This is a genomic window from Paraburkholderia sp. AV2, assembly GCF_054968425.1.
On the sequence record NZ_JBANLK010000005.1, the window covers coordinates 1 to 54,624 of the forward strand.

60 protein-coding genes and 2 pseudogenes (1 of these 62 only partly in view) are annotated in these 54,624 nt (G+C 65.2%); 28 read left to right on the plus strand and 34 right to left on the minus strand.

The window, feature by feature from the left end:
• Window positions 1-181, minus strand: a 181-nt coding sequence (gene sdhD, locus V8683_RS05225) for a succinate dehydrogenase, hydrophobic membrane anchor protein (protein WP_462880609.1), incomplete at its 3' end; no start/stop codon positions are given.
• 3 nt (window positions 182-184) lie between these two features.
• Window positions 185-601 carry a succinate dehydrogenase, cytochrome b556 subunit gene (gene sdhC / locus V8683_RS05230; protein WP_411191722.1) on the minus strand — a complete coding sequence of 139 codons (417 nt, stop codon included), beginning with the start codon at window positions 599-601 and terminating at the stop codon, window positions 185-187.
• A 125-nt stretch (window positions 602-726) separates the two neighbouring features.
• On the opposite strand from sdhC, the gene V8683_RS05235 reads away from it, so the two are divergent.
• The gene (locus V8683_RS05235; protein ID WP_411189528.1) at window positions 727-1,617 is read left to right on the plus strand and encodes a LysR substrate-binding domain-containing protein; all 891 of its coding nucleotides are present in this window, start codon (window positions 727-729) and stop codon (window positions 1,615-1,617) included.
• 481 nt (window positions 1,618-2,098) lie between these two features.
• On the opposite strand, the gene V8683_RS05240 is transcribed toward V8683_RS05235, so the two are convergent.
• The 3 genes from V8683_RS05240 to V8683_RS05250 form a co-directional block, all read right to left on the minus strand.
• Window positions 2,099-2,329, minus strand: a complete 231-nt coding sequence (locus tag V8683_RS05240; protein ID WP_411189527.1) for a hypothetical protein — start codon at window positions 2,327-2,329, stop codon at window positions 2,099-2,101.
• A 293-nt stretch (window positions 2,330-2,622) separates the two neighbouring features.
• Window positions 2,623-2,949, minus strand: a complete 327-nt coding sequence (locus tag V8683_RS05245; RefSeq protein ID WP_411189526.1) for a DUF4148 domain-containing protein — start codon at window positions 2,947-2,949, stop codon at window positions 2,623-2,625.
• A gap of 56 nt (window positions 2,950-3,005) precedes the next feature.
• Entirely contained in the window at window positions 3,006-3,806 is an 801-nt protein-coding gene (locus tag V8683_RS05250) for an SDR family NAD(P)-dependent oxidoreductase (RefSeq protein WP_411189525.1), read from the minus strand.
• A gap of 119 nt (window positions 3,807-3,925) precedes the next feature.
• On the opposite strand from V8683_RS05250, the gene V8683_RS05255 reads away from it, so the two are divergent.
• Window positions 3,926-4,885, plus strand: coding sequence for a GlxA family transcriptional regulator (locus tag V8683_RS05255; RefSeq protein ID WP_411189524.1), 960 nt, complete (start codon window positions 3,926-3,928; stop codon window positions 4,883-4,885).
• 38 nt (window positions 4,886-4,923) lie between these two features.
• Here the strand turns inward: V8683_RS05255 and V8683_RS05260 are convergent, their stop codons facing one another.
• Window positions 4,924-5,703 carry an SDR family NAD(P)-dependent oxidoreductase gene (locus tag V8683_RS05260; RefSeq protein ID WP_411189523.1) on the minus strand — a complete coding sequence of 260 codons (780 nt, stop codon included), beginning with the start codon at window positions 5,701-5,703 and terminating at the stop codon, window positions 4,924-4,926.
• Window positions 5,704-5,864: 161 nt separating this feature from the next.
• Here V8683_RS05260 and V8683_RS05265 point away from each other — a divergent pair, with 161 nt between their 5' ends.
• The 3 genes from V8683_RS05265 to dbpA all read left to right on the plus strand — a co-directional run bounded on the left by V8683_RS05265 (window position 5,865) and on the right by dbpA (window position 8,772).
• Window positions 5,865-6,761, plus strand: coding sequence for an AraC family transcriptional regulator (locus V8683_RS05265; protein ID WP_411189522.1), 897 nt, complete (start codon window positions 5,865-5,867; stop codon window positions 6,759-6,761).
• A 76-nt stretch (window positions 6,762-6,837) separates the two neighbouring features.
• Window positions 6,838-7,305, plus strand: a complete 468-nt coding sequence (locus V8683_RS05270; RefSeq protein WP_411189521.1) for a YaiI/YqxD family protein — start codon at window positions 6,838-6,840, stop codon at window positions 7,303-7,305.
• 69 nt (window positions 7,306-7,374) lie between these two features.
• The gene (gene dbpA, locus V8683_RS05275; protein WP_411189520.1) at window positions 7,375-8,772 is read left to right on the plus strand and encodes an ATP-dependent RNA helicase DbpA; all 1,398 of its coding nucleotides are present in this window, start codon (window positions 7,375-7,377) and stop codon (window positions 8,770-8,772) included.
• Between the two features lie 7 nt (window positions 8,773-8,779).
• On the opposite strand, the gene V8683_RS05280 is transcribed toward dbpA, so the two are convergent.
• Together V8683_RS05280 and V8683_RS05285 are read right to left on the minus strand one after the other, a co-directional pair.
• The gene (locus V8683_RS05280; RefSeq protein ID WP_411189519.1) at window positions 8,780-10,489 is read right to left on the minus strand and encodes a dihydroxyacetone kinase family protein; all 1,710 of its coding nucleotides are present in this window, start codon (window positions 10,487-10,489) and stop codon (window positions 8,780-8,782) included.
• 209 nt (window positions 10,490-10,698) lie between these two features.
• A complete protein-coding gene (locus tag V8683_RS05285) occupies window positions 10,699-11,250 on the minus strand; it encodes a recombinase family protein (RefSeq protein ID WP_411189518.1) in 552 nt (183 codons plus the stop codon).
• 410 nt (window positions 11,251-11,660) lie between these two features.
• Here V8683_RS05285 and V8683_RS05290 point away from each other — a divergent pair, with 410 nt between their 5' ends.
• The gene (locus V8683_RS05290; RefSeq protein WP_411189517.1) at window positions 11,661-12,374 is read left to right on the plus strand and encodes an EAL domain-containing protein; all 714 of its coding nucleotides are present in this window, start codon (window positions 11,661-11,663) and stop codon (window positions 12,372-12,374) included.
• Window positions 12,371-13,741 (plus strand): EAL domain-containing protein, encoded by a 1,371-nt coding sequence (locus V8683_RS05295; RefSeq protein ID WP_411189516.1) that lies wholly within the window; start codon window positions 12,371-12,373, stop codon window positions 13,739-13,741. Before V8683_RS05290 ends, V8683_RS05295 begins: the two co-directional genes overlap by 4 nt.
• Window positions 13,742-13,882: 141 nt before the next feature.
• Here the strand turns inward: V8683_RS05295 and V8683_RS05300 are convergent, their stop codons facing one another.
• From V8683_RS05300 to V8683_RS05310, 3 genes are all read right to left on the minus strand, one after another.
• Window positions 13,883-14,203 (minus strand): autotransporter outer membrane beta-barrel domain-containing protein, encoded by a 321-nt coding sequence (locus V8683_RS05300; protein ID WP_411189515.1) that lies wholly within the window; start codon window positions 14,201-14,203, stop codon window positions 13,883-13,885.
• Window positions 14,204-14,249: 46 nt separating this feature from the next.
• On the minus strand, window positions 14,250-15,089 hold the full coding sequence (locus V8683_RS05305) for an HTD2 family dehydratase (protein WP_411189514.1): 840 nt from the start codon (window positions 15,087-15,089) through the stop codon (window positions 14,250-14,252).
• A 176-nt stretch (window positions 15,090-15,265) separates the two neighbouring features.
• The gene (locus tag V8683_RS05310; RefSeq protein WP_411189513.1) at window positions 15,266-16,012 is read right to left on the minus strand and encodes a TetR/AcrR family transcriptional regulator; all 747 of its coding nucleotides are present in this window, start codon (window positions 16,010-16,012) and stop codon (window positions 15,266-15,268) included.
• Window positions 16,013-16,182: 170 nt separating this feature from the next.
• Here V8683_RS05310 and V8683_RS05315 point away from each other — a divergent pair, with 170 nt between their 5' ends.
• The 6 genes from V8683_RS05315 (at window position 16,183) to dmpG (ending at window position 22,576) form a co-directional block, all read left to right on the plus strand.
• Window positions 16,183-17,106 carry a VOC family protein gene (locus V8683_RS05315; RefSeq protein WP_411189512.1) on the plus strand — a complete coding sequence of 308 codons (924 nt, stop codon included), beginning with the start codon at window positions 16,183-16,185 and terminating at the stop codon, window positions 17,104-17,106.
• Between the two features lie 73 nt (window positions 17,107-17,179).
• Window positions 17,180-18,037 carry a 2-hydroxy-6-oxo-6-phenylhexa-2,4-dienoate hydrolase gene (bphD, locus tag V8683_RS05320; protein WP_411189511.1) on the plus strand — a complete coding sequence of 286 codons (858 nt, stop codon included), beginning with the start codon at window positions 17,180-17,182 and terminating at the stop codon, window positions 18,035-18,037.
• Window positions 18,038-18,168: 131 nt separating this feature from the next.
• On the plus strand, window positions 18,169-19,704 hold the full coding sequence (locus tag V8683_RS05325) for a bifunctional 3-(3-hydroxy-phenyl)propionate/3-hydroxycinnamic acid hydroxylase (protein ID WP_411189510.1): 1,536 nt from the start codon (window positions 18,169-18,171) through the stop codon (window positions 19,702-19,704).
• 11 nt (window positions 19,705-19,715) lie between these two features.
• A complete protein-coding gene (mhpD, locus tag V8683_RS05330; RefSeq protein ID WP_411189509.1) occupies window positions 19,716-20,504 on the plus strand; it encodes a 2-keto-4-pentenoate hydratase in 789 nt (262 codons plus the stop codon).
• 13 nt (window positions 20,505-20,517) lie between these two features.
• Entirely contained in the window at window positions 20,518-21,477 is a 960-nt protein-coding gene (locus tag V8683_RS05335; protein ID WP_411189508.1) for an acetaldehyde dehydrogenase (acetylating), read from the plus strand.
• A 4-nt stretch (window positions 21,478-21,481) separates the two neighbouring features.
• Window positions 21,482-22,576 carry a 4-hydroxy-2-oxovalerate aldolase gene (gene dmpG, locus V8683_RS05340; protein WP_411189507.1) on the plus strand — a complete coding sequence of 365 codons (1,095 nt, stop codon included), beginning with the start codon at window positions 21,482-21,484 and terminating at the stop codon, window positions 22,574-22,576.
• On the opposite strand, the gene V8683_RS05345 is transcribed toward dmpG, so the two are convergent.
• From V8683_RS05345 to V8683_RS05385, 9 genes and pseudogenes are all read right to left on the minus strand, one after another.
• Window positions 22,573-22,914, minus strand: a complete 342-nt coding sequence (locus tag V8683_RS05345) for an RcnB family protein (RefSeq protein WP_411189506.1) — start codon at window positions 22,912-22,914, stop codon at window positions 22,573-22,575. The two genes, dmpG and V8683_RS05345, sit on opposite strands and share 4 nt — an antisense overlap.
• Before the next feature lie 145 nt (window positions 22,915-23,059).
• A complete protein-coding gene (locus V8683_RS05350; RefSeq protein ID WP_462880613.1) occupies window positions 23,060-23,818 on the minus strand; it encodes an MFS transporter in 759 nt (252 codons plus the stop codon).
• Window positions 23,722-24,048 (minus strand): MFS transporter, encoded by a 327-nt coding sequence (locus V8683_RS05355; protein WP_411190537.1) that lies wholly within the window; start codon window positions 24,046-24,048, stop codon window positions 23,722-23,724. The genes V8683_RS05350 and V8683_RS05355 overlap by 97 nt, the downstream gene beginning before the upstream one ends.
• 100 nt (window positions 24,049-24,148) lie before the next feature.
• Window positions 24,149-25,573: an FAD-binding oxidoreductase gene (locus V8683_RS05360; protein WP_411189505.1), complete on the minus strand. Its 1,425-nt coding sequence runs from the start codon at window positions 25,571-25,573 to the stop codon at window positions 24,149-24,151.
• Window positions 25,574-25,606: 33 nt separating this feature from the next.
• Complete coding sequence (locus V8683_RS05365) at window positions 25,607-26,521, minus strand: dihydrodipicolinate synthase family protein (protein WP_411189504.1); 915 nt, start codon at window positions 26,519-26,521, stop codon at window positions 25,607-25,609.
• A gap of 194 nt (window positions 26,522-26,715) precedes the next feature.
• Entirely contained in the window at window positions 26,716-27,405 is a 690-nt protein-coding gene (locus V8683_RS05370; RefSeq protein WP_411189503.1) for a GntR family transcriptional regulator, read from the minus strand.
• Between the two features lie 93 nt (window positions 27,406-27,498).
• Window positions 27,499-28,746, minus strand: a complete 1,248-nt coding sequence (locus tag V8683_RS05375; protein WP_411190536.1) for a serine hydrolase domain-containing protein — start codon at window positions 28,744-28,746, stop codon at window positions 27,499-27,501.
• Window positions 28,747-28,889: 143 nt separating this feature from the next.
• Window positions 28,890-29,033 (minus strand): annotated as a pseudogene (locus V8683_RS05380) (alpha/beta fold hydrolase); the annotation flags it as partial.
• Between the two features lie 39 nt (window positions 29,034-29,072).
• The gene (locus V8683_RS05385) at window positions 29,073-29,402 is read right to left on the minus strand and encodes a DUF4148 domain-containing protein (RefSeq protein WP_411189502.1); all 330 of its coding nucleotides are present in this window, start codon (window positions 29,400-29,402) and stop codon (window positions 29,073-29,075) included.
• Between the two features lie 249 nt (window positions 29,403-29,651).
• Here V8683_RS05385 and V8683_RS05390 point away from each other — a divergent pair, with 249 nt between their 5' ends.
• The 9 genes and pseudogenes from V8683_RS05390 to V8683_RS05430 form a co-directional block, all read left to right on the plus strand.
• Window positions 29,652-29,906 (plus strand): DUF4148 domain-containing protein, encoded by a 255-nt coding sequence (locus V8683_RS05390; RefSeq protein ID WP_411189501.1) that lies wholly within the window; start codon window positions 29,652-29,654, stop codon window positions 29,904-29,906.
• 390 nt (window positions 29,907-30,296) lie between these two features.
• Window positions 30,297-32,471 carry a TonB-dependent receptor gene (locus tag V8683_RS05395; RefSeq protein ID WP_411189500.1) on the plus strand — a complete coding sequence of 725 codons (2,175 nt, stop codon included), beginning with the start codon at window positions 30,297-30,299 and terminating at the stop codon, window positions 32,469-32,471.
• Window positions 32,472-32,493: 22 nt separating this feature from the next.
• Window positions 32,494-33,183 carry a MotA/TolQ/ExbB proton channel family protein gene (locus V8683_RS05400; RefSeq protein ID WP_411189499.1) on the plus strand — a complete coding sequence of 230 codons (690 nt, stop codon included), beginning with the start codon at window positions 32,494-32,496 and terminating at the stop codon, window positions 33,181-33,183.
• A 2-nt stretch (window positions 33,184-33,185) separates the two neighbouring features.
• Window positions 33,186-33,584, plus strand: coding sequence for an ExbD/TolR family protein (locus tag V8683_RS05405; protein WP_411189498.1), 399 nt, complete (start codon window positions 33,186-33,188; stop codon window positions 33,582-33,584).
• A gap of 1 nt (window position 33,585) precedes the next feature.
• Entirely contained in the window at window positions 33,586-34,314 is a 729-nt protein-coding gene (locus V8683_RS05410) for a TonB family protein (RefSeq protein ID WP_411189497.1), read from the plus strand.
• Window positions 34,311-35,861 (plus strand): alkaline phosphatase family protein, encoded by a 1,551-nt coding sequence (locus V8683_RS05415; protein WP_411189496.1) that lies wholly within the window; start codon window positions 34,311-34,313, stop codon window positions 35,859-35,861. Before V8683_RS05410 ends, V8683_RS05415 begins: the two co-directional genes overlap by 4 nt.
• A 29-nt stretch (window positions 35,862-35,890) precedes the next feature.
• Window positions 35,891-36,607, plus strand: coding sequence for a response regulator transcription factor (locus V8683_RS05420; RefSeq protein WP_411189495.1), 717 nt, complete (start codon window positions 35,891-35,893; stop codon window positions 36,605-36,607).
• On the plus strand, window positions 36,594-37,964 hold the full coding sequence (locus V8683_RS05425; protein WP_411189494.1) for a sensor histidine kinase: 1,371 nt from the start codon (window positions 36,594-36,596) through the stop codon (window positions 37,962-37,964). The genes V8683_RS05420 and V8683_RS05425 overlap by 14 nt, the downstream gene beginning before the upstream one ends.
• Before the next feature lies 1 nt (window position 37,965).
• A pseudogene (locus V8683_RS05430) lies at window positions 37,966-38,106 on the plus strand (thioesterase family protein); the annotation flags it as partial.
• A 24-nt stretch (window positions 38,107-38,130) separates the two neighbouring features.
• Here the strand turns inward: V8683_RS05430 and V8683_RS05435 are convergent.
• Entirely contained in the window at window positions 38,131-38,448 is a 318-nt protein-coding gene (locus V8683_RS05435; protein ID WP_411189493.1) for a YnfA family protein, read from the minus strand.
• Between the two features lie 391 nt (window positions 38,449-38,839).
• Here V8683_RS05435 and V8683_RS05440 point away from each other — a divergent pair, with 391 nt between their 5' ends.
• Window positions 38,840-39,961, plus strand: a complete 1,122-nt coding sequence (locus V8683_RS05440) for an asparaginase (protein WP_411189492.1) — start codon at window positions 38,840-38,842, stop codon at window positions 39,959-39,961.
• Window positions 39,962-40,085: 124 nt separating this feature from the next.
• Here V8683_RS05440 and phnX read toward each other — a convergent pair whose 3' ends face one another.
• Both phnX and V8683_RS05450 read right to left on the minus strand, forming a co-directional pair.
• Entirely contained in the window at window positions 40,086-40,889 is an 804-nt protein-coding gene (phnX, locus tag V8683_RS05445; RefSeq protein ID WP_411189491.1) for a phosphonoacetaldehyde hydrolase, read from the minus strand.
• Window positions 40,890-40,955: 66 nt separating this feature from the next.
• Window positions 40,956-42,116, minus strand: coding sequence for a 2-aminoethylphosphonate--pyruvate transaminase (locus V8683_RS05450; RefSeq protein WP_411189490.1), 1,161 nt, complete (start codon window positions 42,114-42,116; stop codon window positions 40,956-40,958).
• Window positions 42,117-42,234: 118 nt separating this feature from the next.
• Here V8683_RS05450 and V8683_RS05455 point away from each other — a divergent pair, with 118 nt between their 5' ends.
• Window positions 42,235-43,092 carry a LysR substrate-binding domain-containing protein gene (locus V8683_RS05455; protein WP_411189489.1) on the plus strand — a complete coding sequence of 286 codons (858 nt, stop codon included), beginning with the start codon at window positions 42,235-42,237 and terminating at the stop codon, window positions 43,090-43,092.
• A gap of 37 nt (window positions 43,093-43,129) precedes the next feature.
• Here the strand turns inward: V8683_RS05455 and V8683_RS05460 are convergent, their stop codons facing one another.
• On the minus strand, window positions 43,130-43,351 hold the full coding sequence (locus V8683_RS05460; RefSeq protein WP_411189488.1) for a hypothetical protein: 222 nt from the start codon (window positions 43,349-43,351) through the stop codon (window positions 43,130-43,132).
• A 194-nt stretch (window positions 43,352-43,545) separates the two neighbouring features.
• Here V8683_RS05460 and V8683_RS05465 point away from each other — a divergent pair, with 194 nt between their 5' ends.
• Complete coding sequence (locus V8683_RS05465) at window positions 43,546-44,205, plus strand: phosphoribosyltransferase (RefSeq protein ID WP_411189487.1); 660 nt, start codon at window positions 43,546-43,548, stop codon at window positions 44,203-44,205.
• Between the two features lie 32 nt (window positions 44,206-44,237).
• Here the strand turns inward: V8683_RS05465 and V8683_RS05470 are convergent, their stop codons facing one another.
• A complete protein-coding gene (locus V8683_RS05470) occupies window positions 44,238-44,534 on the minus strand; it encodes a YciI-like protein (RefSeq protein WP_411189486.1) in 297 nt (98 codons plus the stop codon).
• Window positions 44,535-44,718: 184 nt separating this feature from the next.
• On the opposite strand from V8683_RS05470, the gene V8683_RS05475 reads away from it, so the two are divergent.
• The 3 genes from V8683_RS05475 to V8683_RS05485 all read left to right on the plus strand — a co-directional run bounded on the left by V8683_RS05475 (window position 44,719) and on the right by V8683_RS05485 (window position 46,561).
• Window positions 44,719-45,033, plus strand: a complete 315-nt coding sequence (locus tag V8683_RS05475; RefSeq protein WP_411189485.1) for a PsiF family protein — start codon at window positions 44,719-44,721, stop codon at window positions 45,031-45,033.
• A gap of 253 nt (window positions 45,034-45,286) precedes the next feature.
• The gene (locus V8683_RS05480) at window positions 45,287-45,742 is read left to right on the plus strand and encodes a hypothetical protein (protein ID WP_411189484.1); all 456 of its coding nucleotides are present in this window, start codon (window positions 45,287-45,289) and stop codon (window positions 45,740-45,742) included.
• A 231-nt stretch (window positions 45,743-45,973) separates the two neighbouring features.
• The gene (locus V8683_RS05485) at window positions 45,974-46,561 is read left to right on the plus strand and encodes a BPSL1445 family SYLF domain-containing lipoprotein (protein ID WP_411189483.1); all 588 of its coding nucleotides are present in this window, start codon (window positions 45,974-45,976) and stop codon (window positions 46,559-46,561) included.
• Window positions 46,562-46,593: 32 nt separating this feature from the next.
• Here V8683_RS05485 and V8683_RS05490 read toward each other — a convergent pair whose 3' ends face one another.
• The 9 genes from V8683_RS05490 to tmk form a co-directional block, all read right to left on the minus strand.
• Window positions 46,594-47,661: a glycosyltransferase family 4 protein gene (locus V8683_RS05490; protein ID WP_411189482.1), complete on the minus strand. Its 1,068-nt coding sequence runs from the start codon at window positions 47,659-47,661 to the stop codon at window positions 46,594-46,596.
• A gap of 207 nt (window positions 47,662-47,868) precedes the next feature.
• The gene (locus tag V8683_RS05495; protein WP_411189481.1) at window positions 47,869-49,032 is read right to left on the minus strand and encodes an AAA family ATPase; all 1,164 of its coding nucleotides are present in this window, start codon (window positions 49,030-49,032) and stop codon (window positions 47,869-47,871) included.
• A gap of 126 nt (window positions 49,033-49,158) precedes the next feature.
• Complete coding sequence (otsA, locus tag V8683_RS05500; RefSeq protein ID WP_411189480.1) at window positions 49,159-50,556, minus strand: alpha,alpha-trehalose-phosphate synthase (UDP-forming); 1,398 nt, start codon at window positions 50,554-50,556, stop codon at window positions 49,159-49,161.
• 192 nt (window positions 50,557-50,748) lie between these two features.
• On the minus strand, window positions 50,749-51,111 hold the full coding sequence (locus tag V8683_RS05505; RefSeq protein ID WP_411189479.1) for a Rap1a/Tai family immunity protein: 363 nt from the start codon (window positions 51,109-51,111) through the stop codon (window positions 50,749-50,751).
• Between the two features lie 88 nt (window positions 51,112-51,199).
• Entirely contained in the window at window positions 51,200-51,943 is a 744-nt protein-coding gene (locus V8683_RS05510) for an ankyrin repeat domain-containing protein (RefSeq protein WP_411189478.1), read from the minus strand.
• 67 nt (window positions 51,944-52,010) lie between these two features.
• Window positions 52,011-52,796: a TatD family hydrolase gene (locus V8683_RS05515; protein ID WP_411189477.1), complete on the minus strand. Its 786-nt coding sequence runs from the start codon at window positions 52,794-52,796 to the stop codon at window positions 52,011-52,013.
• A gap of 18 nt (window positions 52,797-52,814) precedes the next feature.
• On the minus strand, window positions 52,815-53,327 hold the full coding sequence (locus tag V8683_RS05520) for a GNAT family N-acetyltransferase (protein ID WP_411189476.1): 513 nt from the start codon (window positions 53,325-53,327) through the stop codon (window positions 52,815-52,817).
• Window positions 53,328-53,431: 104 nt separating this feature from the next.
• Window positions 53,432-54,481 (minus strand): DNA polymerase III subunit delta', encoded by a 1,050-nt coding sequence (locus V8683_RS05525; RefSeq protein WP_411189475.1) that lies wholly within the window; start codon window positions 54,479-54,481, stop codon window positions 53,432-53,434.
• A 28-nt stretch (window positions 54,482-54,509) separates the two neighbouring features.
• A protein-coding gene (gene tmk / locus V8683_RS05530; RefSeq protein ID WP_411189474.1) for a dTMP kinase crosses the window boundary here: on the minus strand, window positions 54,510-54,624 show its 3' end. It continues 506 nt past the right edge of the window; 115 of the gene's 621 nt are visible here — the last part of the coding sequence; its start codon lies beyond the right edge, outside the window — the gene reads right to left on this strand; its stop codon occupies window positions 54,510-54,512.

Genomic DNA, 54,624 nt, shown 5'->3' on the forward strand with positions numbered 1-54,624 from the left:
CGGAGAAGATCGAGGCCCAGCCGTCGTACGAAAAGTCGTGCGCGCCGAAGAAGAGGGCGAGCAGCACGACGGTGTAGAGCGCCATGATGACGGCGGTGGCGCGCTGGGCGATCCAGTCGCGCAGGCCGTAGTGAGCGCCGACGACGAGGCGCTTCGGACCGATTCCGTTGTTGGCAGACATGTTTCAGAAGGCTCCGAAGAGTTTCGCCGCGAAGGCGATCGTGAGGACCGAGGAGACGATCACGACGACGAGGGAAGTCGACTTCGCTTTCTGCTTGCTGGCCAGATCATGGCTGAAGTCCATGAACAGGTGCCGCACGCCGGCGCAGAAGTGGAACAGGAAGGCCCAGCCGAGCACCAGCACGACGAGCTTGACGATGAGGTTGGAGAGGAAAGCCTGGAAGACCTGGAAGCTCAGTTCGGAGGTGAGGCTCTGGTCGAACAGGTACAACAGGAAGGGCAGGAAGACGAACAACAAGGCCCCGCTCACGCGGTGGCCGATCGATACGCGCCCTGCCAGCGGCAGGCGGTAGGCGAACAAGATCTGCCCAAGCCCGATGTTCCGGTATTCCGGCCTCGGTTTTTTTGCGGCTTCTGCCATCCCAGTCTCCCTCTCCCGTGAAATCGACATCCTGATGGATCTCTACAGGGCACATTGTCGCGCCTGCTTGATATTCTGTCCAATATCTGTTACGTCTATCTGATATACGTATTGGAGAACATCGCGTGGAGCTCCGCCACCTTCGATATTTCCTCGCCGTTGCGGAAGAGCGCAACGTGACACGGGCTGCCGACAAGCTCGGCATCGGCCAGCCGCCGCTCAGCCAGCAACTGCATGCGCTCGAACGCGAGCTCGGGGTCCAGCTCTTTCGGCGCACGGGACACGGCGTGGCGTTGACCGAGGCCGGGGCCGCATTCGCCGACGACGCGAAGCGCCTCCTGGGCGATGTGCAGGGCGCCGTTCGCAACGCGCAGCGCGCCGGGCGCGGCGAGATAGGACACCTGAACATCGGATTCACCGGCTCGGCCGCCTTCAATCCGATGGTGCCCCGGCTCATACGGCTCTTTCGCCAGTCGTTCCCCAACGTCCAGCTCACGCTGGCCGAAGGGAACACGGCTAACCTGCTCTCGCTGCTCGACGAGGGCCGGCTCGATGTGGCCTTCGTGAGGCCTGGAGGAAGCCCGCCGACCGGAATCGAGTTCCATCCGCTTGCGATCGAGCCGATGAAACTCGTCCTGCCGGCGACGCACGCCTTGTCGCGAAAGCGCAAGCTACCCCTCGCGGCGCTCGCGGCTGAGCTGTTCGTGCTGATACCGCGCGAAGCCAGTCCAAGCCTGTATGACCGGATCGTCGGCGCGTGCCGCGAAGCGGGCTTCGAGCCTTTGCTCGGACAGCAGGCTCCGCAGCTTGCTTCCGTGATCAATTTCGTGGCGGCCGAATTCGGCGTTTCGATGGTGCCCGCCGCCGTCACGCAGATCCAGGTGGAAGGCGTGGTCTATGTCGACATCGATGGAAACGTCCCCGATATCGGCCTGAAGGTGGCGTGCCGAACCCATGTGCCCAATGCGAAAGTCGCCAATTTTCTGGAGTTGGCAGGCGAGGGCGGGCACGGCTGATCGATCGATACTCCGGCTGCAACCGGCACGACCGGTTCGGGCCGGCGGAGTCTGCGCGGGAGGCGATGGGAATCTGGCGGAAGCGCCGGTGTCCCGGCGCTTCCGAGCCGCATGAAGGGCTCGATGCCCCGGGCTCAAAGTCGGCGCTTGACGGTGACCCTGGTCGGATAACAGTAAGTGCTAATCAAGCAGGAAGAGAAAACCGCTTATTACGCTCACGATGCACAATGAGCCGATCAGAAATACGCTGAACAGGATACCGAGGCTGTAATCGCGTTCGATGGACGGCGTGGGCAAGTGCTCTCGACCCAAAACAATCTCTTTCCGCGCTGGCGCAATTCCGGATTTTCGCAGACGCGCGAATATTGAGGGCAAGTTAAGACTCACGAATATCCTCCATAACAACCTTGCATAAAGCAGGCGACAAGGAAACGCTTCGATTTCATCGACCGCGCGCCAGCGCGCCGCGGTTAGCCAGGAATTACCGGCTGCCACACGCAACGAAATAGCCGATCAGAAACGGCAGGAAAAGCAGCGTGCCCGTGACAAGTCCCTTGAGCTGGACTGCGCGTTCATCATGTTGTTCGACGGCCTTGTCGGTCACGGCATGCTCGTATGCAGCCTTCGCTTCTACGTCGGGGGCAAACGAGTACAGCGTAGAAACACGGCCAAGCAGGCGGGAATGATCGATCAGAAGCGAAAGCGGGCTCATGGCTGTTCTCCGGCAAATGATTAATGAGACAGATGCCAGAATAGGCGCGCGGCCGCGGGCTTGATGCAGGACAAGTTCGAAACAAATTTTGGCGCGGCATCTCGCCGCATATCCCGTCTCGCGTCGAGCCGTGGCGCGGCAGAACGGGCACCGGCTCATCTGCACGAAGGGACAAGAACGCTTGCACGAATCCGGGTTCGTGGAAACAAGCCCGACACACCCGGGCATTCAAATTGAGGCCGGCGAAGCGGGGCCCAGCCGTGGGCCGCTTCGCCGATGAAAGCGCCAAGGGCTTAATTTCCCTTGACTTCGACTGGCGGCGAATACGGGCTCGCGGTCACTTCGGCATGCTGGCCCGCCTGCGACGAGCCTGTCGTGCCGGTGCCGTACGCCGTCTTGTCGTGATGCGCGGCGATGCGCGCCTGGGCTGCCTGGAGGTTCTCCGGGTAGTGCAACCAGTCGTTCGGGTTGTAGCCGGCCTGCTCCGCGCGTACCAGGTCCGCGCCCACTTCGCTGCGCGAGAGCGGCTGCGCTGTCTGCGCGAACGAGGCGAGCGGAGCGGTTAGCGCGGCCATCAGCGCCGCGGCCTTGAAAAGCGATTTCATGATCATGGACTCCATGTCACGGTAAGCAATCCTTACCATGATGAAATAAGACAAAGCGAGATGTTCGAGCGTTATTGCGCCGTCACATAGCGAGCCGCCGGGCTGTTGCTCGACAGATGCGGCGCCATCGTTCGCCTCGCGCCTTCGTACACCTCCCATTCTTCGCCCGCATGCAAGGAGGGGATCGTCACGGTTTCATGGCGGTCGAAGCCCGTCAAGGCGGCATCCACCATGGCTTCGGCCGACATGACGATGGCCGCGGGCAAGTGTTCGATCGGCAGGCCGCCGGTCTGCCAGAAGTCGGTGGCGGTGGCGCCGGGCAGCACGGCCTGCACCCGAATGCCCCGGGCGGCCAGTTCGTGGTGAAGCGACTGGCTGAACGCGAGCACGAAAGCCTTGCTGCCGCCGTAGACACCGTTGAGCGTTTCCGGCGAGATGGCCACGATGGACGAGATGTTGATCACGGCGCCCGCGCCGCGCGCGACGAAGCCGGGGACCGCGGCATACGTGAGGCGGGTGAGGGCGGTGACATTCAGGTCGATCAGTCGCGTCATCGCTTCCACGTCGCTGTCGAGAAGCGGCTTGTGGGTGCCCACGCCGGCGTTGTTGACCAGCAGCGTAATGCTCGCGTCCTGCTTCAGCTTGGTTTCGACGGCGGCCAGCGCCGCGCGGTCGTTCAGATCCGCGTCGATGATCTCGACGCTCCGCTGCGTTTCGTTCGTGATGCGTTCCGCGAGGGCGGCCAGCCGCTCGCGATTGCGCGCCACGAGGATCAGGTCGTAGCCGCGCCGCGCGAGCCGGTCGGCGTAGACCGCGCCGATACCCGAAGACGCGCCGGTAATGAGGGCGGTACCGCGATACGTATGAGCCATGATGTCACTCCATTCGACAAGTCGTTGATGAAACGGTGAGCCCATTCTGGCCGGGTTTCGTCGCGACAGAAATGACATATAAGGTTATGATTCAGGACATCGCCTGACGGGAAACGGACATGCACCGGATCGGCTTTTTACTGAGTGACGGCTTCCAGATCATGACGCTCGCGCCGCAGTCGGTGTTCGAGTACGCGAACGTCGTGGCGCGCGAGCCGTTCTACGCGGTGGACAATTTTTCCCTCGACGGCGGCGAGGTGCGCTCGTCGCTTGGCTTCGGCGTGGGTACGCGGCCTTTGCGCGGAGCCGCCGCGGTGGATACGTGGATGGTCGCCGGCGTCAACAACCCGCTCAGGTCGCCGGCGCCCGAGCGTGTGCTGGCGTTCCTGCGCAAGGCGAGCTTGCGCGCGAGGCGCATTGCGGGTATTTGCACGGGCGGATTCGTTCTTGCCGAAGCGGGCCTGCTCGCGCAGCGGCGCGCGACGACGCACTGGGCGTTTGGGCGCGAAATGCAGCGCCGGTTCCCGGAGGTGCGCGTGGAGGAGGACCGGATCTATATCGTCGACGGCCCGGTGTGGACGTCCGCCGGCATGACGGCGGGACTCGATCTGGCGCTGGCGATGGTGGAGAAGGACCTGGGCGCCGAGGCGGCGCGCTCGGTGGCGCACAAGCTCGTGATGCATCAGCGACGAGCGGGCGGCCAGTCGCAGCATTCGGAAATGCTGGAACTTGCGCCGAAAACGGATCGCATCCAGAACGCGCTGACCTATGCGCGGCAGAACCTGAATCGCGCGTTGACCGTGGAGGAACTGGCCGACACCGTGCATATGAGCGCGCGCCAGTTCAGCCGCGTATTTACGCTCGAAACGGGACAGTCGCCGGCGAAGGCGGTCGAGCGACTGCGACTGGAGGCGGCGCGGCTCATGATCGAGCAGAGCCGCCACCCGCTCGAAGTTATCGCGAAAGAAACCGGCTTCCGCGATCGGCGCCATATGCGCGAGGTGTTCATGCGCGGCTTTGGCCTGCCGCCGCAGGCGGTGCGGCGCGACGCTCGCGCGGGAGGCGGAGATCCCGCATAGCGGCATCTCCCGGAGGTCGAGGCGAATTGCGGGTCGGCTTAAATGTGAATACCGCCCGCCACTTCGATGCGCTGGGCGTTGACCCAACCGAACGCATCGGACAGCAAACCTGCGATGACGGGGCCTACATCCTCGGGCAAGCCGGCACGGCCGAGTGCGGTGTGCGAGGCCACGGCCTTGTTCACCTCCGGGTTGTCGCGCACCATGCCGCCGCTGAAGTCGGTTGCGATGGCGCCGGGCGCGACAACGTTGACCGCGATGCGGCGCGGCCCGAGTTCCAGCGCCATGTAGCGGGTCAACGCTTCGACCGCCGCCTTCATCGGGCCGTAGATGGCACGACCGGGAAAGGCGAATCGGGCGAGACCCGACGAGACGTTGACGATCCGCCCGCCGTTGTTGATGAGGGGGAGGAGCTTCTGTGTCAGCAGGAACGGTCCTTTGAAGTGGACGGCAAACTGCGCGTCGAGTTCGGCTTCGCTTCCCTCCACAAAACTGGCCGCGGACGAGGCGCCGGCGTTGTTCACGAGATAATCGAAGCGTTCGGCGCCCATTCCCGCCAGCGCTTCCCGCACCGCCTCGACGAAGGCGCCGAAGCTGCCGGCATTGCCCATATCGAGCTGAAGGGCAGCGGCCGGCGCGCCGGCCGCTGCGGCAAGCGCCGCGACCTTTTCGGCTTCCGCACGGTTCGAGCGATAGGTGAGTATCGTGCGAACGCCGCGCGCGGCGAGCCGCAGCACGGTATCGCGCCCGATACCTCGACTGCCGCCGGTGACGATGGCAATTCTCGCGGGGACGGGTTGATTGACGGTTGACGACATGTCGCGCTCCTTTCGGCGTTGGGATCGACCCGATCATACGGTCGCAGGGGTGCGGATTCGAATGCCGAAACTCGCCTCGTTCTTGCCTGATCCTGCTGTGGCAAACTATCCTGACCGGGTTGAATGCATGGCATGAATGCCATACGAAAGGGCGATCGAACATGTTGAAATCGTTATCGGAAGCAATCTTGCGCTATACGGAGCGCCAGCCCGGCACGAGCCCTTATATGACGGCGATCGACGGGGTCTGCATTCTTCGCACCGATCATCCCAGGCCGCCCGTCCATCGGGTTGCGCAGCCCGCCCTGTGTATCGTTGCCCAAGGGGCCAAATGGGCGAGCTTCGGCGGACAGCAACTCGAATACCGGGCGGGTCAGGCGCTCGTGGTCGGCGTGGAGACGCCTTCGCTCGGCCGGGTGTTCGAAGCCAGCCCGGACAAGCCTTGCCTCGTGCTCATGATCGAACTCGATCTGGCGATGATCCGCACCGTTGCCGAGGAGATGGAAACCGTGCCCAGGGCCGTCGGCGAGACGCCGCGCGGGGTGTTCGTGACGGACTTCGACGGGCCGCTTGCCGATTGCGCGCTGCGCATGGTCCGCTTGCTGGACACGCCCAAGGCGATTCCCACGCTCGCGCCCATGGTCATGCGCGAGATCGGCTATTGGCTGTTGTCCGGTCCGCATGGCGGCGAAGTTGCGAAGATGGCCCTGGCGGACAGCCCGTCGCAGCGCGTCATGCGCGCCATGCATTTCTTGCGCGAGCGTTTCGCGCAGCCGGTTCGCATCGAAGAACTCGCGGCGCTGGCCCGACTGAGCGCATCGGCCTTTCATCGCCAGTTCAAGGCGTTGACCTCGCTGACGCCGCTGCAGTATCAAAAGCAGCTTCGTCTTCTCGAAGCCCGCAGGCTGCTGCTATCCCGTTCCGCCAGTGTCGAGGCGGCGGCGTTCGAGGTGGGTTACGAGAGCGCTTCCCAATTCAGCCGGGAATATGCGCGCATGTTCGGCACGCCGCCCAAACGGGACTCGAAGCGCCTGAAGGCGATGCTCGACGCGGCATAACGGTCGTCGAGAGTGCCTGGACGCCATTCCGCGACGTCTTGATATCATTCTGTTTTAACCTGGCGGAATTGCCCCCATGCAAGTGCTGGTCGATGCCGACGCTTCTCCCGTGGTCATCAAGGAAATGTTGTTCCGGGCCGCGCGACGGGCGGAAGTGCGGGTGACGCTGGTCGCGAACCAGTATTTGCGCACGCCGCCGTCTCCCTTCATCACGTCCATTCAGGTGCCGGCCGGTTTCGACGCGGCAGACGCCCGTATCGTCGAACTGGCCGCATCGGGCGACCTGGTGATCACAGCCGACATCCCGCTTGCCGCCGCGGTGCTCGACAAGGGGGCGCACGCACTCGACCCGCGCGGCAACTGGTTCACGCGCGAAAATATTCAGGAACGCTTGACGGTGCGTGACATGATGGATCAACTGCGCAGCACCGGCATCGATACGGGGGGGCCAGCCCCCTTCAGTACGCGCGACAGCAAGGCATTTGCGGGCCAGCTCGACCGATTCCTTGCGCGTTACGGCAAGCCGCCTCGCGGTAACGATTGATCGTCCCGGCCATTCCGGTCACGACGCTCGCGGCGGCAGCGCGCCGCTCAATAGATGGAACACCCAGAAATGTCAGAAAAAAACCTTGACCGCTCCTTTAGCGAGCTTCCGCTTGCCCCCGCCATGCTCGCCAATCTGGCCCAGCTCGGCTATACGGCCATGACGCCGATCCAGGCGGCAAGCCTGCCCGTGGCGCTGGAAGGGCACGACCTGATTGCCCAGGCGAAGACCGGCAGCGGCAAGACAGCGGCGTTTTCTCTCGCGTTGCTCGCACGCCTCGATGTGCAGCGTTTCGCCGTTCAGACGCTGGTGCTCTGTCCCACGCGAGAACTGGCCGATCAGGCGGCGCAGGAAATTCGCCGCCTCGCGCGCGCGGAGCAGAACATCAAGGTGCTGACGCTGTGCGGCGGCACGCCCATGGCCCCTCAAACCGCGAGCCTCGAGCACGGCGCCCATGTCGTCGTCGGCACACCGGGCCGTATCATGGACCACCTGGCGCGCGGCAACCTCGACGTCGGCGCACTGAATACGCTCGTGCTCGACGAAGCGGACCGAATGCTCGACATGGGCTTCTTCGACGATATCGCCACGGTCGTGGATCAATGCCCCAAGGAGCGCCAGACCTTGCTGTTCTCGGCCACCTACCCGGAGGGAATCGCGCGGCTGAGCCGGCAATTCCTGCGCAATCCGAAGGAAATCAAGCTCGAAGAGCGTCACGACAGCAGCAAGATCCGGCAGCGCTTTTACGAAGTGGCCGAGGACGAGCGGCTGCACGCAGTGGGCATGCTGCTGAATCACTATCGTCCGGTGAGCACGCTGGCGTTCTGCAATACGAAGCAGCAGTGCCGCGATCTGCTCGACGTGTTGCGCGCGCAGGGTTTTCACGCGCTGGCGCTGCATGGCGAACTGGAGCAGCGCGCGCGCGATCAGGTGCTGATCCGGTTCGCGAACCGTAGCTGCTCGGTCCTCGTTGCGACCGACGTGGCCGCCCGGGGCCTCGACATCGCGCAACTCGAAGCCGTGATCAACGTCGACGTGACGCCCGATCCGGATGTGCATGTGCACCGCATCGGACGCACGGGCCGCGCGGATCAGGACGGCTGGGCGTTGAGCCTCGCCAGCATGGACGAGATGGGGCGGGTCGGCAGCATCGAGCAGGCGCAGAAACAGGACGTCGAATGGCACAAGCTGGCCGATCTGACGGCCGCCAGCCACGCGCCCCTGTTGCCGCCGATGGAAACGCTGCAGATTCTCGGCGGACGCAAGGAAAAAATTCGCCCAGGCGACGTGCTGGGGGCGCTGACGGGCGACGCGGGCTTCAGCGCTTCACAGATCGGCAAGATCAACGTGACCGACTTTTCGACTTACGTGGCTGTTGATCGCGGCATTGCGCACGAGGCGTTGCGCAGGCTCGGCGCGGGGAAGGTCAAGGGCAAGAAGGTCAAGGTCCGGATGATGGACGAATAGCCGGCATTCATGATGCCGCGACGTGGGGTTGAATCGCGCTGAGCCAGCAGGCCACGGCGACAGCCCCGCCGTCGGGTGAGCCCATCGCGCGATCGCCCAGATAGCTCGCGCGGCCCGCCCGCGGTTTCATCGTGGAGGTCGCTTCGGCGCCGCGCTTTGCGGACGAGACAGCCCTTGAAAAGGCGACGGCCGCGGGGTTGCCCGATCGCAGTTCCTGCGCGAACGTATCGGCAGCGGGAATGAGCGCGTCCAGCATCGTTCTGTCGCCTGCCTTTGCACCGCCGAGTTCGCCGATGGCCGCAACGGCAGCACTGAAGGCTTCCGCCCAGTCGTGGGCGGTCGGCTCGGACATGCCCGCAAGGCGCCGTGACGCGCGGAGCAGCGCCGTGGCGTAGAAAGGACCGGAGCTGCCTGCGATGGCTCGGCGTAGCGCCCCGCCCAAAGCAGCGAGCGCGCCCGCCGGGTTGGCGAACGCCTGGTCGGGGAGGGCAAGGAGGGCGTCCGCGGCGCGCTTCATGCTGATGCCCAGATCGCCGTCGCCGGCCAGTGAATCCAGTTCGGTGAGTCGCGGTTCGTCGGCAATCAAGGCGTGAGCGACGGCGGTCAGGGCCGGCTTGAGGCGGGGGATCCATGCCTGGGCGTTCTCGTCGAGGAGCGGCGAAGTTTCGCCAGCGCTCGCGACTGGCGAGTCCATCCGGATGTGGGCGTTGACGGCGCCCCCTCGCGGCCACGCGCGGGCCCGCGTCGGCGCGTCCAGCAACGCGAGACGGTCGTTATCGACGCGCAGGACGGAAACGGAGCAACCGGGCATGTTCAGCGCCGAGAGCAGGGTGCCCGACCATGCGCGCTCGACGGCGATACCCTTGCCGGTCAGCGCTTCCCAGGCGGCGCGCAGGACGATGTCCAGTTCCATCTGCGGCGTTGCGCCGAGACCGTTCACGAGTAGTGCTACACGTTCTCCTGCCGCGAGCGCCATATCCTCCAGAATATTCGAGAGCAGGATCCGGGTAAGTTCGTCGGCCGGCCGGGGCGCGGTTCGCTCGACGCCTTTTTCTCCGTGAATGCCGAGACCCAGCTCGATTTCGTCATCGGCCAGCGTGAAGCTGGATTTTTCCACGCCGGGCATCGTGCAGCCGTCCAGCGCCACGCCCATCGACCCGAGGTTGGCCGCAGCGGCGCGCGCGGCAGACGCTACCTGATCGAGCGAGCGCCCCTGTTCCGCGGCAGCGCCGGCCACTTTGTGCACGAGTACCGTTCCCGCGATTCCGCGACGGCGATCGCGCGCGGTGTGTCGACGCAGCGAAACGTCGTCGGCCACGATCACCACTTCGACGGGAATCCCTTCGGCGCGTGCGAGTTCGGCGGCCAGGCCGAAGTTGAGCCGGTCCCCCGTATAGTTCTTGACGATCAGGAGGGCGCCGGCCGGGCCCGCGGTCGCGAGGATGGCGGCGAGAACTTCGTCGGTGGACGGCGAGGTGAAAACCTGGCCGCACACCGCGGCGCTCAGCATGCCGGCCCCGACATATCCCGCGTGCGCGGGTTCGTGGCCGCTGCCGCCGCCCGAGATGACAGCGACAGGTCGACTGGAGACCTGGGGCAGATCCCGACGAACGAGGACATTTTCGTCACCCAGGATAGCGGTGTCCGGGGCCTGCCTGGCAATGCCCTCGAGCATTTCCCGAACGACGTTCGACGGATTGTTGACGAGTTTCTTCATGGGGGGCGTTACCGGCGGTTGGGTACGAGGTGAGTGTAATCGCTTGCTGAACTTCGAGGCCCGGGTGCCGCTCGATTGCTAGTCAGGTGTTTGCGGCGCAGAAGATGTCGCGCCGCAAGACGCATCGATTGAGGTGCCAGGTTTTCGGCTATCCAGTTTTCTTTATTTTACATAATACAAATTATCGAAATTTCTCTTGCCACAGCTTGTTACGCACCGGCGGCCTTCAGGCGCAACATTGTTCGCGGATGAACATTGAACTGGTTGGCTACCTCTGCCGCAGACTGGTGGCGAAGCAGTTCCAGCGCCTGCGATCGCTGCTCCGGCGAAAGCGCCCGCCGTCTCCCAAGCTTGCTGCCTCTTGCGCGGGCGGCCGCTATGCCTGCGCGGGTTCGCTCGCTGATCAGGTTCCTCTCAAACTCGGCGAGCGCGGCCATCATGCGGAAGATGAGTACGCCGCCGGACGAACTCGTATTAATGGATTCGTTCAACGATACGAACTCGATACCTCGCCGCTCAAGATAGGTAATGAGATCGACCAGCTTGCTCAGAGACCTCCCGAGTCTGTCCAGCCGCCACACGACAAGCGTGTCGCCCTCTTTGGCCTCGGACAGTGCGGCGTCCAGCCCGGGGCGGCAGAACTCCGCGCCTGATACGCCGTGATCCGTGAAGAACTTGTTGCACCCCGCCGCACGCAATGCATCGAGCTGTAGTGCAAGGCTTTGTTCGTGCGTGGAAACGCGTGCATAACCAATTTTCATGTGTTTTCCGGGAAAAGAAGGGGCCCTCTGCCTGACTGTTGGTGAATGAAGCGGCAATGTTGTATTGCTTTCCCGGCAATGCCAGCACCAATCAGTTGACAAAAACGGTCCTTTCTGTCTCCCGGCAACTTCCATGGCTCAGGTCTTGGCCTTCGGCCGCCCCGCCATGATCCCCTATTCGTCTAACGATATTGGCAAAAAGGACCAATTTTGTGCCACGGAGTCTGGCTGGCACCTGAAAGGAATTGTAAAAAGCTGTTTGCAACGCAGCGAGCGACCGTGTGCTTTTGCCGTCCGTCGGGGCCGAGATGTCAGTGATCAAAAGTGAGACTGTGGGGGGCGTGAGCCATACCGGGCCTGCTGTGGCGCCCGGCTGCAAGGCACTAACGCCCGAGTCCCCCGATTGGAAAATGGCCCGCGAGGTTTGCCGCGCCATCTCGGACGATCGGCTGTTTTTCCGCCATGAGGTCATTTGCGCAGTCGACGCCCCGACAGAGGTCCTGTATCGCGAGGCGCTGGTGCGGATGAAGGTCGCCGACGCGGTTCTTCTGCCCGGCAGATTCATTCCCGCTCTGGAAAGGCTTTCGCTGATGCGGCAGTTCGATTGTTACGTCGTGCGCCACACGCTTGAGGCGATCAAGGCCACACCCGGCGCAAGGCTCGGCTGTAACATTTCGGCGCAAAGTACGCAGGACGATCACTGGTGGCAGGAGGTTTTCCTTGAACTGGAAAACAACCCCGAGGCCGCAGCTCGCCTGGTGGTGGAAATCACTGAATCGGCGCCGATCCTGCCGATTGATGGGTGCACGTTTGTCCGGCGTTTGAGAAGACTGGGCGTTCGTGTTGCGATTGACGACTTTGGCGTGGGCTTTTCTGCCGTGTCCGCGGCCGCGTGTGCGACCGACATCGTCAAGGTAGACCGTTCATTGCTCCGGCGTGTGCGCCAGGGCACCCTTGGCATCGCCGGGTTCAACCGTCTGATCGTGATGGCCCGAGGTATCGCCCCGCTTCTCGTCGTCGAAGGCGTCGAAACACCCGACGATATTCGAATCGTCCGGGATGCCGGTGTACGCTGGATTCAAGGCTATTACGTCAATGATCCCGATACTCCAGGATCGATATGAAACCTGGAGCAAGGCGTCTCGTCGCAGGTCTTCTTTGCTGTCTATGTGCCATCTGTTATGCCGATGACGAAGCGGCGTTCTCCTCCCTGGTGCCTTCGGGGACGAGAATCGCGAGTTCGGAAGTCCCGGAGTCGGCCGCTTTCCCCGGCCATGGATGTACCGAAGCGGGCGCCTTCCTGTTGCCAGCACGATTCGGCGATGCCGGAATGAATGAGTTTGTGCACGTAGACGGTCCACGCGAGACTTGTGCGTTCCACACCAGGAGCCTGGATACCTCCAGAGCGGCGCTCGCCGATACACGCGAAGAACAGCGTGCCGCGGGAACAGCCCAGACACAGGGGGATGAGCCCGAGGAGAACAGATCGTCCGCCCCATTGGCCACAACCAATCCCTTGCCGCACGACGCGGCCCGGCGAACAGCGAATATCGTCGCCGCTCCGAAGCCGGCGGAACCGCTATCCGTAATGTCTGCGGCCTGCTACCGGTGGATTCTTGGCGTACTTCTCCTGGTTCTCGTGCTGGCTCTGCTGGCACTAGTCGGCGCCGCCACCGCACTTCTTTACGTTCGCTGGTTCAGCGAACGTGCGATTCTCGCTCGCGCGGTCAACCGCGGATTGAAACGCGACGAGTTCCGCCTGGAGCATCAGCCGGTCTTCTACACGAGGACTCGCAAATGCATAGGACTGGAAGCGGTGCTGCGGTGGAAAAACGTTGCGTATGGCCTTCGGGGCGAAGCGTGGTTTATGAACGAACTTGCTGATCGCCGCGCTGCAACGAAAATCGTCGCGTTCATGCTCTCGACTGCCGAGAGGGAACTGAGCCTTCTCGCCGAAGGCCGCAACTTGTATCTGATGGTCAATGTGTGGGCATCATGTCTCGGAAACGAAGAATGCCTCTCCCTGATCGCAACCAGGGCCAGGTCCTTCACATCCAGTCGGCTGGTGTTCCAGATCAAAGCTGAAGACCTGCCCGCAAGGCTCGGCAGCGTGATGCGTTTGCGCCGGGACAAAGTTCGCACTGCCCTCTCCGGTGTCCGGACGCCGACTGCCATAATCGGCTCCGCACTGCCCGCCGGCTTCGAGTTCATCAAAGTAGACCGGGACATTATGGCGCTGGACGAATCAGCTCGTCTCCAGACGCTTCAGGCAATAGCCGCTGTGGGCCGGCAGCACGACGTTGCTGTTATTGCGGACGGCGTAGAAGGAATCGGTCAGAACCATGACCTGGGCCGCGCAGGAATCGAGCTGGCGCAAGGATTTTTCTTCGGCAAAGCGATCTCCGCAGATCAACTGCCGAGGTTTTTCGAGAAGCTGGATTGGTGGCAGGGAAAACACGCCCCCGCGGCTAGCACGGCCCATCCCACGTAATAGATTCGCAAACGTCGAAGAACCGGAAAGTACTCAATTCGCCCGCCCCCGGCGCTCGATCCGCCTCCCGTTAAAAAACGCACTCCCTCCACGCTGGAGGGAATGCGTCTGGAGACGGATACCGCAGCGAACTGCCGCGATTCAGAACAACTGCCGCAGACGCAGCATGCCCGCCTGGGCCACGTAGCCCGAGCCTGCCTGGAGCTCGTAGCGCGCGGTCATGCTGAGGTTGTTCGCCCGCAACAGGGTCATGCCCAAACTCATCACCACGGAGTCCTCCACCGGGCTTGCGCCAAGCGACGTGAAACTGGTCTCGCCCGGCGGAGCGGCCGCGTAGCTGGCCTGGGTCGTCACCCGGGTGTTGTCGTACTCGTGGCGCCACGCCAGTTGCAGCTCCGGCACGAGTACCCCGTACGAGGTCGACAGTTCGCGCGAAATCTTCGCACCGATATCGCTCGTCACCGAGGGTGCGGCATCGATGATGCTGGAAGGTAAAAGTCCGGCAAATTCAGGCAAACTCCGCGCTCGCCTGCATGGTCAGACAGCCTTCGCGATCCTTGGCCCAGAGCTCGACCGTCCTGCCGTCTTCGTCCCGCCGTCCGCAAACGGAAAATGCCTGGCCTACGAAAGTCGGCCGCACGGCGCGAAACGAGAAATGCGCGGGTACGGCGCCACCGAGTTCGGTCACGGCCAGGTCCAGCAGCAGTGTGGCGATCAACGGCCCGTGCACGACCAGACCGGGATACCCCTCTTCGCGGGTCGCATAGGGCTGATCGTAGTGGATGCGATGCCCATTGAAAGTCAGGGCGGAATAGCGGAACAGCAGGACAGGATCGGTTTCGATCGTGCGGCGCCAGTGTTCGCCGTCGGGTGCCGGGATGGGCTTTGGAGCGGGAGCGCCGGGCGCGGGCGCCTCGCGATAGACGATGTCCTGCTCCTCTTCGATGCACAGCTCGCCCGCCATCGAAATGCAATGCTGGACGGTGACGAACACGAGCCGGCCGCTGCGGCCTGTCTTGTCCTCGATAGCGGCAATCGTCGACTCGCGCACCGCGCGCTCGCCGATCTTCACGGGCGCAAGGAAGCGCAGACGGCCACCGGCCCACATGCGGCGCGGCAGCGGAACGGGAGGCAGAAAGCCGCCGCGGCGCGGATGCCCGTCGGGGCCTTGCTGCGAACGCGGCGCGGCTTGCAGAAAATGAAACCAGTGCCAAAGCGGCGGCAGGACCGCCTGCGGCGCGGGGCGATCGAGCATGGCGGCAAACGCCGCGGCCGGGAATGGTGCCACCCGTTCCTCGACCGTTTCGGTACGGCCAAGCCAGTCTTGAATCGTGCCTGAGTCTTGCATCGTGCGGGGTCCGTTCGGTTTGACTGGACCCTACTATGCGCCTCGGCGAGGATTTCGCGAAGTCCGCATTTGCGAACGCAACCTTCGGCTTTGCTTAATGCCGCCGGGCGGCCGCTTCGTGTAAAGCACCGGTGCCATCGGCACGCACGAAACGGGCGTATCCGGAATAGCCGGGGTCAAGCCCGAAGCGCGCTTTTCTTGCGCGCCTGCCGCTCATCCTGGGGTTGCCGGGATGGCTTTGAGGGCTTTGCTGCGGGCTTGCGGCGCGACGCTTCCGTCCTGTTCCGAAAGGCGATCATGCGAGCCTCGCCGAGCGCGATCAGGGCGCTCGTGAGTTGCTCCATGTGCAGGGTCATCGACCTCTTGTCGCCCGACTGCAGGGAAACGAAAGCGCCGTCGAACCCAAGCATTCCGAAGTAAGCGAGGTCTTCGGCAACGGCCTTCGCGACGTCCTCCCCTTCTCCGCTGAACGCGTTGCGGATCATCTCCCGCATGTAGGCACGCCCTTCGTTGCGTACCTCGATAACCGTTTGCATGGCCTCGGGCTCGGCGGACTCATTGCTCATGACCATGACGAGCAGCAGGCGCAGGAAATTCTCGCGGTGCTCGAACACCTCGCCGGTCTTTTTCAGGTACCAGCCCAAACGTTCCCGCGGAGTGCCGTCTGCCGGCGGACTCCGGTGAGCCTCTCGCATGGCCGCGAAAAAACCGCGGGCGCCTCCGGCCATCACCTCCGCGAGCAGCCCGGCTTTGGAGCCGAAGTGATGGTAGATCGCGCTCTTGGGAATGCCGGTCGCCTCCACCAGCGCGGACATCGAAGTGCCGGCGTAGCCATAGGCCGACATCACACGGGAAGCGGCGTCGAGAATTTCCTGGCGAGATCGTTGGCCGCGCCGATTGCCGATTTGCGGTTCATTTTCCATCCCGTGAGTATAAGCCCGGCCTGTATTGGACCAATCGGTACATTACACGTTTCCCCCAGGTAGCCAGTTTTGGACCAATCGGTACACTTCCGGACTATGGGCTCGGCCACGATACCCGGGGCGGAATCCCGGACCGCCGGTCATCGGAATCGCGAAATCAGGAGAAGAGAATGCAAAGCGTCTCAACGCTGGGATATATGGTCCTGGGGGTCACCGACCTGGCAGCATGGGAAAGGTTTGCCGTCGACGTGCTGGGCCTGCAGGCCGGAACGCGAGTTCCCGGCGAATCGCTCGGCTTGCGCATGGACGACTACGAGCAGCGCATCCTGTTGCTCAAGAGCGATCTCGACGACTTTCTGGCCGCCGGCTGGGAATTCGAATCCGACGCGGAACTCGATGCCTTCGTGGATCAGGCGCGCGGCCGGGGCATCGACCTCGCCGAGGCGGACCCGAAAGTCGCCGAACAGCGCCGCGTGGCGCGCGTTTTCGTCTGTCACGATCCCGACGGCATTCGCCACGAGTTTTACAGCACCGCCTACCGGGCTCGTACCCGCAACACGTTTCGTTCGTCGGTGCTGCGCGGGGCATTCAGTACGGGGCGTCTGGGCGCCGGGCATTTCGTCACGGTGCCCAAACAGAGCGCCGAGGCCAAGGCGTTCTGCGAGCGTGTACTGGGCCTGAAGCTCAGCGACACCATCCGTGGCGACGCCGCGCCGGGCCTTCAGCTCGACGTGACCTTCTTCCACGCCCGTACCGGCCGTCATCATTCTCTGGCGGTCGCCGACGTGCCGTTCCCGGTCCACAAGCGTATCCATCACATCATGGTCGAGTGCACCGACCCCAACGACGTCGGCCTCGCCTACGATCGCTGCAAACTGGCGGGGGTGCCCATTCTGATGGAACTGGGCCATCACCCCAACGACCAGATGTTCTCGTTCTACATGATCTCGCCTTCCGGCTTCGCGATCGAGTTCGGCGCCGGCGGCGTTGTCGTCGACGACGACACATGGGAAGTCAAGCGCTACACCGAGCTCAGCGACTGGGGGCACAAGCTGAATCCGCCGCCGGATGCGCCGGCCCCGCAAGCGCACTGAACCTCGCCCGATCGCGCCCGGTCGAGCCCATCAAGCCGACAACTCACCCGCCACCCGTCACAGGAGCGACAGCATGACCCCGACTGAATCCGGCACCAGCAAGTTCGTGACGATCAACGAACCTGGTCTCGAGCATTTCACCATTCATTTCAACGACGCCGGCAGCGGCCCCGCGATCGCCATGCTGCATGGCGGCGGCCCCGGCGCCAGCGGCTGGAGCAACTACTATCGGAACATCGACGCGCTGGTGAACGCCGGATTTCGCGTGCTGCTGCTCGATAGCCCGGGTTTCAACAAGTCCGGCGAGATCGTCACCGACGTACCGCGCAACCTGTTGAACGCCCGCGCCACCAAGGGCGTGCTGGACGCTCTCGGCATCGGGAAAGTGCATCTGGTCGGCAACTCGATGGGCGGCGCCTCTGCCCTGAGCTTCGCGCTGGAGTTCCCGGACCGGATGGATCGCATGGTGCTCATGGGGCCGGGCGCGCAAGGTCCAAGCATCATCCAGCCGCAGCCTGGCGAGGGTATCAAGCGCATGTTCAAGCTGTATGCGCAACCCACCTACGAGAACTTCGAGGCCATGCTCGAAGTGTTCGTTTATGACCCGCAAGCCATTACCGAGGAGTTGCGTCAGGGACGCTGGAGCAATATCGAATCGAACCTGAATCATCTGAAGAATTTCGTCGAGAGTTCGAAGCGTTGCCCGGTCACGACGTGGGATCTCTCGGCCCGTTTCCCGCAAATCTTCCACAAGACCCTGATTACCTGGGGACGTGACGACCGTTTCGTGCCGCTCGACCATGGCTTACGCATGATCAACACCTTGCAGGACGCGCGGCTCCATATCCTGCCGAAGTGCGGCCACTGGGCTCAGTGGGAGCACGCCGACGAGTTCAATCAGTTGGTCATCGACTTCCTGAAGGACTGGTAAGGGCCGCCGCGCGCCGCCGGACTGGAATGCAACCGGCGAACAGCGGAAAGAATCGACGCAATCTCGTCATATGTTACGTAGTCCAAAATGAGTGCGTTGCGGAAGGCCTGCAGACACTGAATGGAGTCCCCATGAAAGACCATTACGATGCCGACGTCGCCATCGTCGGCTATGGCCCGAGCGGCGTCATTGCCGCGCTTACCCTCGCGAAATACGGCATCTCCACCGTGGTATTCGAGCGATACCGCGACATTTACCCGCGCGCTCGCGCCGTGACCGTCAACGACTGGACGATGCGGATATTCCAGAACCTGGGTGTCGACGAACCCGTTCTGAAATGCATCGATCCCCAGCGCGCGCTGCGCTGGATGCGCTACGACGGCACGGAGATCCTGCGCATCGAGCACCCGCCTTCGACGCTGGGCATCAAGCCGCGCTTCTTCAACATTTACCAGCCGACCATGGAAGCCACGTTGCGCGAATGCGCAACCGGACACGCGGAGATCGACGTGCGCTTTGGCCTGGAGGTGGTCTCGCTGGAGCAGGACGAAACCTGCGTCACGGTCAGGGCCCAAGATCCCGCAACGGGCGCTACGGAAAGCGCGCGCGTGCGCTATGCGATCGGCTGCGACGGCGGGAGCAGCGCCACTCGCGGCGCCCTCGGCGTGAAGTTGCTGGGGGATACGCTCGACGTGCTCTGGATCGTGATTGACTGCCGCGTGAAGCGCTGGTGGCCCGACCGGAATCTGCTGACCTTCTGGTCCGACAAGGAACGGCCGGTGGTGGACATCGCGCTGTCGGGAGGCAACCACCGCTGGGAACTGCCGCTCAAGCCAGGCGAGACCGAGGCCGACTTCGCGACCCGCGAACAAGTGTGGCCGCTGCTCGAGGCGCTGGGCGTGAGCGAAGACGATGTCGAAATTCACCAGCATGCGTTTTATCGCCACCATACCCGGATGGCGGACAAGTGGCGTGTCGGACGCGTATTCCTGGCCGGTGACGCCGCGCATCTGATGCCGCCGTGGGCCGGCGCCGGCATGCAGACCGGCATGCGGGACGCGTTCGATCTGGGCTGGAAGCTCGCGGGCGTAATCAACGGAACCTTGCCCGAATCTTTCCTCGATACCTACGAAACGGAACGCCGGCCCAACGCTGTGTTTTACACGCAGCTCGCCGTCGAGCTTGGCCGGATCATCAAGCAGGAGCTTTCGGAAGAAGAACAGGCCGCGCTCAATGCGCCGCCTCCGGCGGACGCACCGGAGCCGCCGCTGATCGCACCGCCGGTGCTTGCGACCGGATGGCTGCGCGGCCCCGTCGCCGAAGGCAGCATCGTCGGTCGTATGGTGCCGCAGCCCGTTGTCGGCGACACGCGCGGGGTGATGGCACGCCTCGACGATCTCCTTGGCAATCGCTTCGTACTGCTTGGAGATGACGTCGATCCTGCTACGCTGCTCACAACCGCGGATAAGGAAGCGTGGGACAAGCTAGGGGCCCGGTACATCGCCGTGCGTCAGCAGGACCAGCATACCCAGGGTTCCGACGAATTGATCGACCTCGATGGCGTATTGCTCCCCTGGTTGCGCAAGTATGGTGCGCGCGCGGTGGCACTGCGTCCCGACCGCTTCGTTGCGGCGGCCGATGTAAGCGGCCTTTCGGTGCCGGCTTGAGGAATTCGCCCATGCCCGATATCACCGTAGTGAATGCGCTTGCCACCCGCCTGCGCGAAGCCGAAGCCACGCACACGACGATCGCCCCCGTACGCGGCGAAATCGCAACGGACGACCTCGCCACGGCCTACGCCGTGCAGCAGGCCAACGTGAATTGGCGCGTGGCGAACGGCGAGCGCGTCGTGGGCCGCAAGATCGGCCTCACCTCGCTCGCCGTGCAAGCGCAGCTTGGTGTCGATCAACCCGATTTCGGTGCGCTGTTCGCCTCGATGGCCTGCGGCGACGGCGAGCCGATCCCGCTCTCGCAACTGATCCAGCCCAAGGTGGAGGCCGAAATCGCACTGGTGCTGGAGCACGACCTCACGCTCGGGAAGCACACCTTCGTCGATATCCTGCGCGCCAGCGCCTACGCCCTTGCCGCGATCGAAGTGGTGGACAGCCGCGTCCAGAACTGGGATATCCGCTTCGTCGACACGGTCGCCGACAACGCTTCCAGCGCACGCTTCGTGGTGGGCAGCCGCCCCGTGCCGCTGGCGCAGCTCGATCTGGCCGGGTGTGCGATGGCGCTCTCGCGCGACGGTGAAATTCTCTCGCGCGGCAATGGCGCCGCCTGCCTCGGCAATCCGCTGAACGCCGCCGTGTGGCTTGCCGATCGCATGGCGCAGCTCGGCACGCCGCTGCGCGCGGGCGACGTGGTGCTCACAGGCGCGCTCGGGCCGATGGTGGCCGTGAAGGAACCCGGCACTTATACCGCGCAGATCGAGGGCCTGGGCAGCGTTCGCGCCACTTTCTCCGCCTGAACAAGGAATAGCTATGACTTCGGAAGCTTCGGAAAAACTCAAGGCCGCCATCATCGGCTCGGGCAACATCGGCACGGACCTGATGATCAAGATCCTGCGCAACAGCCGGCATCTGGAAATGGCGGCGATGGTGGGCATCGATCCGAACTCGGACGGCCTCGCGCGCGCCGCGCGCCTGGGCGTGGCGACCACGCACGAAGGCGTGGAGGGTCTCACGCGCCTGCCCGTGTTCGAGGACATCGATTTCGTGTTCGATGCGACCTCGGCTGGCGCGCACGTGAAGAACGATGCGCTGCTGCGCAGCCTCAAGCCGTCGATCCGCGTGATCGACCTCACGCCCGCCGCCATCGGCCCGTACTGCGTGCCGGTGGCGAACCTCGACGCGCATATCGACGCGCCCAACGTGAACATGGTCACCTGCGGCGGTCAGGCGACGATCCCCATCGTCGCGGCCGTTTCGCGCGTGGCAAGGGTGCATTACGCGGAAATCGTCGCGTCGATCAGCAGCCAATCGGCGGGGCCCGGCACGCGCGCGAACATCGACGAGTTCACCGAAACGACCTCGAAGGCGATCGAAGCGGTGGGCGGTGCGGCCAGGGGTAAGGCGATCATCGTGCTGAACCCGGCCAAACCGCCCGTCATGATGCGCGACACCGTCTACACGCTCTCGGACCTCGCGGATCGCGAGCAGGTCGAGGCGTCGATCGAGGAAACGGTCGCGAAGGTGAATGCCTACGTGCCGGGCTATCGCCTCAAGCAGAAGGTCCAGTTCGACGAGATTCCGGTCAGCGCGCCCCTGAATATCCCGGGCCTCGGAAAGTTCGGCGGCCTGAAGACCTCGGTGTTCCTCGAAGTGGAAGGCGCCGCACACTATCTGCCCGCCTATGCCGGCAATCTCGACATCATGACGTCCGCCGCGCTCGCCACCGCCGAGCGTATGGCGCAGACGCTGCTGGACACGCAAGGAGCCTGAAGCCATGAGCCGCAAACTCTACATCTCCGACGTGACGCTGCGCGACGGCAGCCACGCCATCCGCCACCAGTATTCCATCCAGAACGTGCAGGACATTGCCCGCGCGCTGGACCGCGCGAAAGTGGACAGCATCGAGGTCGCGCACGGAGACGGCCTGCAGGGCTCGAGCTTCAACTACGGGTTCGGTGCGCACAGCGACCTCGAATGGATCGAGGCGGTGGCGGACGTGGTGCGGCACGCGAAGATCGCCACGCTGCTGTTGCCGGGCATCGGCACGATCCACGACCTGAAGGCGGCCTATGACGCGGGCGCACGCATCGTACGTGTGGCCACGCACTGCACGGAAGCCGACATCTCGAAGCAGCACATCGGCTACGCGCGCGAGCTGGGCATGGATACGGTGGGCTTCTTGATGATGAGCCACATGACCACGCCAGAGAACCTCGCCGTCGAGGCGAAGAAGATGGAGAGCTACGGCGCGACCTGCATCTACGTGGTGGACTCGGGCGGCGCGCTGACGATGAATGACGTGCGCGAGCGCTTTCGCGCCGTAAAGGCCCTGCTGAAGCCCGAAACGCAGACGGGCATGCACGCGCACCACAACCTCTCGCTGGGCGTGGCGAACTCGATCGTGGCGGTGGAGGAAGGTTGCGACCGCATCGATGCGTCGCTGGCGGGCATGGGAGCCGGCGCGGGCAATGCGCCGCTGGAGGTGTTCATTGCGGCGGCCGAGCGCATGGGCTGGAACCACGGCACCGATCTGTACACGCTGATGGACGCGGCCGACGACATCGTGCGCCCGCTGCAGGACCGCCCGGTGCGCGTGGACCGCGAGACGCTGGCGCTGGGCTATGCGGGGGTGTATTCGAGCTTCCTGCGCCACTCGGAAGTGGCTGCGAAGAAGTACGGACTGAAGACGGTGGATATCCTCGTCGAACTGGGCCGGCGCCGCATGGTGGGCGGCCAGGAGGACATGATCGTGGACGTGGCGCTGGACATCCGGAAAGAGCACGACATCCGGGGAGCGGGTTCGTCAGGCGCGGACAATTTCCGCACCGCGTCGCTTGCGAAAACCGGCGCCCCCCTGTCTACCACCTAGTGTGAAGCGATGACGCTGGCGATTACCCCGGTCGCCACCGCGGCCAGCACATAGTCGCCGTTCACACCGACCCAATGGTAGCCGCGCGGCGGCGCCGAGAGGCCATGCTCGTGCCAATCGTCCACCTCGTAGTTGCGATCGCGGTATTCAGCCGGGACACGCTCGCCCTTGTGCCAGTCCTGATGCGGAATCGGACCACCCGGGCGGTCCACCGACGCATCGTGTACCGGCTGACGCGGCCCATGCGCGGCGCCATGGTGCTGCGGCTCGGCCAACACTGCGCCGGACGCAACCAGCATGGAAACCATCAGAAGCGAGGCGACGATTTTTGAACGCATTGCTTTCCCCTTGAGAACCATGAATTGCGGCGCGGAGCACCACGAGCCTGCCATATTGACTGACGACGATAACAAGTATGCGACAGATTCCGGCTAACGGGCCGGGCGGATTGGCAATCACGCAACAAATTGCCTTATTTGACCTTTACAAACTACCTGCACGAACCGCCGCATCGGTGCCCGCCTCTTGTGCCCCGCGAGCATTGGGCCGCATGGCGCAAATCAGCACCGCCGCGGCGAGTCCGCTTGCCGCGATCGCATACAACCCCGCAGCCGGCGAGTGAAATGAGGCCTCCACGGCATTTTTCACGTTGGGCGCGAAGAATCCGCCCAGATTGCCGATGGCATTGATCACCGCGAATCCGCCGGCCGCCGCGGCGCCGCCCAGGTAGGCCGCGGGGAACGTCCAGAAAATGGGCTGCACCGTCATGATGCCCATCGTCACGAAGCAAAGCGCCGCGATCGCGGTAACAGGCGCCGTATGCGCGGAAACGACGAGCCCGGCCGTGATGGAGAGCGCCGAAAGCGTCGCGAAGAACTTCCGGTGACCGCTACGCACCGCGAAACCCGGATAGCATGCACCGGCCCCGATCGCGCATGCCCAGGGAATCGCCGCCACGAGACCGACATGCAGGCCGATCTTGACGTGCAGCAGTGCGCTCACCTGCGTCGGCAGATAGAACGCCACGCCGTAGCCGGCAATCTGGATGCAGAAGTAAAGCACTGCGAAATGCAGTAGACGCGGGTCGGCAAGCGCCGCCCGAAAGCTCGTCTTGCCGTGCACGATTTTTTGTTGCTCCTCGGCGGCTAGCACCCGGCCCAATGCCTGCGCCTCGTCGCGCGGCAGCCAGCGTGCCTCGGCCGGCCGGTCGCACAGATAGAAGAAGGCTCCGATACCGACGATGGCCGCGAGCCCCCTTCCACGAGAAACATCAGTTGCCAGCCCTGCAGGCCGAACAGTCCGTCCTGTTCCAGCAGATAACCCGACAAAGGCCCGCCCAGCATTAGCGCGAGCGGCGAACCGAAGTAGAAGATACCCATGATCTGGCCGCGCGAGCGGGCCGGAAACCAGTAGGTCAGATACAGCACGGCGCCCGGAAACAGCCCGGCTTCGGCGGCGCCGAGAAAAAGCATGGTGTCTCCTTGTCGGTTCCCTGCGATGGATCGCGGGACCGGTCTGGCGCCGGCCTCCTTGATCGGGCATATAACTGCGCAGGCGTCGAACTTGCGGGTGCTACACGACCTTTCCCGGGTTGAGCAGGTGTTGCGGATCCAGGGCGCTCTTGAGCCGGCGCATCAGGGCAAGCTCGGCTTCGCTGCGCGTGCTGGGCAACCAGGCCTTCTTCGTGATGCCGATGCCGTGCTCCGCCGAAATCGTGCCGCCGAAGCGCTGGACGAGCGTATACACCGTCTCGGCGATCGCCTCCTTCGGCTGAGGGGAGATGCCCGGCATGCAGGCAACGATATGCAGGTTGCCGTCGCCGATATGGCCGTAAAAGAGCGCGACGATGCCGGGCAGGCGCGTCTGCAACGCGTCGCGGCAAGCGCTCACGTATTCGTCCATGGAGGCCACCGGCAGGCCGATGTCGAACGACTCGTGCGGCCCCAGCACCTGGGGGAATTCCGCACAGGCGTCGCGCAGTCCCCAGAATGCGTGCACGTCGGCAAGCGACTGCGCCAGCGCGGCATCGGCAATCACGCCCTGCTCCATCTGCATGCCGAGCCAATGTTCGAAGCGCGGTGCATCGAGCGCCTCGTCCATGCCCTGCGCCTCGATCAGCGCGTAGCAAGCGTGCTCGCCGCCCAGCGGATCGCGCACGCCGGGCACCTGTTGCGTCACCGTTCGCCAATAGTCCGGCCACATCACTTCGAACGCGGACAACAGCGGCCCGAGGCCTCGTCTCGCCGCGCCGAGCAACGCGACGAGTTGCGCATAGCTATCGAGCGCGCACAGCGCCGCCATCGTGCAGCCGGGCTTGGGCGAGAGCCGCAGCACGGCACGCGTGATGATGCCGAGCGTGCCCTCGCTGCCGATGAACAGGTGCTTCAGATCGTAGCCCGCGTTGTTCTTCAACATCTTGTTCAGGTTGGTCACGACCGTGCCATCGGCCAGCACGACCTCGATCCCCAGCACCATTTCGCGCGCCATGCCGTAGCGGATCACGCGATTGCCGCCGGCATTGGTCGACAGGTTGCCGCCAATCGCACACGAGCCGCGCGAGCCGAGATCGAGGGGAATGAAAAATCCGGCTTCGTCGGCGGCCTGCTGCACGACTTGCAGCGGTGTGCCCGCTTTCACGGTGAGCGTGGCAGACGCCGCGTCGATCTCTTCGATGCCGACCAGCCGTTCCAGCGACAAGGCCACCGCTCCCTCCACAGGACGCGCACCGCCGCAAAGACCGGTCAGGCCGCCTTGCGGCACGACGGGCACATGATGTTGCGCGCACAAGCGCATCGCCGTCGCGACGCCTTCCGTATCCGCCGGCCGCACGACCGCCACCGGCCGCAACGGTCCGAGCGTGCTCCAGTCGTGCTCGTTGCGCGCCGGGATGTCGGCGCCGCTCAGCACTGCAGCAAGGCCTAACGCATCGCACAACGTCCTGAGCAGTCCTTGGTGTTGCGCAGCGGCAAGATCCTCTGCGTCCGGTTCGTGGTCCATGTCGTCCTCCCTCCGTATCCGTGGCGTTTTCCTTCAGTTCGCGGCAAGATCGGGGCAAGCGTCGCGCAATGCCGGGGGCAGAGCCTTCAGCGCGTCAGGCCCCGCCTCGACGAGCGGCCGGCGCACGCGGCGCCAACTGTCGTCGCACTGGCGAACCGCGAGCAGCGCCTTCAACCATGGCGTGAACGGCTGACTGCCCACGCTCGCCAGCAAGGTATCGACGATTTCGCGGCTCTCGCCGCTTTTCCCACTCTCGCCGGCGAAGCTCGCGAGGATCGTGTTCGGCACCACGTTTGCCAGGCCGCAGATCGTGCCCGCCCCACCCGCGGCACGCGTTCTTGCAATCGTGTTCTCGGCGCCCACGTACACCTTCAGGCCGCGATGCCGCTCGATCAATCCCAGGGAGTGCTCAAGATTTCCACTGCTGTCCTTGATCCCCTCGACGACGGCGCCATAGCGCTCACGCAATGTTGCGATGGCCCCATGATCGATGGCGATGCCCGAAACCTGGGGGATGTGATAGAGAATGATGCGCAAGCGCGGATCGTCCTGCGCCTCGACCACGGCACCCACCGCATCGGCCACGCCGGCGCTGCTCACGTCCTTGAAGAAAAACGGCGGCAACAGCAGCACGCGATTGCAGCCTCGCGCGAGCGCATGCCGCGTGAGCTCGATCGCGTCGCCCAGCGCCGCCGCGCCGGTTGCAACGATCACCTGGTGATTCGCCACGCCCGCTTCGAGCAGCGCGTCGAGCGCCGCACGCCGTTCGTCCACCGTGAACGAAGGGCCCTCGCCCGTCGTGCCGAACAGCGTGATGCCATGCAGTCCGCGCCGGATCAGGTCGAGCGAGTGACGCGCCAGCAACGGCACGTTGACACGGCCGGCCGCATCGAGCGGCGTCGCGACCGCTGCGAACACCCCTTCCCCACTACTGCCTTGCAAAGCCATGATTGACGTTCTCCTCTCGGGTATCGCCGCGCCGGCTTGATTACCAGCCAAACACCGACCAAACTGTGACTGACATGTTAGTGCGTTGGCAATGACGCGTCAAAACGAATCGATGCGAACCGGCACCAGGGTTTATCAGGACCGTGCCGTCACGGTCCTGAATTGCGGCCCTGAATCACGAGCCGGATAGCAGTTTACAGACCGAAATCTCCCAACGAACGCTTTCGCGCATTCTCGATATGGGTTTCGAGCAGCGCGACCGCCGTATCGGTGTCGCGAGCCTTCAGCGCAGCGATCAGTTCGAGGTGTTCCCGCATCGTCGGCAGCACGACCTCCGGGGTCAGCACGACGTGTTCGAGGCGAATCAGGCGGATCCGCAGGCTGTTGACGCGGTAAATGTTCGAAATGATCTCGTTGCCCATCGCATCGATCATCCTGTCGTGAAGGCCCCAATCGATGGTCTGCGCATCGGCGACAACACGCTCGTCGATCTTCTTCGACGACGCGCGCTTGACGATGTCTTTATGGGCGCGTTCGAGGCGATCCAGTTCCGCGTCGGTCGCGTTCTGCACGAAATTGACGATCGCTTCCCGCTCAAGTACGAGGCGTAGCTGGAAAGCGTTGCGGATCAGCCGCAGGTCGACATGACACACCTGCAGGCCGCGGTTCGGCACGGTGCGCAACAGACCTTCCGCCTCGAGACGCGGGACCATCTCGCGAATCGCACCGAGCGGCATGCCGGTCAGCGACATCAATTGGCGCTGCGAAACGAACTGCCCCGGGCGGATGTTGGCGTCGAGGATCTGCTGCGTGAAATTTTCGTAGGCGACGAGCCGGAGCGACTTGCCCTCCTGCTCGTCCTTGACGGTGGGAATAGAGTTCATTGCCGGTTCTGCATGCGGGTTGACTGCCAACTGACATGTTAGCACGCACACGGGAGCGCTTCGGCCTGCTCCCCCGGCACCGCACGACGAAACTCAGGCCCCGGTCTCGGTGATCGCGCTATAGACCATCGTGCGCAATTGACGGCGCACCGGGTGAGCGCTCGACGGCAGCAACTGCGTGAGAAACAGCACGATCAGGTCCTCGCGCGGATCGACCCAGAAGAAGGTGCTGGCCGCGCCGCCCCAGAAGAAGTCGCCCGCGCTGCCAGGAATCAGCGTGGCCGCAGGCGTCATGGTCGTCGCGAAGCCCAGGCCGAAGCCCACCCCTTCGTAGGCGGCCTCGCTGAACATCGAGCGCGAGAGACGTGGCAGGTCGAGGCCGCCCGGCAGATGATTGGCGGTCATCAGCGCCAGGGTCTTCGGTCCCAGCAAGCGCACGCCGTCCAGTTCGCCGCCTTGCAGCAGCATGCGGGCGAACCGCATGTAGTCGGCGGCCGTCGATACGAGGCCGCCACCGCCGGAGATGAAGCCGGGCGGCTTGAGATACGGGCTGCTCCGGGGATCGTCCTGCAGCGTCGGCCCTCTCTCCGAGACGACCTTCGAGCCGAGCGAACCAATGGCGTAGCAGGCGCAGAAACGCGACACCTTCTCCTCCGGCACGTAAAAGGCCGTGTCGACCATGCCCAGGGGGTCGAAGATCCGTTCCTTGAGAAACGTCTCGAACGGCATTCCGCTGACCTTGCCGACGATATAGCCCAGCACGTCCGTGGAAACGGAGTAATTCCACGCTTCGCCCGGGGAGAATTCGAGCGGCAGCGTAGCCAGCTTCTCGATCATCTCATCGAGCGTGCCCTCCAGCCCGATGTCGCCCACCTTCAGCTTGCGATAGGCAGCGTCGACATTGGTGTTCTGCTGAAAACCGTAAGTCAGGCCCGAGGTGTGGCGCAGCAGATCGACCACGAGCATCGGGCGCGCGGGCGGACGCGTCTGGAAGCTGTCCATGAAGCCGCCGACGTGAACGCCAAGCTTTTCCCAGGCCGGAATGTACTTGCTGACGGGATCGTCCAGCGCGATCTTGCACTCCTCCAGCAGCATCATGACCGCCACCGACGTGATGGGCTTGGTCATCGAATAGATACGGAAGATCGAATCCTCGGCCAGCGGCACCTGCCGTTCGCGGTCGGCGAGGCCCTGCACCGAGTTCAGGGCGAGTGCACCGCGCCGCCACACCTGGGTCACGGCGCCTGCCAGCTTGCCCGTAGCAATGTAGTTGTCGTTCATGAAGCGCTCTATCCGCGCGAGGCGTTCGCACGACATCCCCTGCTTTTCCTTGCTTCCCATCCCCATGTTCTCTCCTTTGCTGAGCATTGCGGCTAGCCGGATCGCATCTGGCCGAGTTCCGCCACAGTATCGGCGATTCGGGAACTTTCGGCAAAGGAGCCCGCATGGGATTTTCGCGGGCCTTGGCGCGGCGAACGTGGATCCTCCCGCAGGAAGTCCTCGACCAGCGCGTTGAACGCCGCGCCATGCTCGATCTGTGTCCAGTGCCCGCACTGGCCGAAAACATGGAATTGTGCGGGGCCGATCAGTTCGAGCAGCTTCAACGAGTTCGCCAGCGGAATTACCTGGTGATGAAAAGACCTTGCCGAGGCCACGCGGCTTTCACGTCACCACTGCGTCGTGCCGGTTGCCTCGCGAGGCGCGGTCTGCTCGCCTGGCGCGTGCGGCAGGCAGTCTCGCCGATACAGCACGCGCAGGCGCTGCTCGGCTGTTTGAATGTCGTCCGGATAGTTGTAGTCGTCGCCAATGGCCGGGACATAGCCCACGGACTCCAGTTCGCCCAGTTCATTCTGGAGTTCGCGATGCGTGACTGGATGATCGGTCTTCACGAAGGGGTAATCGTTGCACTGCTCAGGCGTGAGTCTCGCTCCGGCCAACGAAGGAAGCGAGAAAATGCTCAGCAAAACTAACAAGGCACTACGGGATAGCGTGTTCATGACGAATGCCTCCGTCCAGGGCGTCGAACACTGCCAGCGTACTTCGCCGCGCCCGGTAAAGCATGTGCATCGAGGTTAAACCTTCTTCATCATGAAACGCGGCAGCCCCGATCGCACGGACTGGCGCCGGCGCCTACCCGTGCGGTATCGCAGCAAACTAAACTTCTCTTCATTTTCGTGTAATGGACCGGAAGGTTTTTGTCAGCTATCGTGACCGACATGAGCACACGGTTCACGCGAAGGAACATCATGAAGACCCTCATCCGATTCTGTCTCGCCGCGAGTGTGGCATGCGCCGCCTCGGCACACGCCCAGACCGCGACGCAAAGCGCGCAGCCCGCGAACGCTGCTACGGCAGCGGCAACCGCAAATAGCGCCGTGATGCCCGCCTACGGCCAGCCGGTACATGAAAAAACACGCGCCGAGGTCTATCAGGAGTTGGTTCGGGCCGAGCAGGACGGGCAGCTCAAGTACCTGAATTCGACGCTCTATGCCCATCACTAACGGCTTTCACGCAACGATGCCAGTCTGACACCCTGAAGAGCCGCTGCCTGTCCGCCTCGCAATCGCCATGTTGTAAACCGGTGCGCGCGCAACTTTTCACGCGCCCCCGGGAATCGCCACCAGGCGTCCCTGGCAGCCCGCGTCAAGCCGGGCTGAATCATAAAAAGCTGTAAGCATCCCGCCTTTCGGCTGCAACACGCCGGCCTCACCATCTCGCCTTCCGCCTCGAATTTCATCGACGTGGGGGCAATCGTCCGCCGGCTCCTCGGCTTCGGCTCCCGCCACGCTTCTTAACTTCGTAAGACAGGCATCACGGCCGATTAATTCCTTGTCTCTACGATTGCCGCGTCTCTCAACCAGATCGTCAATCGAAAACAAGGACACCTACGGATGACACAGCATCAGACGCGGTTCCGCAGAAAGCCGCTGGCACAACTTCTTCTGGCCTCGCTCTGCACTACGGGCGCTCCGCTTGCCTTCGCGCAGTCGAGCGGCGATCTCGGCGCCGTGCAAAGCACCGCTTCGTCGGGCTCGGCGACGAGCGACACGGGCAACCCGAACAATCCGCAGTCGGCCCCGGCACAGGCGCCGACCCAAGGCTCGCTCACGGCTTCCGAGCCGAAGTCGATCATCAACAAGAACTACATCCAGAACAGCACGCCGCCCACGGCCAACTACAGCGACATCATCCAGATCGCGCCGAGCGTGTCGGGCATTACCCCGAACGGTCCCGGCCTCATGGAAACGCAAAGCCTGACGATCCGCGGCTTTCAGGACGGCCAGTACAACGTGACGTTCGACGGCATTCCGTTCGGCGACACCAACGACTTCACGCACCATTCGACGTCGTTCTTCAACTCGCAGAACATCGGTAGCATCGCCGTGGATCGCGGTCCGGGCGACGCTTCGCAGATCGGCTTCGCGACCTTCGGGGGCACGGTGTCCATCGCCTCGATCGAGCCCTCGCTAACGCCGGCGTTCACCGTGCTCGGCTCCTACGGTAGCTGGAACACGTGGCTCGCGGGCGGCCAGTTCAACACGGGCGACCTGCAGCAGTGGGGCGACGCGCGCGCGGTAGTGGGCTACGACCACTCGGACAGCGACGGCTATCTGAACGACGTCGGGCAGCGGCGCGACAACTTCTACTTCAAGCTCGACAAGCCGATCGGCAACGACACGCTGCTGACGTTCTACGCCGACTACAACCGCATCTACCAGAACACCTCGCTCGGCGCGACGGCCGCACAGATCGCCCAGTACGGCCCGAACTTCGGCCTGAACGGCAATCCGGCTAGCCAGGCGTTCTACGGCTACAACTTCGACCGCATCAACACCGACTTCGAATATATCGGCCTGCAAACGGTGCTGGGAAGCTGGAAGCTCGACAACAAGGTCTACACCTACGGCTATTACCACGACGGCTTCAACGGCCTCGACCCCAACGGCGAGACGCCGAACGGCACCACGTTCGGCGCGGACAACGTGCCGGGCACGCAGATGGCCAACAACTATCGCGCATGGGGCGACGTCCTGGACGCGCAGCGGGATCTGGGTCCGGGCAAGCTGACGCTGGGCGGGTGGCTCGCGTACCAGACGAACTACCGCGACAACATGAACGTGGACGACACGCTGAACTTTGCGCTGGAGCAACTGAACTTCACGATGCACGACACGATGCTCACGTTCCAGCCGTACATCCAGTACGCGTGGAAGCTGCCGTACGGGCTCACGCTCACGCCGGGCGTCAAGTACGTGTCGTTCGAGCGCAGTATCGATTCGCCGCAAAACCAGAGCACGGGCGCCCCCGTCGACTTCAGCCACACGTGGACCAAGGTCCTGCCCTCGGTCACGCTGCATGAGGACTTCAACAAGAACTGGAGCGCGTACGTGCAGTACGCCCAGGGTTTCCTCGCGCCGAACCTGAACGTCTTCTACGTGCCGAATCCCTCGCTGTCCGGCCAACCGGCTCCCGAGCAGACCGACAACTACCAGATCGGCACCACGTACAAGTCAAACCGCCTGACGGTCGCGGCCGACGTCTACTACATCAACTTCCGCAATGCCGTGACGAGCACCACGGTCGGCGGCGAAACGTACTTCTCGAACGCGGGCGGCGCCGTCTACAAGGGCGTCGAAACCGAGGCAACGTATTACGTCGGCTACGGCGTGAGTCTCTACGGCAACCTCACGTTCAACTCGGCCAAGCAGAAGAGCACCGGCGCGTGGATGCAGAATGCGCCGCAGCAGACCGCCGCGTTCGGCGCGATCTACGACCGCGGTCCGCTGCACGCCTCGTTGATCTCGAAGTTCATCGGCCACCAGTACGGCGATACGGGCGACACGCAGCCGATCGGCGGCTTCCTCGTCACGAACCTGGCCGGCGCTTACACGATCAAGTCGCCGACCACGTGGATGCGCAACACGCGCATCGGCCTCGAGATCGACAACCTCTTCAACCGGACGAGCATAGACGGCCTCGCCGGCTACACCGCCGCGGACAACACGCCGCTCTACTGGACGATCCCCGGCCGCTCGGTCATCGCGACCGTCTCGACCGACTTTTAACCTCTGACTGGAGTTCCATGCCATGACTGCCGACACCCTGATGCATCTCGCGAGCGATTCGGGCGGCGTACTGTACGTCATCGCGGCCATGCTGTTCGTCGCGCTGACCGTCATCGTCGAGCGTACCTGGTTCCTGCAGCGCGTCGCCGCGAGCGGCCGTGCGGCGCTGGACCAGCTCGACCGCCTCGACCGCGTCGATGCCGCGGCGCTCTCGACGCTCGCGGCCCGCTATCGCGATCTGCCGGTCGGCCGGGTCATATCGCTCGCCGCGCGCATGGCGGGCGAGCGCAGCCGCGAGAAACTCACGGCGTCGCTCGACGAAACCATCATGCGCGAGGCGCCGCGCATCGACCGCTTCCTCTGGGTGCTCGACACGGCCGTGACGCTCGCCCCGCTGCTCGGCCTCTTCGGCACGATCGTCGGCATGTTCCACGCGTTCCAGGTGCTCTCGAACCCCGGCAATGCGCCGACCCAGGTGACGGGCGGCGTGGCCGAGGCACTCGTTGCGACCGCATCGGGTCTGTTCGTCGCGATGATCGGCCTGCTGTTCTTCAACGGGCTGCACAACCGCGTGCGGATCGTCGTGCATCAGCTCGAAACGGTGAAGATGTCGCTCGTCAACCGCATGTCGGGCATCGCGTACGAGCCGCTGACCGAGGTGCAGGAAAGCCGGCGCGACGTGGCGGCAAGACTGGCCTCGCAGGGAGCGTGACGATGAAGTACTTCGAAGCACGCAAGGCCCGCATCGAGATCATCCCGATGATCGACATCATGTTCTTCCTGCTGGTGTTCTTCATCATGATCACGCTGCACATGATCCCGAACGCGGGCCTCGCCACGCGGCTGCCGTCGAGCTCCACCGCGCAGCCGCTGCCGCCGCCGAAGATCACGGTCACGCTCACCGACGACGGCACGCTCTCGGTCGACTCGCGCACGCTCACGCCCGCCCAGCTCACGGCGCTGCTTGGCCGCGAAGCCGATCCGGCGCATACGGTCGTGACGATCGCCGGCGCAAGCGGCGCGCGCCTGCAGTACCTCGTGGCCGCGATGGATGCGTGCCGCGCGGCCGGCGTGACCCAGGTCGCCCTCGCGGCCCAGCCGGCGGCGAAGTGACATGGCCACCCTCTCCACCGCATCCGTCGTGTCCGAAGAGCGGCGCCTGTATACGGCGGCGGGCGTCGCGCTCGTCGTGGAGCTGGTGTTGCTGGGGCTCGGCTGGGCGATGCTCGCGCACAAGAGCGCCGCGCCGCCGCCCGAGCGGCCGCCCACCCTGCTTTCGTTGACGAGCGCGCCGGCACCGCACCCTGCGGCGCCGACGCCAGCACCGCCGACGCCCAAGCCGCCTCCGCCGGTGCCGCAACCGCACCGGACCGAGCCGGTTCATCGCGCCGCGCATGCGGCGCCGCCCCGGCCCGTCACCGAACCGCCGCGGCCCACGCCGGCGCCGTCCGCGGCTCCGCTGCCCGCGCCCTCCCCGGCAACGGCACCGACCGACGCGGCGCCGCCGCCCGCGCCCGCCCCGGCGCCTGCACCCACACCCGCGCCGGCCGGTCCGAGCCCGGACTTCGCCAGCAAGGTGCGCGCGGCGATCCAGGCTGCGCTGCACTACCCGGAATCGGCGCGCATGGCCGGCATTTCGGGGCGCACGCGCGTCGCGTTCCAGTACCGCGACGGGGCCGTGTCGGGCGAAACCGTGGTCGTGTCCAGCGGCGTTGCGCTGCTCGACCGCGCGGCGCTCGCCGCCGTGCGCGACGCGGACTATCCCAGGCCGGAACCCGCCTTTGCGGGCAAAACCCTTACCGAACAACTATGGGTCAACTTCAATCTAGACGATCACGAATGAAACTGATTCTGCCCGTACTCTCCGCTTGCTTCGCTTTCCTTATTAATGACGCGGCGACTGCCGCCACGCTGCCCGCCAACGCGCCTGTGCACCACGTGCTGCTGGTGAGCGTGGACGGGCTCCACGCGAGCGACCTCGCCCGCTACGTTTCGGCTCATCCCGATAGCACGCTCGCGCAGCTCGCAGCCCAAGGCATCGACTACACGAACGCCCAGGCGGTCGTGCCGGCCGACTCGTTTCCCGGCCTGCTCGCGCTTGTGACGGGCGGCACGCCCGCGGCGACCGGCGTGTATTACGACGACTCGTACGACCGCGCCCTCGCGCCCCCCGGCAGCGACTGCAGCCGCACGGGCACGCGCGTGCGCTACGACGAATCGCTCGACAAGGACGACGGCCACGGCCACGACGAAATCGACGCCGCCAAGCTGCCGCTCGATCCGCGGCATGGCTGCGCACCGGTCTACCCGCATGCCTACCTGCGCGTAAACACCATTTTCGAAGCCGTGCGCGACGCGGGCGGCTACACGGCGTGGATCGACAAGCACCCGACCTACGAACTCGTCGAGGGGCCTTCGGGCCATGGCGTCGACGATCTGTTCCTGCCGGAGATCGGCGCCAACTACGAGGGGCTCACCGACGCGAAGGCGCGCGAAATCACCGGCTCGCTCGCGAAAACCGAGGCCTACGACGACATGAAGGCCCGCGCGCTCGTCAACGAGATCGACGGCCTGACCCACGACGGGCGCGCCTCGGCAACCGTGCCGAACGTGTTCGGCCTGAACCTGCAGGCCGTCAACGTGGCGCAGAAGATCTACGGCTACCGCGACGCGGACGGCGATCCCACGCCGGGCCTGGAAAGCGCGATCGCGCATGTCGACACCCTGCTGCATGCGTTCGTGACCGAACTCGACCGCCACCACCTGCGCGAGGACACGCTCGTGATCGTGACGGCCAAGCACGGCAACGGCCCGATCGACCGCACGCGGCTCGACAAGATCGACGAGGCCCAGCTCGCGAAGGTGATCGATGCGGCCGCGCCGGGCGCCCTCGCGCAACTGACGACCGACCACGGCGCGCTCGTGTGGCTGCGCAACCCCGCCGCGGCCCCGGCCATCACGGCGGCGCTGCGCGCGCATGCAGAGGCGCTCGGCATCGCGGACGTGATCAGCGGCGAGCGTCTCGCGCTGCGCTTCCCGGCCCCAGCCGCCGACAGCCGCACGCCCGACATCGTGGTCGTGTCGCGCAACGGTGTCATATTCACGCCACCGCACGATGGTAAGCTCGCCGAGCACGGCGGGTTTCACGGCGACGACACGCGCGTCGCGCTGCTCGTGTCGAGCCCGCGGCTCGCCGCGACGGGCGCGAGCGTCACGTGGCCCGTCTCGACGACCCAGGTCGCGCCGACGATACTTGCGGCGCTCGGCCTGCCGCCGAAAGCACTGCAAGCCGTCGCGCTGGAAGGCACACCGGTCTTGCCGGGCACGGCCTGGGCCACGACGGATCCGCTCGCGCATGACGAAACGCTAACGCCGGCCTCCGGCCATTAAGTTGCCACCAGGTTGCCACTGAACTGCCGATGAACAGCCCGCTCGCAAGCCGCCCCACCGTGCTGGTCGTCGAAGACGACGCCGGCGCGGGGCTGGAAGTCACCGCCGCTCTCGAAGACTACGGGTTCGAGGTGGAGTGCGTGCCGACCGGCTTTCAGGGGCTGCTGCGGGCGACCAACGGCAAATTCGACGCCATCGTGCTCGATCGCATGCTGCCCGACCTGGACGGCCTCTCGATCCTCACCACGCTGCGCAACATCGGCAAAGAGACGCCCGTGCTGATCCTGAGCGCGCTCGACGCGGTGGACGAGCGCGTGCGCGGATTGCGGGCCGGCGGTGACGACTACGTCGTCAAGCCCTTCGATGGGCTGGAGCTGACGGCGCGCCTGAACGCGCTGCTGCGCCGCCGCCATGCCACGCTGGCCGGCTCGGCCGACGCATCGGTACTGCAGATCGACGATCTCACGCTCGACACCGAAACGCACGTCGTCCAGCGTTCGGGAGAACTGATCGATCTGAAGCCGCGCGAATACAACCTGCTCGAATTCCTGATGCGCCACGCGGGCGAAGTGGTGACGCGCGCGATGCTGCTCGAGTCGGTATGGAATTATCACTTCGGCACGCAGACCAACGTGATCGACATGCATATCAGCAACCTGCGCCGCAAGCTCAGTTGCAACGGGCGGCTTTCGGCCATGATCGTGACGGTGCGCAATGCCGGCTATATCATCCATGCCGCGGGCTGACGCCCGCCGCCGCGCGCGCCTCTCCGGCGGCGTCGGCTGGCTGCTGGCCGTGTTCGTCGGCTCGGCCATCGCCCTCTTCGCGCTGCTTTACTGGCTCACGGCCAGCTATCTGCTGCACGAGGTCGACGAGCGGCTGCGCGGCGAGTTCGCCGAGTTTCATGCGATCGACCGCACTCAGGCGATCGCGACGATCGCGGCGCTGAGCCGCCGCGACATCGCGACTTCGCGGCCCTATGGCCTGTTCGACGCCGCGGGCGTACGCCTTGCGGGCAATATCTCGGCCCTGCCGCCCGAAAAGGACCGCAAGCCGTTCAATTACACGGAAACGATCCGCGACGGCGACCGCACGAAGACCGCGCACTATCGCGGCGTCATCATTCCGACCACGAGCGGCCTGCGCATCGTCGTGGGCCATTCGATCGACGAAGTCCGCCGTTTCGACCGCACCCTGCTGAAAACGCTGTGCGCCGGCGTCGCGCTGACGAGTCTGCTGGCGCTCGCCTGCGGCGCGGCGCTCAACCATATTTCGAACCGCAGGATCGCGGCGATCAGCGAGACCGCCGGCGAGATCATGGCCGGCAAGCTCAACCGGCGCCTGCCGCTGCGCGGCACGACCGACGACCTCGACCGCCTCGCCGCCATCGTCAACACGATGCTCGACGAAATCGAGCGCCTCGTCGGTGAGGTTCGCGGCGTGTGCGCGGGCATCGCCCACGACCTGCGCACGCCGATGACCTCGCTGCGCGCGGGGCTGGAACGCACCCGGCGGCGCACCGGGTCCCCCGAGGCGCTCGGCCACGCCATCGACGTCGCCATCGGCCAGTCGGACGTGGTGCTCAATCGCTTCACCGCCCTGCTGCGGATCGCGGAAGTCGAGTCGGGCAGCCGCCGCGCGAGCTTCCGCACGGTCGCGCTCGACACCGTGCTGCGCGACGTCGCCGAACTCTACGAGCCGCTGGCGGAGAATCGCCGGCTCTCGCTGACGCTCGATACCGGCGTGCCCGTGGAAGTCAACGGCGACTTCGATCTGCTGTTCGGCGCGATCGAGAACCTCGTCGACAACGCGCTCAAGTTCACCCCGGAGGGCGGCGCGGTCGAACTGGGCGTGCGGTTCGACGGCGGACAACCGCTGCTCGTGGTGGCCGACACCGGCCCCGGCATCGCGCCGGCCGAGCGCGGCGCCGTGCTGCACACCTTTTATCGGGCTCACAGGTTCGAGCATTCGACACCCGGCCACGGTCTCGGTCTCAGTCTGGTCGCGGCGATTGCGCGCGTGCACGACGCCGCCATCGAAATCCTCGACAACGAGCCAGGCTGCCGGATGCAACTGAGATTCCCCAAACCCGCGACCGCCTGACCGGACCGCGCGCCCGACCGACGGCACGCTGATCGCGATGGCCAAGTCCGGTTTCGTGTTCTTCGACTACGAAGCCAGGAAAGTCGTGCCGATGCCGGAGGCATTCCGCGCCCAATTTCAGAACGTCAACACGGTCGGCTGATACGCTCTCTCTTGTGGCTGGCGGCTAGCGCGGCTGGAATGCGATCAGCGCCATGCCGATCAGCGTGAATGCCATGCCGGCCCAGTCCCACGCGCTGGGCCGGATCGCCTCGACGGCCCAAAGCCAAACCATCGCCACACAAACGTAGACGCCGCCATAGGCCGCATACGTGCGGCCGGCCGCGCTCGGGTGCAGCGTGAGCAACCCTGCGAACAGCGCGAGCGAGGCGGCGGCGGGCACGAGCCACCACGCGCTCGCGCCTTCGCGCAGCCATCGGTACGGCAGGTAGCAGCCAACGATTTCGGCCAGCGCGGTCAGCACGAATAGCAGGAATGTCGTCATCGTAAAGCGGTGTCGCAATTTGGGGCGCTCATGGTACCGCGGCAAGCCCCTGCCGGCACAGCGCCGCGAGCGACGAGAAACCGCAGGTATTTCCCGAAAACATAAATTCCTCGCGTTTCAGGTCTTCGAACGAATATTCCGATAATTTCAATTCTCGTCAAAGAATGCTTGAATAAATCGACCTACCGCTTCTCTTTTCGAAATAATCTCACCTGAATGGCGTCGTCGAATTCCCAATACGCATCCTCAACGCTTTCTCGCTCGCAAAAAAACGCTCGACGCCTTATAAATTGCGCACACTCAATTAAACTTTCCGAAAATTCGCCAATAATGATTTCTCGCATCGGCAGTTTCCAATAAACCGATTTTCCAAAGCCGGAGGAAATCAAACATGCAGAACGCCATTCGACAAAAATCGCCGGCCAGCCGGCGCGCCTGGAACGGCTTTGTCGCCGCCGCGCTGATCATTGCCGCCGCGGCTTTCCAGGCGCCATCCGCGCACGCGCAGGACAGCGGCCAGGGCAACCTGCCGCGCGTCGCCGTGCTCGCCACGGGCGGCACCATCGCCGGCCAGGCCGATACACGTGCCGCGAATGCGTATAACGCCGGTGCCGTCGGCGCGCAGCAGCTCGTGCAGGCCGTGCCCGGCATCGAGAAGCTGGCCCACCTTTCCACCGAACAGGTCGCCTCGATCGGTTCGCAGGACATGAACGACAAGGTCTGGTTTACGCTCGCGCGCCGCATCCAGGAGATCTTCGACAAAAACGAGGCCGACGCCGTCGTGATCACGCACGGCACCGACACCCTCGAAGAAACCGCGTTCTTCCTCGACAACGTGCTGCATACCGACAAGCCCGTCGTGCTGGTCGGCTCGATGCGTCCGTCCACGGCAACGAGCGCGGACGGCCCGAGCAATCTGTACGAAGCCGTCGAGGTCGCGGCCAGTCCGTCCGCGCGCGGGCGCGGCGTCCTCGTGGTGCTGAACGACCAGATCCAGTCGGCGCGCTGGACCACGAAGACCAACACGACGAGCGTGCAGACCTTCGTGTCGCCCGACACCGGCCCGATCGGTTATGTCGATCCGGCGAGCGTGCGCTTCGTCGCGCCTGCCTACCAGCCCGACAGCCACAAGTACGCGCTGCCCTCGGGCGACGCGCTGCCGCGCGTCGAGATCGTGTACTCGCACGCGAACATGGACGCAATGGAGATCGACAGTGCGATCGCGGACAAGGCGAAGGGCATCGTGCTCGCCGGCGTCGGCGACGGCAACACCTCGAAAACGGCCCTCGATGCGTTGCAGCGCGCCGCGAAGCAAGGAATCGTGGTGGTGCGCGCGTCGCGTGTGGGCTCGGGCTTCGTGAACCGCAACGTCGAGGTCAACGACGACACCAGCGGCTTTGCCGTCTCGCTCGACCTCAATCCTCAGAAGGCGCGCATTCTCACGCAGATCCTGATCGCGAACGGCATCACGCAGACGGCGCAGGTGCAGAAGGCATTCGCGGCTACCTGGTAAGCCGCGGGCCTGGTATCGCTAGCGCCGGAAGACAGGCAAAAAGAGGCGCGCCTCGCGATCAACGCGAAGGCGCGCCCGAGGAGCTCCGCTGAACTGCTCCACCGCTCAGGGATTTTTACTACACTCAGGGACGCTCGCCGCGTGCCAGCCGGTTTTCGATCTCGCTCACCACGGGCAGCAGGTCGGCCACGCTGTCGATCACATAGTGGGCGCCCGCGGCGCGCAGGCGCTCCACGGCTGCCTCGCGGCGACGCGCGAATTCGTCGAGCGGGAGCGCGCGCACCTCTTCCTCGGTCATGCCGAACGCGTTGCCGCTTACGGCCACGCCCACGGCCCACGTGCCGCCGTTGATACCCTCCTCGATGCCGACCTCGGTGTCGTCCACCTTGATCGCATCGCGCGCGAGCCACACGCCGAGCTGCGGCAGCGTGCGATAGATCATGTACGGCGACGGACGGCCTTCGGGCGTATCGCCGGTGCAGACGATGCTGTCGGGCTGAAAGCCCTGCGCGGCCGCACCCGGCACGATCTGGTCGATGATCTCGCGCGTGTAGCCCGTGGTCGAGCCGATGCGCACGCCTTCGGCGCGCAGCGCGGCGGTCACGGCGGGCACGCCCGGGATCACGTCGCTGTATTGCGCGGCAACCGCGACGTTCTTCGGCACGAACACGTCGTACACGACGTCGATGTCCGCGTCGCCCGGCGCATGGCCGTGGCGCGCCTCCCAGGCTTGCGCGACGCGCGGCAGCGCCATCAGCGCCGCGATGTGCGGACGTTTGGCCATGCCCATCGGGCCGCGCGCCTCGTCGATCGTGATCGGCACGCCGAACGCCTCGAAGGTTTCGACGAATGCCCCCATCGGCGCGCGCGAACCATAGTCCACCACCGTGCCGGCCCAGTCGAAGATCACTGCCTTAACGTGTTTCATTGCCTTAAGTCCTGCGAAATGCCTGCGTAGAGAGTTCTTGCGTGATATGGCGGCCGCAGCGGCCGTTCATGCCGCGAGCGCCTCGCGCGCGCCGAGCGCGGCGAGATCCGGTGCGCCGCTCGTCACGCCGAGCGTGCGCAGCGCCGAACCGCATGCGGTCACGACGCGCCGCATCACCGTGTCGTCCAGCGCGCCGATGCAGCCGATGCGGAAGCTCTCGACGGCGGTCAGTTTGCCCGGATAGATGATGAAACCCCGCGCCTTCATCAGCTCGTAGAAACGCTCGAAATGGAACGCCGGATCGGCGGGCGAAAAAAACGTCACGATGATGGGCGAACGCCACGCCTCGGTCAGGAGCGGCTCGAAGCCGAGCGAGCACATACCCGCGACCAGCACGTCGCGGTTGCGCGCATAGCGCTCGAGACGCCCGGGCTGGCCGCCTTCGAGGGCATGGAGGCGCAGCGCCTCGACGAACGCGGCGACGGTATGCGTGGGCGGCGTGAAGCGCCACTGGCCCGTGCGGTTCATCACATCCCATTGATCGTGGATGTCGAGCGAGAGCGAATGGCTGTTGCCCTTTGCCTCGCGCAGCACGTCCTGCTTCGCGATCACGAAGCCGAAGCCCGGCACGCCTTCAATGCACTTGTTTGCGGAAGAAACGAACGCGTCGCACGGCAGCTTGCACACGTCGAGCGGCACCGCGCCGAACGCGCTCATCGAGTCGATCAAAAGACGGCGGCCCTGGCGCGCCGTCACGGCGGCGATCTCCTCGATCGGGTTCAGGATGCCGGAGCTGGTCTCGCAGTGGACCACCACGACATGCGTGATGTCGGTGTTGGCGACGAGAAGGCGTTCGACGTCGGCCGCGCGCGGCGGCAGATAGTCGCCGGTATCGTGCAGGGTGTGGCGGCGGCCCAGATAGCGCAGCGTCGTCGCAATGCGCTTGCCGTAGGCGCCATTTGCGAGCACGAGCGCGTGGCCGTCGCGCGGCACGAAGCTGCCGAGCATCGCCTCCACGCAATAGCTGCCGCTGCCCTGCAGCGGCACGCAGTCCCAGGCGCCCTCGGGGCCGCCGGCGATCGCCAGCAGGCTGCTGCGCAACCGGGCCGTCATGGCCCGGAACTCGCCGTCCCACGAGCCCCAGTCGCGCAGCATGGCTTCCTTCGTGGAAGCAGCCGTGGTGAGCGGCCCGGGGGTCAGCAGGTAAGGTTCGGCGGGGGTGGTCATGCGGCGACTCCGGTCGGGGTTCAGCATCGAATGCCGACACAGTACCGGAACGTCATACATCGGTAAAATCGATATAATCGATGCTTACATAAGCTAAACTTATCGGAACCGGATCGCCATGCAGTACGCCCAGTTACGCGCTTTTCACGCCGTCGCCGAACATGGCGGCTTCTCGCGCGCCGCGCAGGCGCTCTCGCTCACGCAGCCGGCCATCTCGGACCACGTGAGGAGGCTGGAGCAGGATTTCGGAGTCAAGCTTTTCGAGCGCGCGCCGCGCGGCGTCGAGCTGACCGACCTCGGGCGGCGCCTTTTCGCAGTGACGCGGCAGATGGTGGGCTGCGAGCGCGACGCCCGCCGGCTGCTGGAGGCCGCGGGCGCGCTGGAGTCGGGCGAGCTTTCGCTGATCGCCGATGCCCCCGACCTCGCGATCAAGCTCATCGGCGTATTCCGGCGCCGTTATCCCGGCGTGGTGGTGAAGCTGTCGATCGCGAACGCGACCGAATGCCTGCGCCGCGTGCTCGCCAGCGAGGTGGACGCGGCGATCACGGCGGCGCGTCAGGTGCATAGCCGCCTGCAAACGCGCGTGCTGCGCGAAGAACCGCTCGTCGCGGTCGTCCCCGCCGACAGCCCCGCCGCGAAGAAACGGCGCATGAGCTACGAGGAGCTCGTGCGCGAGCCGATGGTCTTTCGCGAGGCGCAGTCGGTGACGCAGCAACTGCTCGAAGCCGAACTCGTGCGCAAAGGCCTGCAGGTGCAGCCCGTGCTCTACGTGGACGGCCGCGAGGCCTTGCAGACGGCCATCGCGCAGGGCGTGGGCGTGGGGGTGATCGCGCATGCGGAGTTCGGCGAGTCGCGCCGCATCCGCATGGTGCCGCTCGTGGATTGCCAGGTGCGCATGGTCGAATCGCTCACGAGGCTCGCCGATCAGCCGTCTTCGAACCTGCTCGACGCCCTCTTCGCAATCGATCCAGACTGAGCGCGGCCGGCTCGGGTGCGCCGGTTCGGGTAACGACTCAGCTCACGATGATATTCGTGCCGATGGCGTTGAGCAGGTCGCGCAGCGTCTCCGCCTGCTCCATGCGCGCGCCGCTGCGCAAATGAATGCGCACGGCACGGCCGGCAATGCCGTCCACGGGCCGCGACAGCCATAACTCCACCGCCAGACCCAAACCCTCGGGGCAATCCGCGGCGGCCGACTCGATGACGCGCGGCTTGAAACAAGCGGATTCGGACATGGTCGGGACCTCGTCGTGGGTGGGCGGTCCTTCCATCGTAACGACGGGGAGGCACGCGACCAAACGACGAATACGCGTTAGCAAATGACAATCGTGCGGCGAAGGCGGCAATGTTCTGCATCCCTCTTCATTTCCCTTACGAGACCGGGCACAGCGTGGCAAACTGGTCGGGTTGTTTCGCCCCGGAGCCCGTCATGGAGCGTCCGTTCACCGATCGCCACGAAGCGGGCCGCCTGCTCGCTCAGCAACTTTCCCCGTACGCTTCACGACGCGACGTCGTTGTGCTCGCGCTGCCGCGCGGCGGCGTGCCGGTTGCCTTCGAGGTCGCGGCCGCGCTGGGCGCGCCGCTCGATGTCCTGCCCGTCTGCAAGCTCGGTACGCCGTGGCATGCGGAGCTCGCCATGGGTGCGCTCTCGTCGAACGGCGCGCAGTTCGTGGACGAAGCGCTCGTGCGCGAAGCCGGCGTGAGCGCGGCACAACTGCAAAGCGCGCTGGCCACGGCGCGCATCGAACTGGGGCGCCGCGAAGCGCGCTATCGCGGCGAGCGGCCGCCGGTGGCCGTAGCCGGACGCGTGGCGCTCGTCATCGACGACGGGATGGCGACGGGCGCGTCGCTTCAGGCTGCCGCGCGGGCCCTCGCGACACTCGGTCCGGCCCGTATCGTCGCCGCGGTCCCCGTTGCGCCCGCACTGGCGCGCAACCGTCTGGGCAACGCTGTGGACGAACTCGTCAGCGTGCTCGCGCCCCAGCACTTCTACAGCGTCGGGCAGTTCTACCTCGACTTCGATCAGGTTGGCGACGATACCGTGCGCGAGCTGCTCGACGAAGCGGCCCGCGGCCCGGATCTGTCCTGAGGGCCCACTGGTGCTCGCCGGTGCCCCTCGGCTCAGCGCACAGGATTGGCCGCGCGCTCTCCCACCACGGTCTGCCAGGGCCGCACGCGCCAGCTTCGGACCAGTTCCGCCGTGACATAGGGATCGGCGCGCGCGAAAGCTTCGGCCGCGGCGGATGTCTCGCCCTCGAATAGCAGGAGCGCGCTGTCTACCGGATCGGCCACCGCGCCTGCGAGCAGCAGTGCGCCCCGTTGCGCTGCCGCCCAGGCAAGCGCGAGATGGGCGTTGCGGTGCTCGGCGCGGCGTTCGAGATAGTCTTCGGCGAGTTCGTACATCAAGAGCCAATGCATCGTGCCCTCCTTAAGGCGTTCACGTAACTACGGGGTGTAAATCGCATTGTGCGGTATGCCGTCAACCGCGGACATTGCTGCCCCGTTTTTAAGAAGGCTTTGCCATAATGGTCGCCGCGAAAATGGACCGCCAAGGCCCGCTCGCACGACTACCGACAACGTCGAAATCCCAAGGGAGTGACCCATGAAAATGCAATCCGTTATTGCTGCAATCGTGCTGGGCGGCGTGCTGGCCGCACCGGCGTTCGCCCAGACCCCCGCTTCTGCAGCCGCGCCGAACAGCCAGCAACAGAAGATGAAGGCATGTAATACGCAGGCCGGCGACAAGAAGGGTGACGACCGCAAGGCCTTCATGAAGCAATGTCTTTCGGCCAGCGGCGCACCGGCGCCGACAATGTCGCAGCAGGAACGGATGAAGGCGTGCAACACGCAGGCCGGCGACAAGAAAGGCGACGACCGCAAGGCCTTCATGAAGCAGTGCCTCTCGACGAAGAGCTGACCGCCACACCGGTTGCGGGCGCGCGGCGGTTACGACAGCCGCGCGTTTTTTTCGCGCGCCTGCGCCTCAACCGGCTCAACCCGCTCCGCCCACCCGACTCCTCGCACTTTCCCCTCCGCCCAGGCGCCGCCTTCGTACACGCCGTTTTTCTCCTATGATGGCTCCAACGGCGGTCCCATCCCGAACGACATAACGCCTACGCCATCGGGCCGCCGGTTGACGTTGATGCCAATGGCATCGAACGGAGGCACGGATGGCATGGAGACACAAGAACCGCTGGTTTCGCCGCTGGCTGCTGGTGATCGTATTCTGGCTGGTGCCGGTGATGATCGTCGCCGTGCGCGAGGTTCAGGAAGAGATGGCCTACAACCGCGAGGATCTCCAGCGAGCGCTGGCCACGTGGACGTTCACCGACGCCGAACGCAGCGCCGGCCTGCCGCAGCGCTGCCAGGGCAGCGCCGACACGGCCCGCGCCGCCGGCTGCCCGGCCGAAGTCCTGGCGCGGAACGCCGCGCGCTGGCAGGAAGCGCAAGACGAATACGCACTGCGCCGCAGCACGCTCTTCGGCTATCTCTGGCATGCGTTCGTCGGCTACTGGATCGTGCCGGCGGCCACGCTGCTCGCCCTCGGCGTGCTGATCGGCGGCGTTCGCCGCGCGCTTCGGCGCCCGCCTGCGAAGCCGCCCGCGAAAGCCGTACCGGAGCAATGACGCCACTGCGGCAAATAGTTGCGGTGTCCGCTGTCGTTATCACCCATCGCGCATGGCAGCCCTTTGCCGTGCGCCGCTTCGACGCCGCACCGCGGCCCATTCCGGATGCTTGCGGGATGGGCTCGCTCAAACAGCCCCCAGAAATATCTGTGCTATAACCGCTTCAGCCCGCATAGTCGGCCTTCCTGGCCATTAGCGGTGCGGTATCCGGCCACCAAAACGGAGAAGAAAATGCAAAAGTACGGCTTCCTTCTGAAGGCTTCGATCGCCATTGCGCTCGCCAGCGTCACGCTCGCAGGCTGCAGCACCACCGGCGATCAACCTCCCACCGCCGCCTCGAACGATGCACGCAAACAGGCGATCGATGCGAGCGTGGACGGTACGCTCTCGCGCCTGTTCCAGACCGTGCCGGGCTCACGTGAACTGGTCAGCAAGGCACGCGGCATCCTGGTGTTCCCGAAGGTCACTCAGGCAGGTATCGGCATCGGCGGCGAGCACGGCGACGGCGCGCTGCGCATAGGCGGCAGCACGGCCGGTTACTACAGCACGACGTCGGTGTCGGTGGGCGCCACGCTCGGCATGCAGACGAAGTCGGTCGTCTATCTCTTCATGACGCAGGATGCGCTGGAGCGGCTGCACACCTCGGAAGGCTGGTCGGTGGGCGGCGACGCTTCGGTCGCGCTCGTGAAGGTCGGCGCGAACGGCAGCATCGACACGACCACCGCCGTGAAACCGGTCGAAGTGTTCGTGATGACCGACAGCGGCCTGATCGGCGACCTGTCGCTCAACAGCACGAAGATCTCGCGTCTCGACCTCTAAGGAAGAAACGTGCGCTGCATTCCGCGAGCCGTTCAGCTCGCGGACGTATCGATCACCTTGAAGCGCGAGCGCCGGCTCGCGCGGATCACCGCCTGATACGCCTCCACGTACTGCTGCGCCATGCGGCGCGACGTGAAGCGCTCCTCGAAGCGGCGCCGCACGCCGGCGCGCGGCACGCGCGCGAGGCGGTTCACGGCGGCCACCGCGCCGATTTCGTCTTCCACGATATAGCCCGTCACCCCCTCGTCCACGACTTCCGGCACCGCGCCGCGGTTGAACGCGATCACGGGCGTGCCGCAAGCCATTGCCTCGATCATCACGAGGCCGAACGGCTCCGGCCAGTCGATCGGAAACAGCAGCGCGTGGGCACCCGAAAGGAATTCGGCCTTTTGCGAGTCGGAAATTTCGCCGATGAACTCGACGCCTGGCAGTGCCAACAGTGGTTTGATCGTGCGCTCGAAGTATTCGCGGTCGGCCTCGTCCACCTTCGCCGCGATGCGAATGGGCAGCCCGCAGCGGCGCGCGATGCCGATCGCCGTGTCCACGCGCTTTTCCGGCGAGATGCGGCCGAGGAAGGCCAGATAGCGCTGCTCGACCGGCTGCGGCACATAGAGGTGCTCGGGCAGCCCGTGATAGACCGTGCTGAGCCACTTGGCCTGAGGCAAAGGCTGGCGTTGCGCGTTCGAGATCGAAATGACCGGCGCCGTGTTGAAGGTATCGAATACGGGCTGCTGCTCGGGCAGATCGAGGCGGCCGTGCAAGGTCGTCACGAACGGCGTGTCCTGGCGCTTGAACACCGAGAACGAGTAGTAGTCCATATGGAAGTGCAGCACGTCGAATTGATCGGCCTGGCGGCGCACCATTTCCATGAGCAGCATGTGCGGCGCGATGCGGTCGCGGATGGAGGGATCGAGGCGCAGCGCGCGCGGCCAGACTGGCTCGAGCCTGGCACGCGTGACCGAGTCGCCGCTCGCGAACAGCGTGACTTCATGGCCAAGGTCCACGAGCGCTTCGGTGATGTACGACACGGCGCGTTCCGTGCCGCCGTAGAGCTTGGGCGGAACCGATTCGGTGAGCGGGGCGATCTGGGCGATTCTCATCGGGAGTCTCCGTCAATCCGGTGCGCGGGCGCGATCGGGCAGCGCCGCGGCTTCTGATCTCATGACGCATTGTAAGGCAAGGCGAACGCGAACCGGCACGGCAGCGGGCGACAGGCCGGCCGCCGCCCCGGGGACGCCTTCCGCATAAAGCCCCGTTGCCGTGCAAGCCGCGTACCCGCGCCCGAATTCTTTCCCGTGCGCCCGCCTTCAGCGCGACGGCCATTTCCAGGGCGGCAGGTCGAGCGCCTCGGCGTCGGCCAGCGCGGTCGCACCGAGCTTGCGTTCCAGCACGATCGACCGGCTGCCCTCCTCGCGCTCCAGCGCCGCGACGAGGCGCGCCGCATGCGACACCACAAGCACCTGCGAATGCCGTGACGCCCGCGCGATGAGGCGCGCCAGCGAAGCCAGCAGGTCGGGATGGAGGCTCGTTTCCGGTTCGTCGAGCACGAGGAGTGCCGGCGGCCTGGGACTCAGCAAGGCCGCCGCGAGCAGCAGGTAGCGCAAGGTGCCGTCCGAAAGCTCGGCCGCGCGCAACGGCCGCAGCAGCCCTTGCTGGCGCAGCGCCAGTTCGAAGCGGCCTTCGTGGTTGACGATCTCGACCCGCGCACCGGGAAAGGCGTCAGCGACGGCCGTGTCGAGCGCTTCGCTGTCGCCGATCTCGCGTATCGTCTGCAACGCCGCGGCGAGATTCGCGCCGTCGTCGGAAAGCACCGGCGAATGCGTGCCGATCTGTACCTGTCGCGCGGGGGCCAGCTCATCGGTACGGAAGTGATCGTAAAAGCGCCACGAGCGAATCTGCTCGCGCACCGCGATCATCTCCGGCGCGCTGCGCGGGTCTGCAAACTCCGACATCATGCTGTCGAAGCTCGCGACGGGCTGCGCCAGCGTGGTCCAGTCCCCCGCTTCGTCGCGGATGCGGATCGCCGGACCCTGGCGGTCGACCAGCAACGCCGAAGGGCGCAGCAGCGGCCCGCTCCAGATGCATTCGCGCTTGATGACCGGGTCGAGCGCGAACTGCGACGTCGACGCCGTCGGCAACCCGAGATCGATCACATAGCCGAACGCGTCGCCCGCGAAGCCGAGACGCAAACTCACGACGTCCTTGCGCACGGTGCCCTGAACCGGGACGGCGCCCTCAAGCACTGCGCGGGAGAAGCGCTCGGGGCCGGCCCAGAGCGTCGATTGCAGTCCGCCCTCGCGCGCGAGCGAGGGAATCACGCCGCCTCGCGCAGTGAGCGCGAGCAGACGCAATGCACGGTAGAGATTCGACTTGCCGCTGCCGTTCGGTCCGGTAACGACGTTGAGCGGCCCGAGCGGCACGATCAGTTCGCGCAGCGAGCGGTAGTTGGCAATGGCGAGCGTGGTCAGCATGAGACAGTGTGGCGGAAGCGATCGCGGGATCATACGCAATCGCGCGCGACGCCGGCCCGAGGCTGCGCCTCGCGCAACGTCCAGCCAAGCCTCGTGCGCGGTCGAGACCGGACGTCACCGGGACGATCAGCGCAGCCGGGGCACGTTGGCCAGATCGCTCAGGAAGGTGTCGCGCCAGACGCCGAGATCGTTGCGCCGCAGCGCCGCCATGTTGGTCTCGTAGCGCGACTGGCGCTCCGCAAGCGGCATCGACAACGCCCGCTGCAGCGCCTCCGCCATGCCGGTCGCATCGTGCGGATTGACGAGCAGCGCGCCCGAGAGTTCGGCGGCGGCGCCCGCGAAGACCGAAAGCACGAGCACGCCGGGGTCGGCGGGGTTCTGCGCCGCGACATACTCCTTCGCCACGAGATTCATGCCGTCGTGCAGCGGCGTGACATAGCCCACCTGCGACTCGCGAAACAGCGACATCAGCTTCCAGCGGTCGTACTGCTGGCTCAGATAGCGGATCGGCGTGTAGTCGAGCCCCGAGTAGCGGCCGTTGATGCGCCCGGCCTCGCGTTCGAGTTCCTCGCGGATCAGCCGGTAGCTGGCGACGTCCGAGCGCGTGGGCGGCGCGATCTGCACGAGCGTGACCTTGCCGCGCCACTCCGGGGCGTCTTCCAGCAGTTGCTCGAACGCGTGGAAACGCTCGACGAGCCCTTTCGAATAATCGAGCCGGTCCACGCTCATGATGAGCTTGCGCCCTTCCAGGCTCTGCTTGAGGTCGAGCACATGCTGGCGGCTCTCGTAGCGGGCCGCCTGTTCGGCGATCTCGTCCGGGAACACGCCGATGCGATAGACGCCCGTGCGCAACCTGCGGCCGTACGCTTCCACCTGGGCCTTGTCGCCCTGCTCGCTCACCTTGCCGCGCGCCTCGCGCACGATGTAGTCGTGAAACGCCTGCTGGTCATTGCGCGTCTGAAAGCCCAGCAGGTCGTAGCAGCACAGCGATCTCACGAGTTCATCGTGCGGCGGAATCGTCTGCAGCACCTGCGGCGAGGGAAACGGAATATGCAGAAAAAAACCGGTCCGGTTCGTGACGCCCTCGGAACGCAGGGCTTCGGCAAACGGAATCAGATGGTAGTCGTGCACCCAGATGTTGTCGTCGGGGTCGACCAGTTTGATGAGCTTGTGGGCAAGCCACGCGTTCACGCGGCGATATCCCGCGTACTCGTCGCGCTCGTAGCGCGCGAGGTCGTTGCGGTAGTGAAAGACGGGCCAGAGCGTGGCGTTCGAAAAGCCGCGGTAGTACTGATCGTAGTCCTTGCGCGTGAGACCGACGGTCGCGAACGTGACGGGCTCTTCGTCGACAAGGACCGGCCCCGCGTTCGCCACGCTTTCGCTGACGACGTCGCCGCTCCAGCCGAACCAGACGCCGCCCGCGTCCTTGAGCGCGCCGAACACGCCCACGGCCAGCCCGCCTGCGGAGCCCTTGGTCTCCGTTGGCGTTGCCACGCGATTCGACACGACGATCAATCTACCCATTCCGGCTTCCTCCGCACGTCTTGCCTCGACTCCGGGCGCCGGGTGGGTGCTCCTGGAGCCACAGGCCGCCGAGGCCGGCCCGGCTATCGTGCTCACCGGCCAGCACGAAGCGTGCCGCGTGCGGATCGGCCTGACCCGCGCCGCCCCGCCGACGTGGAAAACCGGCCCGGCGGCCGGCGGATCAGCCTGCGCTCAACCTCCGCTGCCCGGCGCGCAAGGGAATGCCTTGCCAAGGCCGAGCGAAATGGCCGTGCTGGCGTTGTAGCCCGCCACGTTCGGGTTGTCGGCGATGTACTTGCGCACCGCGTCGGTCAGTTGCGCCGAGCGTGCGTCCGGCGGCAGGCAGAAGTACTGGCCCACGCGCGGCCCGGTCGTGCCGCCGATCGCATCGATCGTGTTGAAGATCCCGTCGGCGGCGCCTTCGATATAGGCCGCGCACGCGCTACGCGAGGCTACATCGGTCTTGGTGCAGAGCCGGTTCAGATCGCTGGCCGTGAAGGCGAATGCCGACACCGGCAGAGCGAGCGCACCGGCGCAAATCAGAGCCCGCAGCATGGTTCTCCTTGATTCGTAACTGTGGGGTGCGGCGCCCGCCTGGGAGCGCCGCCTGGCCGCCGGTCGGTCCGGTCCTGCGGCAATCCCGTTATTTTGCACCGTTTTGCGGCGCCGCCGTGTCAGTGGGCTGAGCGCCTTGCTGCGCCATGCGGGCGGAGAGGCCCTTGATCGCGTCCGGCGACTTGTACTGCTTGGCGAAGTCGAGCGCATTCATGCCGATCTGGTTCTTCGCGTTGAGGTCCGCGCCGTTGTCGAGCAGCAGCTTGAGCGTCGAGATATGGTCGCCGCGCGCGGCCATCATGAGGGGCGTGGTGCCATTGGGCGACGGCGCGTCCACATAGGCCGAATAGCCGAGCAGCAGCTTCGCGATGTCGTCGTGGCCATTGGCCGCCGCGTAATGCAGCGCGGTCCAGCCCTTCTTGTTGACTTCCGCGCCCTTCGTGATGAGGAGCTTCACGAGGTCGGTGTCGCCGTTGAGCGAGGCCATCATCAGCGCGTTCTCGCCGGCGCCGTCTTCGATCTCGATCTTCGTTTGCGGATTGTCGAGCAGCACGGCCACCACCTTGTCGGACTTCTCGCGCGCGGCCAGCACCAGGAGCGGCATGCCGTGGTCGTCCGTTGCGTTCGGGTCCATGCCCTTGGCGAGATCCTCCGAAACGGCCTTGTCGTCGTCGAACTTGACGGCCTTCACGAGCGAGTCGATCGGCGCGGCGTGCGCGGGCGCGGCGGCCAGCAGCGCGGCACTCATACCGAAGGCGAGCGCGGCGGCCACGCGGCGCACGGACGCGGCACGGACGGGAAAGACGGCGGGCGAAAGCGGATTAAAGTTCATGTGAGACCTTAATATTTTTCGATATCTTGTTGATAATAAACGGCATTGACAGCTCACGGTCACGCACTCAAACCGCTGCCGGGATCTTGAAGAGCCGGAAGAAGTTCTGCGTGGTGGCCGCGCCCAGTTCGGCATCGGAGATCCCCCGCTGCTGCGCAATGAATCTTCCGACATGGCTCACGTACGCAGGTTCATTGGGCTTGCCGCGAAAAGGCACCGGCGCGAGGTACGGCGAGTCCGTTTCGATCAGCAACCGGTCGATCGGCACGCGCCGCGCCACGTCCTGCACGTCGGTGGCGCTCTTGAACGTGACGATGCCCGAGAGCGAGATATGGAAGTTCTGCGCGAGCGCCGGCTCGGCGACGGACCACGGCTCCGTGAAGCAGTGCATGACGCCGCCCGGCACGCCCGCGCGCTCCTCTTCCATCAGGCGCAGCGTGTCCTCGGAAGCGGCGCGCGTATGGATAATCAAGGGCTTGTTCGTCGCGTGCGCCGCGCGGATATGGGTGCGGAAGCGCTCGCGCTGCCACTCCATGTCGGCGATCGTGCGCTCGCCGAGGCGGTAGTAATCGAGCCCCGTTTCGCCGATCGCGACCACCTTCGGATGCGCGGCCAGTTCCACGAGTTCGGCGACGGTCGGCTCCCGCACATCCTCGTGATCTGGATGCACCCCCACCGAGGCGTAGACGTTCTCGAAGCGGCTGGCGATGTCGAGCACCGAGGGCAGCGTCTCCAGATCGACCGAAACGCACAACGCGTGCGTCACGGCGTTCGAGCGCATGTTCTCCAGAACCTGCGGCAGACGGTCGGCCAGACCCTCGAAATTGATGTGGCAATGCGAATCGACGAACATGGGCGGTCCTGCGCGGGTTCAGGCGGCGGGCGCGGTGTCGAGCCGCTTGCCGAGGATGATCAGATCGCGCTCGATGCCGTCGAGCACGGCGACACGCGGGAGCGTGCCCCACGCCCCGAAACCGAAGCCCTGGAAGAGCCGCATGCTCGGCTCGTTGTGGCCGAACACGAAGCCCAGCACCGTGTGGATATCGAGACCCGGCGCAGCTTCGAGGGCGGCGGTCAGGAGCTTGCGCCCGAGGCCCTTGCCGCGCGCGGCTTCGTCGAGATAGATGCTGACCTCGGACGTGTGGCGGTAGGCCGGGCGTCCGTAGAAGTCGGAGAAGCTGAGCCACGCGATCACGCGGCCACCCTCTTCGACCACCCACAATGGCCGCGTGGTGGGCCCGTGCGCGTGGAACCACGGCAGGCGGCTTTCCACGTTGACCGGCTCCAGATCGGCCGTGACCTGCCGCGAGGGCACGGTCGAGTTGTAGATGGCGACGATGGCGGGCAGATCGTCGAGGGTGGCATCCCGGTAGACAAGACTCATGGTGCTTTATTTCGGCTGGGGCTCGCGTTGCCTGGCGTTCGGCGCGGCGGGCCGGGTCGGTGGATCAGTCAGATTGGCGCTTTGCGCGAATGATCGGTCGAGCATCAGTCGAACAATTCACGATAGCCGAGAAACAGTTCTTCGAATACGAGACGCGCGTTCAGCGGATGGTTCTCGACCGCGCGCTGACGCGTGACGGTTTTCAGGTAGTGTGCGAGCGCCGGTGCGTCGAGCTTCGCGGCACAGCGCGCGAGCGCCGCGGCGGCCTGCGGGAAATAGCGCGGCCGGCCGGCGGTGCGCTCGGCGAGCAGGTCGTACGCCCAGCGCTGGAGCCAGCCCAGCACGAGCGGCACGGGCAGCTTTTGCAGCGTCTCGCCGCAGGCGAAGGCGTCGCAGGCCGGCCCCGCCGAGAGTTGCGCGAGGGTCCAGTCGCGCAGCGTGCGGTTCTCGTCGCGGGTGAGCGCGAGCGCCGCGAGCGGCGCGCCGCCCGCCTCGGCCAGCAGGGCCTTTGCGTCGGCCACGCCCTGCGCCGCGAGCCACGCTTCGGCGGTCTCGGGTGCAGGCGTGGAGAGCGGCCACTGACGGCAGCGGCTGATGATGGTGGGCAGCAGGCGATCGACTCGCGCCGAAACGAGCAGAAACACGACGCCCGAGGGCGGTTCCTCCAGCGTCTTCAGGAGAGCATTGGCGGCGGCCACGTTCAGCGCCTCGGCCGGGTACAGCACGACGACGCGCAAGCCGCCGCGATGCGACCCCACTGCCGTGAAGTCCAGCAGCGCGCGCACCTGCTCGATGCGGATTTCCTTGCTGGGCGTGCGGGTCTTCTTGCTCTCTTCCCCTTCGCCCTTCTCACTCTTGTCGGCCGCTTTGTCGCCGTCGTCCGCGCCCACCGGGCCTACCTCGGCTGCCAGCGCTTCGGGCACGATGACGCGGTAGTCCGGGTGATTGCCCTGGACGAACCAGTTGCAGGCCGGGCACGAACCGCAGGGCTCGCCATTGGGCTGCGGCGACTCGCACAGGAGCCCTTTGGCCAGATGCTGGGCGAAGTGCAGCTTGCCGATCCCGGCCTGGCCGTGCAGCAGCAGTGCGTGCGGCCAGTGGCTGCGCAGTTGCTGGAGGCGCTCCCAGTCGCCGGTCTGCCACGGATAGATCATTTTGGAATCAACCAGTTAGCCGAGAATATCAAAGCGCCGCGATCACATGCCCGAGCTGGGCGCGGATCGTTTCGATACTCTGCGTCGAATCGACGATCACGAAGCGGTACGGCGCTTCCTCCGCCCGGCGCAGGTATTCGGCG

Coding starts and splice junctions, on each gene's coding strand:
- V8683_RS05505 (WP_411189479.1), bottom strand. CDS start 51,111: ATGCTGCGGGCTCTGATTTGCGCCGGTGCGCTCGCTCTGCCGGTGTCG.
- V8683_RS05450 (WP_411189490.1), bottom strand. CDS start 42,116: ATGACCACCCCCGCCGAACCTTACCTGCTGACCCCCGGGCCGCTCACC.
- V8683_RS05410 (WP_411189497.1), top strand. CDS start 33,586: ATGGCCACCCTCTCCACCGCATCCGTCGTGTCCGAAGAGCGGCGCCTG.
- V8683_RS05360 (WP_411189505.1), bottom strand. CDS start 25,573: ATGGACCACGAACCGGACGCAGAGGATCTTGCCGCTGCGCAACACCAA.
- V8683_RS05510 (WP_411189478.1), bottom strand. CDS start 51,943: ATGAACTTTAATCCGCTTTCGCCCGCCGTCTTTCCCGTCCGTGCCGCG.
- V8683_RS05335 (WP_411189508.1), top strand. CDS start 20,518: ATGACTTCGGAAGCTTCGGAAAAACTCAAGGCCGCCATCATCGGCTCG.
- V8683_RS05400 (WP_411189499.1), top strand. CDS start 32,494: ATGACTGCCGACACCCTGATGCATCTCGCGAGCGATTCGGGCGGCGTA.
- V8683_RS05315 (WP_411189512.1), top strand. CDS start 16,183: ATGCAAAGCGTCTCAACGCTGGGATATATGGTCCTGGGGGTCACCGAC.
- V8683_RS05405 (WP_411189498.1), top strand. CDS start 33,186: ATGAAGTACTTCGAAGCACGCAAGGCCCGCATCGAGATCATCCCGATG.
- V8683_RS05280 (WP_411189519.1), bottom strand. CDS start 10,489: ATGAAGAAACTCGTCAACAATCCGTCGAACGTCGTTCGGGAAATGCTC.
- V8683_RS05325 (WP_411189510.1), top strand. CDS start 18,169: ATGAAAGACCATTACGATGCCGACGTCGCCATCGTCGGCTATGGCCCG.
- V8683_RS05365 (WP_411189504.1), bottom strand. CDS start 26,521: ATGGCTTTGCAAGGCAGTAGTGGGGAAGGGGTGTTCGCAGCGGTCGCG.
- V8683_RS05390 (WP_411189501.1), top strand. CDS start 29,652: ATGAAGACCCTCATCCGATTCTGTCTCGCCGCGAGTGTGGCATGCGCC.
- V8683_RS05385 (WP_411189502.1), bottom strand. CDS start 29,402: ATGAACACGCTATCCCGTAGTGCCTTGTTAGTTTTGCTGAGCATTTTC.
- V8683_RS05425 (WP_411189494.1), top strand. CDS start 36,594: ATGCCGCGGGCTGACGCCCGCCGCCGCGCGCGCCTCTCCGGCGGCGTC.
- V8683_RS05305 (WP_411189514.1), bottom strand. CDS start 15,089: ATGCAAGACTCAGGCACGATTCAAGACTGGCTTGGCCGTACCGAAACG.
- V8683_RS05295 (WP_411189516.1), top strand. CDS start 12,371: ATGAAACCTGGAGCAAGGCGTCTCGTCGCAGGTCTTCTTTGCTGTCTA.
- V8683_RS05240 (WP_411189527.1), bottom strand. CDS start 2,329: ATGAGCCCGCTTTCGCTTCTGATCGATCATTCCCGCCTGCTTGGCCGT.
- V8683_RS05375 (WP_411190536.1), bottom strand. CDS start 28,746: ATGGGAAGCAAGGAAAAGCAGGGGATGTCGTGCGAACGCCTCGCGCGG.
- V8683_RS05370 (WP_411189503.1), bottom strand. CDS start 27,405: ATGAACTCTATTCCCACCGTCAAGGACGAGCAGGAGGGCAAGTCGCTC.
- bphD (WP_411189511.1), top strand. CDS start 17,180: ATGACCCCGACTGAATCCGGCACCAGCAAGTTCGTGACGATCAACGAA.
- V8683_RS05480 (WP_411189484.1), top strand. CDS start 45,287: ATGGCATGGAGACACAAGAACCGCTGGTTTCGCCGCTGGCTGCTGGTG.
- V8683_RS05355 (WP_411190537.1), bottom strand. CDS start 24,048: ATGCTTTTTCTCGGCGCCGCCGAAGCCGGGCTGTTTCCGGGCGCCGTG.
- V8683_RS05435 (WP_411189493.1), bottom strand. CDS start 38,448: ATGACGACATTCCTGCTATTCGTGCTGACCGCGCTGGCCGAAATCGTT.
- V8683_RS05415 (WP_411189496.1), top strand. CDS start 34,311: ATGAAACTGATTCTGCCCGTACTCTCCGCTTGCTTCGCTTTCCTTATT.
- phnX (WP_411189491.1), bottom strand. CDS start 40,889: ATGAAACACGTTAAGGCAGTGATCTTCGACTGGGCCGGCACGGTGGTG.
- V8683_RS05485 (WP_411189483.1), top strand. CDS start 45,974: ATGCAAAAGTACGGCTTCCTTCTGAAGGCTTCGATCGCCATTGCGCTC.
- V8683_RS05455 (WP_411189489.1), top strand. CDS start 42,235: ATGCAGTACGCCCAGTTACGCGCTTTTCACGCCGTCGCCGAACATGGC.
- V8683_RS05520 (WP_411189476.1), bottom strand. CDS start 53,327: ATGAGTCTTGTCTACCGGGATGCCACCCTCGACGATCTGCCCGCCATC.
- dbpA (WP_411189520.1), top strand. CDS start 7,375: ATGTCAGAAAAAAACCTTGACCGCTCCTTTAGCGAGCTTCCGCTTGCC.
- V8683_RS05495 (WP_411189481.1), bottom strand. CDS start 49,032: ATGCTGACCACGCTCGCCATTGCCAACTACCGCTCGCTGCGCGAACTG.
- mhpD (WP_411189509.1), top strand. CDS start 19,716: ATGCCCGATATCACCGTAGTGAATGCGCTTGCCACCCGCCTGCGCGAA.
- V8683_RS05270 (WP_411189521.1), top strand. CDS start 6,838: ATGCAAGTGCTGGTCGATGCCGACGCTTCTCCCGTGGTCATCAAGGAA.
- V8683_RS05460 (WP_411189488.1), bottom strand. CDS start 43,351: ATGTCCGAATCCGCTTGTTTCAAGCCGCGCGTCATCGAGTCGGCCGCC.
- V8683_RS05515 (WP_411189477.1), bottom strand. CDS start 52,796: ATGTTCGTCGATTCGCATTGCCACATCAATTTCGAGGGTCTGGCCGAC.
- V8683_RS05345 (WP_411189506.1), bottom strand. CDS start 22,914: ATGCGTTCAAAAATCGTCGCCTCGCTTCTGATGGTTTCCATGCTGGTT.
- V8683_RS05265 (WP_411189522.1), top strand. CDS start 5,865: ATGTTGAAATCGTTATCGGAAGCAATCTTGCGCTATACGGAGCGCCAG.
- V8683_RS05245 (WP_411189526.1), bottom strand. CDS start 2,949: ATGGAGTCCATGATCATGAAATCGCTTTTCAAGGCCGCGGCGCTGATG.
- dmpG (WP_411189507.1), top strand. CDS start 21,482: ATGAGCCGCAAACTCTACATCTCCGACGTGACGCTGCGCGACGGCAGC.
- V8683_RS05465 (WP_411189487.1), top strand. CDS start 43,546: ATGGAGCGTCCGTTCACCGATCGCCACGAAGCGGGCCGCCTGCTCGCT.
- V8683_RS05440 (WP_411189492.1), top strand. CDS start 38,840: ATGCAGAACGCCATTCGACAAAAATCGCCGGCCAGCCGGCGCGCCTGG.
- V8683_RS05255 (WP_411189524.1), top strand. CDS start 3,926: ATGCACCGGATCGGCTTTTTACTGAGTGACGGCTTCCAGATCATGACG.
- V8683_RS05475 (WP_411189485.1), top strand. CDS start 44,719: ATGAAAATGCAATCCGTTATTGCTGCAATCGTGCTGGGCGGCGTGCTG.
- V8683_RS05285 (WP_411189518.1), bottom strand. CDS start 11,250: ATGAAAATTGGTTATGCACGCGTTTCCACGCACGAACAAAGCCTTGCA.
- V8683_RS05420 (WP_411189495.1), top strand. CDS start 35,891: ATGAACAGCCCGCTCGCAAGCCGCCCCACCGTGCTGGTCGTCGAAGAC.
- V8683_RS05490 (WP_411189482.1), bottom strand. CDS start 47,661: ATGAGAATCGCCCAGATCGCCCCGCTCACCGAATCGGTTCCGCCCAAG.
- sdhC (WP_411191722.1), bottom strand. CDS start 601: ATGGCAGAAGCCGCAAAAAAACCGAGGCCGGAATACCGGAACATCGGG.
- V8683_RS05290 (WP_411189517.1), top strand. CDS start 11,661: ATGGCCCGCGAGGTTTGCCGCGCCATCTCGGACGATCGGCTGTTTTTC.
- otsA (WP_411189480.1), bottom strand. CDS start 50,556: ATGGGTAGATTGATCGTCGTGTCGAATCGCGTGGCAACGCCAACGGAG.
- V8683_RS05310 (WP_411189513.1), bottom strand. CDS start 16,012: ATGGAAAATGAACCGCAAATCGGCAATCGGCGCGGCCAACGATCTCGC.
- V8683_RS05395 (WP_411189500.1), top strand. CDS start 30,297: ATGACACAGCATCAGACGCGGTTCCGCAGAAAGCCGCTGGCACAACTT.
- V8683_RS05260 (WP_411189523.1), bottom strand. CDS start 5,703: ATGTCGTCAACCGTCAATCAACCCGTCCCCGCGAGAATTGCCATCGTC.
- V8683_RS05525 (WP_411189475.1), bottom strand. CDS start 54,481: ATGATCTATCCGTGGCAGACCGGCGACTGGGAGCGCCTCCAGCAACTG.
- V8683_RS05470 (WP_411189486.1), bottom strand. CDS start 44,534: ATGCATTGGCTCTTGATGTACGAACTCGCCGAAGACTATCTCGAACGC.
- V8683_RS05250 (WP_411189525.1), bottom strand. CDS start 3,806: ATGGCTCATACGTATCGCGGTACCGCCCTCATTACCGGCGCGTCTTCG.